Raw genomic sequence first — 57,671 nt, 5'->3', positions numbered from 1 at the left:
TATAGTTTTTTTACTGCTGGTTTAAACCCTTCATACAAATTAAAGTTTTATAATTTTGACATCAACTTAGGAACCAAAATTTACTATACTTCAGATATTGAAAACAGTTTAAGTCAATTTTATGTATATCCAGATGTAAAAATATCATACCCAATAATTGCAAACTTTGCTAACTTATTTATTGGTGCTGGTGGAGATTTACACACAAATTCTTACAAACAATTTACAGATGAAAATCCGTTTATCTCACCAACACAATATATCACACAGACTAATGAAAAATATAATTTTCACGGAGGTATTAATGGAAAATTATCACAAAGTATAAGTTATAATTCTCGTATAAGTTATAAGCAATTTGAAGATAAGGCGTTGTTTTCTGTCAACAATTCCAAATCAGACGGAACAACAATTGCTTCTGGCGGAATAAACTTTTTAGGATATGAATATGGCAATTCATTTAGTGTAATTTATGATGATATTAAAAACATAAATTTCTTTGGTGAAGTAGAATGGGATGTTTCTAAAAACTTAGTAATTGGTGCTAACGGAGAGTTCAATACATACACACCAAAACAACAAGAATTTTCTTGGAATTTACCAAAACTTAAAAGCGAATTATTTGCCAAATACAAAACGGCTAAATGGTATGCAGGAACTACTATTTATTTTGCTAGCAACAGAAAAGATGTTCAATTTGCTGGTGCGTTTCCTTCACTTAGTTCTCCAATTAATTTAGGAAGATACTTTGATGTAAACTTAAATAGTGGTTATAAATTTAGCGATAATCTATCAGCATTTTTAAAAGTAAACAACATATTTAACAACAATTATCAGCGTTTTACGAACTTTAATGTTCAAGGATTTCAAGTTTTAGGAGGAATAACTTATAAATTTGATTTTTAAGAAAGAGCTGCCTAAATTCTGAGATTTATTTTTTGTAGATTTACCTTTTAAAATCAACAAAATGAAAAAACTTTCAATACTACTTTTTGGACTTATTTTAATTGTTTCATGTAAGCAAGAAAATAAAAACAGCTACAATATCAATTCTTTTTCTTCTGAAGAAAAAATAGATTCAACTAACATTAAACAACTGTTTAGTTCAGCTTTAACTGAAGGAAAATCCTATGAATGGTTACGAGATTTAACAAGCAATGTTGGAAGCAGGTTATCTGGTTCGGAAGGCGCAGCAAAATCTGTAATCTGGGGAGAAAAATTAATGAAAGAAGTTGGTTTAGATTCTGTTTGGTTACAACCAGTTATGGTTCCACATTGGGTTCGAGGCGATAAAGAAGTTGCTAACTATACTTTTAACGGGCAAAAAATAAACGTTCCTGTTTGTGCTTTAGGCGGTTCTATTGCTACACCTTCAAACGGAATTACGGGAGAAATAATTGAAGTAAAAAGTGTAGAAGAAGCTGAAAACTTAGGAGAAAAAGCAAACGGTAAAATTGTGTTTTTTAATGGTCGTTTTGATAACACTTTAATAAATACTTTTAAAGCCTACGGCGGATGTGTTGGTCAACGTTTTGCTGGTGCAGCAACTGTTGGTAAATTTGGAGCAAAAGCTGTAATCGTGCGTTCTATGACAAATGGAATTGACGATTATCCACATACAGGTTCAATGGGTTATGGAGATATTCCAGAAGAACAATATATTCCTTCAGCAGCAATTAGTTCTCGTGGAGCAGAAATTTTAAGTGCACATTTAAAAGAAAATCCGAAGTTAAAATTCTACTTAAAGCAAAGTTGTAAAACATTACCAGATGCACCATCTTTTAATGTAGTTGGCGAAATAAAAGGAACTGAAAATCCAGATAAAATTATGGTTGTTGGTGGTCATTTAGATTCTTGGGATTTGGGTGATGGCGCTCACGATGATGGAACAGGAATTGTGCAATCTTTAGAAGTTGCTTATTTGTTTAAGAAAAATAACATTAAACCCAAAAACACCTTACGAATTGTATTCTTTATGAATGAAGAAAACGGAATGCGTGGTGCAAATGAATACGCACGTTTAGCCAAAGTAAATGGTGAATTACACATTGGAGCATTAGAATCTGATGCTGGCGGACACACTCCTCGCGGTTTTTCAATTGATGCAAATGACAACAATATTCACTTATTACAAAGCTGGAAAAAATTATTAAAACCTTACGGTTTACACGACATTGTTAAAGGAGGAAGTGGTGCCGATATTGGACCATTAAAAGACGATCACGTAACACTTGTTGGTTACAGACCAGACTCTCAGCGTTATTTTGATTATCACCATGCAGCTTCAGATACCTTTGATAAAGTAAACAAAAGAGAGCTTGAATTAGGTAGTGCTTCTATGGCTAGTATTGTCTATTTAATGGATAAATATTTATACAACCAAGAAGTTTTAAAGCCATAAATATGGAGACGTTTATTTTGGTAATTCGTATAATTTTTGGGCTATTCTTAATCTATGCTGGGGTTATGCATTTTATAAAACCGAAGTTTTTTAATGGTTTTATTCCAAAGCCGTTACCTAAATTAACGGTAAATTATATTGCTGGTTTTTTGGAAATGGCTATTGGAATTGGTTTATTATTTAATCAAACTGCAAAAAATTCAGCCATTGGTTTTTTTATTTTGATGCTCATTTTTCTCCCATTACATATTTGGGATCTAACAAAAGAGAAACCAGCAATTGGTTCTAAAAAGTTAGCTATAATAAGACTTCCTTTACAATTTGTATTATTATATGCAGCTTATTTAATCTATTTACACTCATGAAAAAATTTATTTATATACTTAGTTTTTTATTAATTGCAGTTTCTTGTAAAAAAGAAAATGTAGATATGTTAGTTATCAACGCAAACTCTTATACAGTAAATTCTAATTTTGATAAAGCAGAAGCTTTTGCCATAAAAGATGGTAAATTTATTGCGGTTGGTTCTTCGGAAGAAATTCATGAAAAATATCAATCAGAAAATACAATCGATGCAAAAAATCAAACTATAGTTCCTGGTTTAATTGATGCACATTGCCATTTTTACAGAATGGGTTTACAGCAACAAAAAGTTAGTTTAGAAGGCACAAAAAGTTACGATGAAGTTTTAGAAAAACTGGTTGCTTTTCAAAAAGAAAAAAACACAACTTTTATCACGGGTCGTGGTTGGGATCAAAACGATTGGGAAGTTAAAGAATTTCCGACAAAAGAAAAATTAGATAAACTTTTTCCAACAATACCTGTTGCAGTTGGAAGAGTTGATGGACACGCATTGTTAGTTAATCAGGCTGCAATAGATTTATCAGGTATTACAAAAGACACTAAAGTTTCTGGTGGTGAAATTATGATGAAAAACGGAAAAATGACTGGTGTTTTAATTGATGCTGCAATGGATTTTATAAAATTTCCTTCAACTTCAAAAAAAGAAGCAATTCAAGGTTTGTTAGATGCTCAAAAAATATCATTTTCGTATGGTTTAACTACAGTTGATGATGCTGGAATTAGCAAAAACACAATCGAATTAATAGACAGTTTACAACAAGTTGGAAGTTTAAAAATGCGTGTGTACGCAATGGTTTCTGGTGATAATCAAAAAGAAATAGATTATTACATTAACAAAGGAATTACAAAAACTGATAGACTAAATGTCCGCTCGTTTAAAGTGTATGGAGATGGTGCTTTAGGTTCCAGAGGAGCTGCAATGCGCAAACCATATTCCGACAGAGAAAATCATTTTGGTGCTTTAATTTATTCACCTGAAAGGTATCAAGAATTGGCAAAACAAATTGCTAATTCAGAATTTCAAATGAACACACACGCAATTGGAGATTCTGCAAATACTTGGTTGTTAAAAACCTATAAAGATGTTTTAAAAAGTGTAAAAAATAGACGTTGGAGAATTGAACATGCACAAATAATATCACCAGAAGATTTCAAAAATTTTGATAATATTTTACCATCTGTTCAACCTACACATGCAACTTCAGACATGTACTGGGCTGGAGATAGAGTTGGAAAAGAACGTGTAAAAGGTGCTTATGCATTCAAAGATTTATTAAATAATTACGGTAAAATTGCTTTGGGAACAGATTTTCCGGTAGAACAAGTAAATCCGTTTTTAACATTTTACGCTGCTACAATAAGGAAAGACATTGACAACTATCCCGTAAATGGATATCAAATGGAAAATGCTTTAACCAGAGAAGAAACCTTAAAAGGAATGACAATTTGGGCTGCTTATTCAAATTTTGAAGAAAATGAAAAAGGTTCTATTGAAGTAGGAAAATTTGCAGATTTTGTTATTTTAAATCAAGATATTATGAAAGTTGAGGGCAATAAATTACCAAAAACCAAAGCTGTTTCGACCTTTGTAAATGGAGAAAAAGTATATTAATCCATTATTTTTGCATCTTTTTTATAATTGTTACGTCTATTAAGTGAACTATAAATTTAGAATCATGGAAAATTATAAAAACCAATGTAGCTGTACCTGTGTAGAATGTTTAAACGGAGATTGTAAAAATTGCACTTGTGATACTTGTACTTGCAACAATTGTAATTGTTAATTAAACCCTATTATTACGAGGAAGGAAGTAACTATCTTTATAAATTAAAAGGTTACTTCGTTTCCTCGCAATGACACAAATTTATTATGACTACACAAGAGGTTTGGACTAAATATCATACAGATTTACAAAATTTTATCATCAGCAAAGTAAAAGAAAAAACTATTGCTGATGATATTTTGCAAGACTCTTTTATTAAAATTCACACTAAACTACATACTTTAAAAGACATTACTAAATTAAAATCCTGGTGTTTTTCTATTGCTCGAAATTCAATTTTAGATTATTGGAAAACCACAAATAAAACTGTAGAAATGGCCAATTTTGAAAGCAAAACTGAGATTGAAGATAATGTCCATACAGAAAAAGATTGTCTTCGCGGAATCCTAAAAAACTTACCTAAAAAATATAGAGATCCGTTGTTTTTATCTGACATAAAAGGATTAAAACAGCAAGAAGTTGCTGAGCAATTAAAACAAACTTTACCAACTACAAAATCTCAAATACAACGTGCACGTAAATTAATTGCTGAAGGTTTTATGGATTGCTGTGGTTTTGTAATGAATACTAAAGGGAATTTAGTTGGCGAAATTCAAGAGAAAGAAGACTGTAAAATCTGTAATTAATTATCTACTTTTATCTCTTAAATTTTTAAGGTGAAAAAAGGTAAACTTATCAGTAAAGAATTAGAAAATTTCTACAACAAAGCATCTGAAGAAACTAGGCTAGAAAAAGGAATGGGTATTTTTGAATTTGAAAGAATTAAAGAACTTATTCAACTTCATATTACTAAGAAAAATGCTACTATAATTGATGTTGGTGGCGGAACTGGAAAATACAGCGAATGGTTGGCTAAAAAAGAACACAAAGTTCATTTAGTAGAGCCTGTTTTAAAACACATTAAATTAGCGGAACAAAGAGCCAAAAAACTACAAAATCCATTTTCTATTACAATTGGTGAAGCTAAAAAATTACCTTTTGAAGACAACACTGCTGATTTGGTAATTTTACACGGACCTTTATATCATTTGCAAAAAAGAGAAGACAGAGTTACTGCCATTTTAGAAGCTAAAAGAGTTTTGAAAAAAGGCGGAATTATTTTAGGGTTTGGGATTAATGCAACAGCTTCAACCGTTGTTGGTTTAATGAACGGGATGATTCATGCTAACTCATTTTTTGATATGTGTAAAGAGGAACTTACAACAGGAATTCACAATGCTCCAAAAGATTTTCCGTTTTTATTAGCAGACGCTTTTTATCACAAACCAGCAGGTTTAAAAGCAGAGTTTTTAGAACAAGATTTAAATTTTGTTAATCTTTTTGCCGTTGAAGGAATTATTTGGTTGGATAATGAATATTTTGCAAATATGATTGACAAACAAAAATCTAAAACTTTAAAAGCTTTACAAAACCTCACTCAAAATGATGAGTATTTGTTACCTTTTAGTCCGCATATGATGATAGTAGTTAAGAAATAGTGAAAGAAACTAAGGACAAAGATAATTTTTGGGTTATTTGCAAAAACTGTAAAGGTGAAGGCAAAAAAAAACAACGCCTTTCAAAAAAAGCAAGACTGAACTATAAAGCGGAATTAGAAAAATTCAATAATTCAAATTCTGAAGGAACTGCTCCAATTCCACCTAAAAGTCAATTACAAACGTGTGCTAAATGTAATGGTTCTGGATTAATTTCTTCTAAACAGAAACCCAAAACTGAAACAGAAAAACACCCAAACATTGCTATAATTGGTGGCGGAATTGGAGGCGTTGCACTAGCTGTAGCTTGTTTACATCGTGGAATTCCATTTACACTTTATGAACGAGACCTCGACTTCAATGCTCGATCTCAAGGCTACGGACTTACGTTACAACAAGCAAGTAAAGCAATGGCAGGTTTAGGAATTCTTGAATTAAAAGAAGGAATAACCTCAACAAAACATGTAGTACATACTTCCAAAGGAAAAATTATTGGCGAATGGGGAATTAGAAAATGGGGAAGATCGGAAGACAAAACAGCTCCAAAACACACAAATGTGCACATTGCAAGACAATCTTTGCGTTTAGCTTTATTGGAGCAACTTGGCGAAAGTAATGCTATAAAATGGGGACATCAATTGTTAAGTTTTAAGGAATCTGATACTGAAAATGTTGAATTGAAATTTCAAGTAAATGATGAAATAAAAACGACCAAAGCAAATCTTGTAGTTGGAGCGGATGGAATTAGAAGTACGGTAAGAAAATTTCTTATTGATGAAAACACATCTCCTTTACGATATTTAGGTTGTATCGTAATTTTAGGAATTTGTCCTCTAAAAAATTTAGAAGATATTGAAAGTCCATTATTAGATTCAGCAACGGTATTTCAAACTGCAAACGGATTTGAACGCATTTACATGATGCCTTATGATTCAGAAAATATTATGTGGCAATTAAGCTTCCCAATATCAGAGAAAGAAGCAAAAAACCTGAATATTCAAGGTACAAAAGCACTTAAAGAGGAAGCTAAAAAAAGAACGCAATGGCATAATCCTATTCCACAAATTGTAGCCACTACAAACGAAGCACAAATTTCTGGTTATCCTGTTTATGATCGTGATGTATTACAACCAGAACAATTAGAAAAAGGACATAAAGCAACCTTAATTGGAGACGCTGCGCATCCTATGAGTCCGTTTAAAGGTCAAGGAGCAAATCAAGCTTTGTTAGATGCTTTGGCGTTAGCTCGCGGAATTACAAAAAACTGCAACTCTTTATCTAATTGGAAAGAAGTTGGAATCCGAAAAAGTGTACTAACTGCTTTTGAATCTGAAATGATAAACAGAAGTACTTCCAAAGTAAAAAGTTCTGCAGAAGCTGCAAAATTATTACATTCCGAAATTGTACTAAAAGAAGGTGATGGACCAAGAGGGAAACATCGGAAATCTTAAAAAAACAGCAAACTTTACGTCACAAATTAATATAAAAATATTTTTGTATTTTTGTTAAAAAGCCTTCGTTATGAAAACATTACAGCTAAAAGTAAACGATAAAGTTTACGATAAAGTTCTTGCTTTGTTGGGCAAATTCAATAAAGATGAAATTGAAATCATTAGTACAAATGAAAATTTTATAGCTACAAAAAAAAACTTACAAAATGAACTTTCTGAAATTGAACAAGGAAAAGCTTCCTTTGTTTCAGAAGAAGAATTAAAATGCCGGCTAGACAAAATTGTTTAATCTCTACTATGAAAATAGTATTTAAAGAAAGTTTTGTTAAGAGGTTAGAAAATCAACTTAGATTTATTGCGAAAGACAAACCAAAAGCAGCAAGAAAATTTAAAAAAGATGTTTTAATAAAAATCAAAACAATTGCTACCAATCCATATTTATATAGAAAATCTATTTATTTTGAAGATGAATCTATTAGAGATTTAATCTTTAGAGGCTACACAATAGTCTATAGAATTACTAAAAAACAAATTGAAGTATTTGGGTTTGTAAAGTATCAAGAAAAATCCGTAGATTAAATCTTTTATTTACAAAATACAAGAAAAAGAGAATTGTAAGGTTTGTTCGGTAGGAATATTTTCTTTCTAAAATAAATTAAACTCAAATTCGTTTATTAATTGAAAAGCTATAAAAGAATCTAAATGAAAAAAATAATTCACCTATTACTCTTAACTATTTTTATTTTTCCAATATATGGTCAAAATTCAGATAAAATTTTAGACAGACTAAAAGCTATAAAGAATAAAGATATAATACTTTACAATATAGATGGTATAGATTTTACAAGTCAGACTTTTAGTAATAATTTTTCAAAAAAAGGTTTAAAAAAGATCTTTAAAAAATATTCAATTAGAAAAAAAGATGTTAAAATAAAAGACGGAAAATTAGTTTTCAATAATCTTCACATTAGTAAAACTAAAAAAATATCTGAGAACTTAACTCAAAATAACTCATACTATTTTGTAGAAAATAAAAATAAACGAGTTACCGTTTTTTGGTTTGGTTCTATAAATAAAGAACAAAAAAAACTAGAAAGACAACTGATTCAATTAATAATTAACAATGAGTTACCCAAAAAAACATTTCATCAAACTAAAATTGATAGTATTGATTTTGTTGGTAGAAAAATTAAACTTGGAAATGGTTGTTATTGGACAAATATAAACACAATTCAATGTCCTTATAAAGGAGAAATGAATTGGTCCATACATAAAAACTTAAAAAGTGCAGAAGAGTCAATTCAATATCAATTAGCAATATTAAAAGCTAAAAAAGGAGGAAAAATAACTTCTGAAGAAATTTTAGAAATTAAATTTGAAGGCACACTAACTAAGTCTAAAAAAATTATTTATGATTTCACTGGAACTAAATCTCTTTTAGCAGGAATATCTGGGGGAAAAAATTTAACAGTTTTTTATGTTGCAACAAAGATTAGAGAAAACTATATAAGCTGTGTTTTAAGTTTTTGGAATAATGACCAAAAAACTAAAACAGGGCTTGTTCCTTTATTAGACGAAGTTATTATTCTAAAATAAAAACTACCTTCTCCTCTTCTTAGAAGAACCTCTTGTAGCTTTCTTTTTCCTTTTATTAAAAGGAACAGCATCATCAAACGTATTTTTAGCGTTTTTAGCGCCTTTATTTTTCTTCCAAGAATTATCTTCTGGTAACAATTTTTGTAATAAATCTGTACGCCCAACAGCGTTTAATTTATCTTTAATCCACTGTTTGTTTTCCTTTTTATACCAAAAGAAAAACTTGTGTTGATCTTCTTTTTCCTTTTTAGTTTTAGGAGTTTTTGTTGGCTTTAAAGTATATGGATGATATCCCGAATAATAAATTACCGTAGCAACCGTCATTGGCGTTGGCGTAAAACCTTGTACTTGCTCTAACTGGAAACCCATATCTTTAGTTTCGGCAGCTAAATTTGCCATGTCTTCTACTTCACTTGCTGGATGGCTCGATATAAAATAAGGAATTAATTGTAGATTCAATTTCTTCTTAAAATTGATTCTATCAAAACGCTCTTTAAATTTATGAAAATAAGTAAAAGAGGGTTTACGCATCAGCTTTAAAACTGGATCAGAAGTATGTTCCGGAGCGACTTTTAATCTCCCAGAAACGTGTTTTGTCATTACCTCTTCAGTATATGCATCTAACTCTTTTGGATCTGCATTTTTATTAAATTCTGGCACCAACATATCATGTCTAATTCCGCTTCCAATAAAAGATTTTTTAATCTTAGGATGCTTATCAACTGCTTGATATAGTTCCGTTAAAGGTTTGTGAGAAGTATCTAAATTACTACAAATTACTGGAGAAATACAACTTGGTGCAACACATTTGTCACAGATAGATTGCACTTTTCCTTTCATCTTATACATATTTGCAGAAGGTCCGCCAATATCAGATAAATACCCTTTAAAATCGTCCATTTGCGCAACGGTATCTACTTCTTTTAAAATAGATTCTTGACTTCTGCTTGCAATAAATTTTCCTTGGTGTGCAGAAATTGTACAAAAACTACAACCTCCAAAACATCCACGGTGAATATTAATAGAAAACTTAATCATTTCAAACGCAGGAATTGGTCCTCGCTTGTTATATTTTGGATGCGGTAAACGTGTGTAAGGCAAATCGAAAGAAGCATCAATTTCTGCTTCTGTCATCGTAGGAAACGGCGGATTTATAACCAACTGCTTATCTCCTACTCTTTGCAAAATTCTACGCGCATGTAATTTATTAGATTCTTGCTCAATTACTTTAAAGTTTGAAGCAAATTTCTTCTTATTCAGTAAGCAAACTTCGTGTGAAATAATTTCTACGTCTTCCCAACTTTTATGCTTCGGAAGTGCTTCATCCTTATCAATTAAAACAGCCGTTTGTTTAATGTTTTTTAAGCTTGAAAACGGAACCCCTTTTTGCAACAATTCTACAATTTCTCGCAAAGGTTGTTCTCCCATTCCGTAGACTAACATATCTGCTTGAGAGGTTTCTAAAATGGTTGGCAATAACTTGTCAGACCAGTAATCGTAATGTGTTACACGTCTTAATGAAGCTTCAATACCACCAATTAAAACAGGCACATCTGGAAATTTTTCCTTCAAAATTTTTGAATACACCGAAGTTGCATAATCTGGTCTAAAACCTTTATCACCATTTGGCGTATATGCATCTTTATCTCTACGTCTTTTACTTGCTGTATAGTTGGAAACCATTGGATCCATACAACCACCAGTTGCAGCAAAAAACAAACGTGGTTTACCTAACTTTTCAAAATCTTGAAGGTTATCATTTACACTTGGTTGTGGCACAATTGCTACACGTAAACCATAACTTTCTAAAATACGGCCAATTACTGCAGGTCCAAAAGAAGGATGATCTACATACGCATCTCCACTAAATAGAATTACGTCTAGTTCTTCCCAACCTTTAAGTTTTACTTCTTTGGCGGTAGTTGGTAACCAATCGGATGTTCGTCTTAATTTCACGCCACAAAGATACGACGATTATTTTACTATTAAATGCGGAACTTTATCTACATTCCAATCAATTACCAAACCGCCTGCAAGCGATTTAGCAACCTCTTTTCCGTATAAAAACTCACACAAATACAAAGCTGCTTCAAAAGACTTTGCGCCTCCGGCGGAAGTAATATATTTACCGTCATGCACAAACAAAACTTCTTTTCTAATATCTAAATCTGGGAAAGTTACTCTCATTTTATCAATATCTGACGGGAATGTTGTTGACACTTTTCCGTTTAAAACTCCAGCTTTAGCCAATACAAATGCACCATCGCAATGCGAAGTAATAAACTCAGCTTCTTTATCAACTCTCTTTACAAAATCAATCATTGCGGTATCTTCTAAATCGGTATCTAAATGATGTTCTGCGGAAGGAACAACTAGAATATCAATCTTTGGAAGCGAATCTTTTAAGTAATTATAATCTGGTAGAATTCGCATTCCTTCAAAAGTGGTGATTGGTTTATCGGTATTTGCAACCGTAAAAACATTCATTGCTTTTATGTTTTCTCTAAAAATAGTGTGCTGAAAAATATCAAAAGGCGCAGTTAATTCCGTATTAAAAGTTCCGTCCATAATTAAAAAAGCAACATTGTATCTGTCTTTTTCTAACTTCGGAAAAGTCTTTTCTTGTTTAATTTGTTTTAAAGCCTCATTGCTTTCGCCTTCTTTTGGAAATTGACAGCTTGCAAGAAAAATCAACAAGAAAAAATATATAGTTTGCTTCATTATTATAGTCTTTAAAATAAAAATTAAAAATAGTAACTTTATCCCAAACTAAACTTTCTTTCTAATGAAAAAAATATTTCTTTCAATTCTTACAATTACACTATTTATTAGTTGTACAAAAACTACTAAAAAAGAAAAAAAAGACACGTTTGTTGTTGATAATTATACAAAAACTGAAGTAGATATAACCATGCGAGATGGAATAAAACTCCACACAACAATCTATTCTCCGAAAGACACAAGCAAAGAATACCCTATTTTAATGCAAAGAACGCCTTACAGTTCTAGACCTTATGGAGAAGGAATGAAAACTAAAATTGGACCGAATGTTCATTTAATGAAAGAAGGAAATATTGTTGTCTATCAAGATGTTCGTGGACGCTGGATGAGTGAAGGTGTTTATGATAACATGCGTGCTTATATTCCGAATAAAACAGCAAAACAAACTGACGAAGTTTCAGATACTTATGACACTATTGATTGGTTGGTTAAAAATGTAGAAAACAATAACGGAAATGTTGGTACTTGGGGAATTTCATATCCGGGACATTATGCTACAATTTCTGCAATTGATGCGCATCCAGCCTTAAAAGCAGCTTCTCCGCAAGCTTGTATTGGTGATTTCTTTTTTGATGATTTTCATCATAACGGTGCATTTTTACTAAGTTATTTTAGAGCCGTTTCTTTATTTGGAACTTACAAAGACACGCCAACCGATTCGGCTTGGTATTCTTTTCCAAAAATGAATACGAAAGATCAATATCAATTTTTCTTAGATAAAGGTCCTTTATCGAACCTTAACGAATATTTTCAATATGAAAAGTTAGACGTAAAAACAGTTGAAAATAAAGATAGAATAGATGATTTTTTCTGGAAAGAAATAGTTGAACATCCAAATTACGATGAAGTTTGGAAAAGCAAAGGAATTATTCAGCACATGGACAAAGTCCCTTCTTCTGTAGCAACTATGATTGTTGGCGGTTTCTTTGATGCAGAAGATTTATACGGGCCTTTTGAAACTTACAAAGGAATAGAAAAACATGGAAAAGACAACTACAACACCATGGTTTTTGGTCCTTGGGATCACGGGAAATGGGCAAGTTCTGGCGTAAAAAATTCTGTTGGTAATTATTATTTTGGAGATTCAATTTCTTTAAAATTTCAGAAGGAAATAGAAACAAAATTCTTTAATCACTTCTTAAAAGGAAAAGGCGATAAAAACTCTGGTTTGCCTGAAGCGTATGTGTATGATTCTGGTAGAAAAGAGTGGAAAATTTACGATGCTTGGCCGCCACAAAATGTAGTAAAAGAAGCTATGTTTTTATCAGACAATCAAGAATTAACTTCAACCAAAGAATCATCAAACGCTATTAAATTTATTAGTGATATAAAACGTCCAGTTCCCTATTCAGAAGATATTAAAACAGTTTTTACACCACGTAAATACATGACAGACGACCAACGTTTTGCTGCAAGAAGACCAGATGTTTTAGTTTTTGAAACTGATGTATTAACGAAAGATTATACACTAGCTGGAGATATTTTAGCAAAATTGAAAGTTGCAACAACGGGTTCTGCTGCAGATTGGATTGTAAAAGTTATTGATGTCCATCCTTCAGACTATAAAGAAAACAATGACAAACTACAAGACCATTTAAAAATGAGTAATTATCATTTAATGGTAAGAAGTGAAGTTATGCGAGGACGTTTTAGAGAAAGTTTTGAACACCCAAAACCGTTTACTCCAAACAAAAAGACTTCAGTAAATATTAAGTTACAAGACGTTTTTCACACCTTTAAAAAAGGACACAAATTACAAGTTCAAGTACAGAGCACCTGGTTTCCTTTAATTGATTTGAACCCGCAAACGTATGTAGACAATATCTTTAAAGCTGACGAAAAAGACTTTAAAACACAAACACATTCTGTTTTTACAGACTCTAGCATTGAGTTTTCAGTTTTAAAGTAATTTTATAAAGTTACTTACTATTTAACAGCCAAAAGGAGGTATAGAGCAAATTTCTATTACTCCTTTTTTATATGAATAGTTTTAATTTTGACTCATATAAAACAATAAACTTTAACAATCTCTTTAACATTTCATTAAGAAGTGTGCATAACATGTTTACTTAACTTCGTGAGCTAATTCAAATAATCAATTTACATGTCTAAAAAACTACTCTCCCAACTTTTAATAGTTGTCTTTGCTTTTAGCTTTTCTCTTGATGCAAGTGCTCAACGTAGAAAAAAGAAGAATAAAGAAGACGATAAAAAAACTGAAGCAAAAAAAACTACTGCTAAACCTAAAAAAGGAGAAATTCAGCCTTATGAAAAAGTAGTAACTAAAGATCACGCTACAGACGAAGGTCTTTTTAAAGTACACACAAAAGACGAAAAATACTTATTCGAAATACCAGATTCTTTATTAGAAAGAGAAATGTTAATGGTAACTAGAATTGCTAAAACTGCAAGCGGACTTGGTTTTGGTGGTGGAAAACAAAACACACAAGTTTTACGTTGGCAGAAAAAAGGGAAGAAAGTTTTACTTAGAGTAGTTTCTCATAATATTGTTGCTGACACCATTTTACCTGTACATGAAGCTGTTGTAAATTCTAATTTTGAACCAATCTTATTTAGTTTTCCTATTAAAGCATTTAGCAAAGATTCTACTGCAACGGTTATTGATGCAACTTCACTTTTTACTACAGATGTTAAAGCTTTAGGTTTCCCTGCAAGAAGCAGAAAAAAATATAAGGTAACCAGAATAGACAAAGAACGTTCTTTTATTGATAGAATTAGTAGTTACCCACAAAACATAGAAATACGTCACGTAAAAACATACGCTTCTTCTGCACCACCTTCTAACAAAAGTGTAGGTTCAATTTCTATGGAATTAAGTAATTCTATGATTTTACTTCCTAAAGTACCAATGAAAAGACGTTACCACGATGAACGTGTTGGATGGTTTACAAGCTCTCAAACCGATTATGGTTTAAAGGCGCAAAAGAGTAAGTCTGTAACTTATTTAGATAGATGGCGTTTAGAAGTTAAAGACGAAGATTTAGCAAAGTTTAACAGTGGTAAATTAGTTGAGCCAAAAAAACAAATTGTTTACTATATAGATAGAGCTACTCCTAAAGAATGGGTTCCTTATATAAAACAAGGTATTAATGACTGGCAAGTTGCTTTTGAAGCTGCTGGTTTTAAAAATGCAATTATTGCAAAAGATGCGCCAACAAAAGAAGAAGATCCAGAATGGTCTCCTGAAGATGTTCGTTATTCTGTTGTACGTTATTTAGCTTCTCCAATTCCAAATGCAAACGGACCTCACGTTAGTGATCCAAGATCTGGAGAAATTTTAGAATCAGATATCAATTGGTACCACAATGTAATGACTTTATTACACAATTGGTTCTTTATACAAACAGCAGCAATTAACCCTGATGCGCGCAGCAACGAGTTTAAAGAAGAAGTTATGGGGCGTTTAATTCGTTTTGTATCTTCTCACGAAGTTGGTCACACCTTAGGTTTACCTCATAATATGGGAAGTTCTGTTGCGTATCCTGTTGAATCTTTACGTTCGGCAGCATTCACAAAAGAATTTGGAACTGCTCCTTCAATTATGGATTATGCTCGTTTTAATTATATAGCACAACCTGAAGATAAAGGCGTTGCTTTAATGCCAAACATTGGTATTTATGACAAATACGCAATTTCTTGGGGATATCGTCCTATTTTAGACACTGACAATGAAAAACCAGTTTTAGATAGCTGGATTTTAAAACATGCTGGTGATGCTAAATACAGATTTGGTCATCAACAAGCAGGAAATGTAATTGATCCAAGTTCTCAAACTGAAGATTTAGGTGATGATGCAATGCGCGCAAGTGATTACGGAATTAGAAACTTAAAAAGAATTTTACCAAGATTAGAAGAATGGACTTCTGTGAAAGGTGAAAACTATGACGAATTACAAACAATGTATGGTCAAGTATTAAGTCAATTTAACCGTTATATGGGACATGTTGCTTCTAACGTTGGTGGTGTTTATGAAAACTTTAAAACATCTGACCAAAACGGCGCTGTTTATTCGCATACACCTACAGAAAAGCAAAAAAGAGCTATTGCCTTTTTAAATAAAGAATTATTTACAACGCCAACTTGGATGTTAGATACTAATATCTTCAACAAAACACAATTTTCTGGTTCTGGAGACAGAATTATGGGAATGCAATCTAACGCATTGTCTAAATTGTTAAAACCTGGTAGATTAACAAGAATGGTTGAAAACCAAACTTTAAATGGAGCGCAAGCATATTCTATTTTAAGTATGATGACAGATTTACGTAGAGGTGTTTGGTCTGAATTATATTCTAGAAAATCGATAGATGTTTACAGAAGAAACTTACAAAGAGCACATATTGATAGATTAGGTAAATTAATGATCTTAAAAAGCCAAAGAGGTGCAAATTCGGGTTACTTTAAGCAAACTAATGTAAATGCTACTTTATCTGATATTAAACCTGTTGTTAGAGGTGAATTAAACAGAATTAAGCGCGATACTAAAAGAGCTATTGCAACTGCCCCAAATACACTTACAAGATACCACTTACAAGATGTAGTTGAAAGAATTGAAGAAATTTTAGATCCTAAATAAAGATTACTAAATACATAAAAAAATCCAGAGCAAATTGCTCTGGATTTTTGTTTTATATCATCTGTAAATTACTTAACTCTAATTTTGTAAGCTCTCTCCAACGTCCACGAGGTAAATTCTTTTTGGTCATACCAGCAAAAATTACTCGGTCTAATTTTACAACTTTATAACCTACGTGTTCAAATATTTTACGTACAATTCTATTTCTTCCAGAATGAATTTCAATACCAACTTCTGTTTTCTTTTGTCCTTGAACATATTCAACAGCGTCAATAAAAACCTTTTTCCCTTCAATAATTACTTCTCCACGTAATTTCTGTAAATCTTTTAAATCTAACTTTCTATCTAAAGAAGCATGATATAATTTACGAACATCATGTTTAGGGTGCGTTAATTTTTTAGCCAATTCACCATCATTAGTAAACAACAATAAACCGGTAGTATTTCTATCTAAACGCCCAACAGGATAAATTCTTTCTTTTGTTGCATTAGCAACCAAGTCCATAACTGTACTTCTACCACGATCATCATCCATAGTAGTAATATAGTTTTTAGGCTTGTTTAATAAAATATAACGTTTTTGCTCAATAGAAATTAAAGAACCATCAAAGCGAACCTCATCTCCAGGTTGTACTTTATGTCCCATTTCTGTAACTAAATTACCATTAATAGTTACACTTCCATGCTCTATATACGTATCTGCTTCTCTACGAGAACAAATACCAGAATTAGAAATAAACTTGTTAAGTCTTATACCTGTGCTCTCATTTTTTTGAGCTTGAGGTTTAGCTTTTGGCTTAGAAGTTGTGTTTTGAAATCTTTTTTTTGCTTGAGGATTGTTGCGCTTACCAGCTTGTCGTCCTCTCGACGAGTTATTCTTTGAATCCATTTTTTTGTTTTTAAAATGCGTGCAAAGATAGTACTTTATTTATGATTGAAAATCAACAATTTACAATTTATCAATTACCTTTTCTAAAAGTAATGATGTATCAATAAAAATTAGACTAAAAACACCTATTAACAAGAGTATTTTTAAGATGTTATGTAACTTTCTATACTGATTTGTTTGTGTAGATTTTAAAAGAGAAAAACCTACATACATCAAAGTAACCAAGGCCATATAAAAGTAATATTTCATACCGCTAATCGCAGGATTTATTAATAATATTACAACAGGAATTAATGTTAAAAAGAGTAATAAAATTGCAAATCTCTTCGTCTTTTGCTCTCCGTATTTTATGGTAAATGTGTTATAATTATTAGCAATTGCTCCTTTAATATTTTCCAAATCTTTTATTAATTCTCTTATCATAATCACTAGGAATAAGAAAAAGGCATGGACAAAAATTATCTTTGAGAAATTTTTATAATGTACAAAAACTACAAAAAACGGTAAAATTGTTAGTATCGTAGCAGATAACAATCCAATAAAAGGGTACTTTTTTAATTTATGTGAATAAAACCAAATACAAAAAATGTAACCAGAAAAGAACAAAGCTGCTCGCCAAGAAACTAACCAACCAAAGAAAAAACCAAGAAAATTTAAAAAGAAATATAAAGACAATTTTGTTTCTTGTCTTACATAATTATCTAAGTTGGTTTTTATAGGCTTGTTAATTTGATCTGCTTTGGCATCATAAAAATTATTAATAATATAACCGGCAGCAACGGCACAAACTGAAGCTATTACTAAATACAGTAAATGCCAATCGAACAAAACACTTTTTAAGGAATTCTTTGATGAAAAAATAAAAATTGCTGCTAAGTATTGTGCTGCAATTAAAACTAAAATATTGTAACCTCTTACAACAGATAGTAAACTGAAAATTTTGTAAAATATAGATGTTTGCTTAGTAGCATTCATACTTACAAATTTAGAATCGATACACCAATTCTAATTTATAATCTTGCAAACTTTTTTGAGCTTTTTCGTAGTCTTCAGTAAAGCCAAGAATGTAACCCCCGCCACCAGAACCGCAAAGTTTTAGGTAATAATCGTTAGTTGTAATTCCTTTTTCCCAAACTTTATGAAAAGCTGTAGGAATCATTGGTTTAAAGTTCTTTAAAACAATTTTAGATAAACTTTTAACATTTCCAAAAAGCGATTTTACATTTCCTTTTAAGAAGTCTTCAATACAAGCATCTGTATATGTTGCAAATTCTTCGTTAATCATTTTTCTAAAACCCTCGTTTTTCATCTTATTCATAAAGATAGAAACCATAGGTTCCGTTTCTCCAACTTGCTCAGAATCTAATAAGAAAACTGCTCCTTTTCCTTCTTTTTGAGATGGAATACCTGCAGCTTCAATATTTTCTTTTGAATTGATAAGGATTGGTAAACTTAAATAAGAATTTAAAGGATCTAATCCAGAGCTTTTACCGTGAAAAAAAGACTCCATTAAAGAGAAAACTTGTTTTAAAACTAACAATTTATCTCTTGTTAAGTTTTCTAAAACTGTAATTTTATCCGCTGCGTATTTATCGTAAATAGATGCAACTAAAGCGCCAGAACTTCCAACTCCGTAACCTTGTGGTATCGAAGAATCGAAATACATTCCGTTATCAATATCTTTCTTTAAATCACTTAAATTAAAAGAAACAAGATCCGTATCTAAATCCGCTAAATACGTGTAATACTTAGCTAGACTTTCGTTAGATTTTTTAGCTTCACCAGATAAATTTTGCACAGATTTAAGTGCGCCTTTATATGAGTTGAATGGAATTGCTAATCCTTTAGAATCCTTAATGATTCCGTATTCTCCGAAGAGTAAAATCTTAGCGTAAAAAAGTGGTCCTTTCATCTAATTTCAAATAATTTTATACAAAAATACTGATAAATATTAATTAATTGACTGATTAATAGTCGTTTTTATAGAAAATTTTCCACACACCAACTTTCTCTCCTTTGCTATATTTACCTCTTGATGCTATTTTTCCGTTTTTGTAATACGACTTAAAAATGCCATTTCGCTTACCTTCATCGTATTTTGCGTGCTCTTTAAGTTCGCCAGACTCATAATATTCCTTTCTGTTTCCATCTAATTTTCCATCTTGAAAATTAAGCTCATGAGATAGTTGCCCCGACTTGAAATAGTATTTAACCAACCCTTCAAATTGCTCATTATCATAAGTGTTTGTTGTACTAAAACCTTCCATTTGTTTTGTACCATCTTTATAGTAATCTACAATCCAAAATCCATTGTCTTTGGTTTGTGGAGTGGTTCTGTAAAAAGCAGCTTTGTCTTTGGTTGTTTTTTTCCAATTTGCATCTAACCAAATTGTTTCTTGTGCAGTTATTGATGTTGTTAAAAACCCAATAAATAGCAGTACTAAAAATGTTGAATTTTTCATAATAATGGGATTTATTTGAGAACTAATTTACAACTTTTTTGCACCAAATCCTACCGAATCTACGATAAACTGTCCATTTTGACAATATTTAGACAGTTGATTATCAATAAATTGAAGCACGCTTTCTTTTTCTTCAGAAGGAAAAAGCACGTGTACATTTGCGCCTGCATCTAAGGTAAAACAGATATTACTGTTGGTTTCTGCTCTATATTCCCAGATTTTATTGATGATTTCTAAAGTGTTTGGTTTCATTAAAATAAAATAAGGATTGCTCATTAACATCATTGCATGCAATGTCAACGCTTCACTTTCTACCAAACTTATAAATTCTTTAATCTCTCCGTTTTGAAGGATTTTAGACAGTTTTGCTAAATTGTCATTTGCTTGTTTAAACCTGCTTTCGGCATACGGATTATTATGCATTAAATTATGGCCAACTGTTGAAGAAACTTGTTTTTCGCCTTTATCAACCAACAAAATTACATCTTGATAATCATTAAAAATTGGTGCAGCTTTGTGTGGGAATTTTACACCAAATAAATCTGAACTTCCTTCAATTTCTAGATGATTTCCCCAAACAACCAAAGGTCCTTCAATACTTCTACTTGCACTTCCAGAACCTAAACGTGCTAAAAATGATGCTTTTTTATTGATAAACTCTTCAGACAAATCTGGATTTAATGCGTTCTCTAAACTCATTAAACACATTGCAATTGCACTCATTCCGCTTGCTGAAGAAGCAATTCCGCTACTATGCGGAAAAGAGTTTTCCGAAGAAATAGTCATTTTATAGTCTAAAATATAAGGACAATATTGTTGAATTCTCTCAAAAAACGTAGCAATTTTCGGTTTAAAATCGTCTTTCTTTTTTCCTTCAAAAAACAATTCGAAATCTGCTTTTTCATTTCTAGAAACCTTCTGAAAATCAATTGAAGTATTTGTATGACAGTTATTCAATGTAAAACTTATAGAAGCATTCTTTGGTATTTGAGGATTGCTTTTTCCCCAATATTTTACCAAGGCAATATTACTTGGCGTTTGCCATTTTGTCGATATTTTTTCTACTTGCTTTACTTCCGAAGAAAATATAAATTCTGATGTATTCAACGTCTTAAATTTTGCTGTAAAGATAGAATTTAGCCTACACTTCTGCTAATTTTTGTAAAACGGTTTCTTTGTAACTTCTGCTAATTGGAATTGCTTTCTTACCAATTTCAATAAATTCACTGGTATAAGAAGTAATTTGAGGCAGCGAAATTATAAACGATCTGTGCGTTCTCATAAATTTTGCAACAGGCAACTTACTTTCAATATTAGAAATGGTTTCTCGGGTAACAACTACACTATTTTGTAAAGTGATTTTAATATAATCACTCAAACTTTCAATAAATAAGATTTCATCGAAATTAATTTTAACCATTTTACGCTCAGAACGCACAAAAATGAAATTGTTTTTTTCAATTACATCCTCATTTTTATTTTCAATTTTATTAGGAACAGTAGTTTCAAAAAACTTATTTACAGCTTGCAAAAAACGATCAAAAGCAATGGGTTTTAGTAGATAATCTACCGCTTGTAAATCAAAACCATCTACAGCGTATTCTCTATAAGCAGTTGTAAAAATTATTTTAGTTTTCTTCGGAATAGACTTTGCCAAAGACAATCCAGATATTTCTGGCATATTGATATCGAGAAAGAATAAATCTACTTTTTGAGTATTCATTATTTGAAAAGCTTCCATGGCATTTTTACAGCTTTTTAATAACTGTAAATTAGGAATTTTCTCTACAAAAGACTCTAAAACTCCTCTTGCAACTGGCTCATCATCTACAATTACGCAGGTTATTTTAGTGGTCATTCTTTAATATATTTAAGCTGTTAATTTTCACTTTTAAAGCTACAATAAACAATTGGTTTTCTTGTTCAATTTTTAATTGATGCCCATTTGGATACAGCATTTCTAATCGTTTTTTTATGTTATCTAACCCAATACCTGTTTCGTTGCTTGTTTCTTCTAAAGTTGAATTACTTATTTTAAAGAACAGCAATTCATTTTCAATTTTTATTGAAATAACAACTTTTAGTTTTCCATCAATTATGGTTCCGTGTTTAAAACTGTTTTCTACAAACGGAATTAATAACATTGGTGCAATTTGTACATTTTCAGTATTTCCTTCTTCAGAAATACTAACATTTAAAGTATCATGAAACCTCATTTTTTCTAAAGATACATAATCTTTTAAATGATCTATTTCATCTTGCAAAAGTACCGCAGGTTTTTCAACTTGATATAAAATATAATCTAACAGATTAGACAATTTTAAAATCATTTCTGGGGCTTTATCAGCTTTTTTTAATGCAAAACCATAAATTGTATTTAACGAATTGAATAAAAAATGTGGATGGATTTGCATTTTTAAAAACTTTAATTCCTGTTCTTTAAGTTGTAATTGTGTTTGTAAAAACTTGTTTTTTAAGTCTTCATTTTTAATACTCTGTTTATAATTATGGATAAACATCCCAAAAGTAATTACTATAAAAATCACAAAATAAACACCTAGTATAATGAATAAAAATCCTTTTGTAATTGGAGTTATGTCTTCAGATTTTAAAAAGTCTGAAAAAACCAAACCAAAGAAAATAGAAAGCACAATAAAAAAGAAAGAAACAATAAATGTATAAATACTGTATAAAATAAAGAGTTTTTGTTTCTTCTTTACTAAATAAGTAGGCACTAAATAGTACAAGAAAAAATAACTTATAAAAATTGTAATTGGCATTAAAAACAATGAAAACCTATTTACATATTTAACATTATTACTTCCGTAGCCTAAAAAATAATTATAGAAAAAATAGATGCCAATCCAAAAAATAAAATGAATTGTTATCGTTATTAATACCGTAAAAATCGATACTGATTTTTTCATAGCTTGCAATATCTATTTTTTTAGATACATTTATGGACTTTTGCGACAAAATTCAGGATTTTGTAGATAAGTAACCATTTTTCTGAAATTAGACTTAAAACTGTTATTTTTACTTCAAAATAAGTCAATTGTCGAGTTAAATATTAAAAAGCCCTTTCTTAATTTACATTTGAAACACATTAACTTTAAAACTATTTATTATGAATTTATTACAAGAAGGTGGTCCATTATTTATGTACACAATTTTAATTTGTGTAATTGTTTGCGTTGTATTTATTGTTAAAGCATTTTTAAAAGGTGATGTTGACGTAAAGACACAAAAACTACTTAAACATGTAGGTTTATTTGCATTAGTTTGGGGGTTTTTAGGTTTTATGATTGGTATAATTGGTGCAATGGATGCTATTGCCATTGCTAATGATATATCAGTTCCAGTACTTGCTTGGGGTTTAAGAGTTGGTTTACTTTCACCTGCATTTGGAATGGTTGCTTTTTTAATTGCTCGTTTAGGCTTAATTGGATTGACATTAAAAGAAAAATAATATTGATTTTTTGATTCCACAGAAAAATACTCATTCCAAATATTGAAATGAGTATTTTTGCTTTATGCGAAAAATAAAATTACTTTGGGATTTTAGAGGTGAAGATGCAAAAGAAACTGCAAAACATCACACCATTCATTTAAAAGAGTTTGCTCAAATTGAAAACTTATCTTTTCATGAAATTGATATTCAAGAAAAAAATCCAATGTTATTTTCTGCTTTTATCACTATTGATGAAAAAGACATGAAAACTTTTAGAGATGCACTAAAGCCTCATCGTGGCGAATTAGCCGATTAATTTTCTAAAATTTCTTTAATGTTGGGTTTAAAATAATTTGGTCCTTTTAAAACCTTACCATCTTCTCTGTAAATTGGTTTGCCATCTTCGCCTAATTTACTCATATTACTACGTTGAATTTCATTGAAAACTTCTTCAATTTTATCTTGCATTCCGTGTTCTATAATTGTTCCACATAAAATGTACAGCATATCTCCAAGTGCATCTGCAACCTCAACTAAATCATTATTTTCAGCAGCTTCTAAATACTCTTCATTTTCTTCTTTCATCAATTCAAAACGCAACTTTTTTCTGTCTTCAGAAATTGAAACTGTAGGTTTATCTTGTATGTTAATTTTAAACGCTGTGTGAAAATCGTGTACTGCTTTTATTTTGTTCTTCATTTTTATATTTTATGTAAATTGTTTTAAAATTCTTGCAGGCATAACTTTTAAAGCCCAAGCTACCAAACGCCATCGCTTAGAAATATATGCTACCCTTTTTTTCTTTTTAATTGCTGTGTAAATTTGTTTTGCCGCTTTTTTAACCGGAACCATCCAGAAAATTTCTTCTCCTAAAGCCATTGGTGTATCAACAAAACCGGGTCTAATATCAGTAATAAATACTTTCTTAGATTTTATGGTTTTTGTTTTAAAATACAAACTCTCTAAATATGCTTTTTGATATGCTTTAGATGAAAAATAGACTGGCGAAGATCTATTTCCTCTAATTGACGCTATAGAAGAAATACCAACCAAATGTCCAAATTGCTGTTTTCTGAATAAATTATATGCTAAAGTATATAACTTTGTAACTCCTAAAACATTGGTGTTTATGGTTTGCTCTTCTTTGCCCCATTCTAACTTCGGATTTACAAAACCAACTCCCGAAGATTGTACAATTAAATCGACCGTTTTTAATTCTTCAACCATTTCAAAAAACACTTTTTCAAGATCTTCTATTTGCTGAATATCGTTTTGCTTGATTATAATTTGTGACGGAAATTGAGCTTTAAGTTCCTCAAGTTTCTCTAATCTTCTTCCCGTTATGGCTACTTTGTAGTTATTTTGAACTAGAATCTTTGTTAATTCATAACCAATTCCAGAAGTTGCACCAAATACAATAGCTTTATTCATATAATATCGTAATTTTGCTAAAAATACTAAACATAACGTTTTTTAACGCGTTTTGTTAATTACTATTAATAACCTTATGAGTTTACTTATTGCTACTAAAATGTTTACAACAGGAAGAATTGTTTTTGCAATTTGCTTTATTATAGTTTTTGTTGGTTTTATGATTTTTAGCTATATAAAAGATGCTAAAAGTCATTCAATACACTATAAAAACACTGCTAAATATGTAGGAATTGCTTTAATTACTACAATTGCTGTTTTAATTTTATCGAAGTATATTTTTTAATATTACTTTAATTGAAAATGTATATGGTCGTCATGTCTGACAGCTCCACAACCATGAAATCTAATTTTACTACTAGATAAATTTAATCTATTTTTTAAATGTGGTTCAATAAATATTTTACCTACTTCTTTCTGATTTACAATTAAATTTACCAAATCTCTATTAGCTTTATTTGAAAAAGTGATGTCTTTATTTATAGTTACTAAAGTTAAATACTTTGGAAAATCATACTGCCAATAACCTTTCTCTTTGCAAAATTCAGTTTGATTAAATTCTTTTGCTGTAGGATTTTCATAAACCCCATAACCGCTTATTGATGGTTTTTTATTAGATAATCTTTCATTTTCTGCATAAACGAAAGATATATCAATCTTCTTTCCATCGTTATGACTTAAATGCGGAAGTAATGGAAACTTATCAAAAAACGGAAAATTTGCATCAAGATATATTAATTTTATTCCTTTATTTTTATTTGAAAAATCTATCGCAATTTTAGAAATTACAGTATTTAATTCTGGTTTCACATAATTTCTATTTGCCAATTTATAAAAGAAGGAATGCGCTTGAAGTACTGAGCTATCTTTAATTTTCTCTCTTCCAAAATATGATGAAACATTTGGAACAACAAGAAAAGTAGCTATTAAGTATATAATGGAAAAATACAAGAACCTTTTTATGACTTTCTTTTCAGAATTTTTCTTCACTAAAAAAACAGAAAACAAATAAATAACGCCACCAATTTGTGTTACAATAGTTAGTAAGAAAAAAATAAATATGTGAAGTAAAAATTTAAGAAAAATCATATTTCATTATATCGAAAACAATCTGTTGTATGATCATTAACCATACCTACAGCTTGCATATACGCATACATTACAGTTGAACCAACAAATTTGAATCCGCGTTTTTTTAAGTCTTTAGAAATCTTATCTGATAGTTCTGTAGTTGCCGGAACGTCTTCTCTTTTGTGAAACGTATTTACAATTGGTTTTCCATCAACATAACCCCAAATAAATTTAGAAAAAGATCCAAATTCTTTTTGTACTTCCATAAAAAATTTAGCGTTTGTAATGGCACTTTTCACTTTTAACTTATTTCTTATTATCCCCGAATCTTGTAATAAGGAATCGTATTTTTCTTCGGAATAAAGCGCTATTTTCTGATAATCAAAATCATCAAATGCTTTTCTAAAGTTCTCTCTTTTTTTAAGAATGGTAATCCAACTTAATCCTGCTTGAAAAGTTTCAAGAATTAAAAACTCAAACAATGTTTTATCATCATAAACGGGTGTTCCCCATTCTTTATCGTGGTAATCAATATAAATTTGATCACTATTTACCCAAAAGCATCGTTTTTTATCCATTTAATATTTTTAAAGTTGAAATTTAGTTAAAATTCTATGAAAAACGGAATAATTTTTGCAACTTTATAGAGTATAAATAGTTTTATTATGAAAGCTTTAAAATATATTTCAACCTTTTTATTTATTGGAATTTTACTATACTCATGTGGTGCTGCTCCAATAAATAATTCTTCCGAAGTAAAAGAAGAGCCTGTTGTTATTGCAAATGACAGTTTAGAGTATCAAATTATAATTATTGATATTGGTTTTACAGCTTACCTAAATGCTACTGCTTTTCCTCCTGGATATTATTCTCAAACCTATTTAGAAAACAGAAACAAAATATTTGTTACCAATTGGAATATGAGAGTGAATAATCCGTCGAGATTCAACCCAAATATCTACGAAAACATAATTGACTACCAATCTACGGTAGATTATGGTTACGATGTAAACTATAAATTATTTAACTACTTTTTATTTGCACAACGCAAATACAATATGAGTTTAGGTCTTGGAAATAGAAGACAAGTACGTTAATTAATTTTTGTAAAAGTTACAAAACTATAATCGTGCTTATTCTTTTCATCTGCTTTAAAGTCTTTTCGAGCAGTTTCTTCCCAAATTTTTAAATCAATTTCCGGAAAATACACATCTGCCTCAAAGTTTTCATGCACAATAGTTACATCTAACTTATCTACTAAATCATTTTCCAATGCTTGTTTGTAAATTTGTGCTCCACCAATTATAAAAGCATTATTACCTTCTGCCAAGTCAATTGCTTCCTCTAAACTGTTTGCAACCAAACAACCGTCCATAAAATAATTATCATTTCTGGTAATAATTACTGAAGTTCTGTTTGGCAATGGCTTCCCTATGGATTCAAACGTATTACGCCCCATTAAGATATGATGACCTGTAGTAGTTCTTTTAAAACGTTTTAGATCGGCAGGTAAGTGCCAAATTAAATCGTTGTCTTTACCAAGTTCGTAGTTTTTTCCAAAAGCTGCAATTATTGTTATCATATTTAGGAATGTTTTTAAAGTAAAAAATCCTTAACTTTCTGAAAAACAGATTGTTAAGGATTTTAATTTGCTTTTTAGCGGTCTGGACGGGATTCGAACCCGCGACCTTCGCCGTGACAGGGCGACATTCTAACCAGCTGAACTACCAGACCGTTGCTATTAGCGGATGCAAATATACACTTGTTTTTTAGTTCTCCAAAGAAAATTATATTTTTTTTTGCCTACTTATTAAATAAGTTGCTAAAACTTCTTTAAATCCTTTATTGATATCTACAGGAACATAATCAATCTTATATTGTAAGCAACTATTTTTCAATTCCTTAAAATAATTCGAAACAGATTCTTTGTATTGTTCTTGTATATTTTCTGAATATAAATTTATTTCTTCTTTTGTTTCAAGATCTACAAATTTTTTGGGAGCACTGTCAAAATCGAAGTTAAATTCGGTCTTTCCATCATACGTATGAAACAAAACTACCTCATGTTTGTTAAATTTTAAATGACGAAGCGCCTCAAACATCTCTTCTTTATCTTTTGTTGTTTGAAACATATCTGTAAATAAGAAAATTAAAGAGCGTCTGTGAATGTTTTCTGCAATTTCATGTAAATATTGATAGGTTTCTGTGGTAGCAGTAGATTCTGAAACTAACAATTGCTCTAACTGATTTAACAACATCTTTCTGTGGCGCTCACTTCCTTTTTCTGGAGCGTAAAATTCATAACTATCAGAATACACACTTAAACCCACAGCGTCTCTCTGACGCTTTAAAATTTCCATTAAAGAAGCTGCAGCAACCGCAGCATAACCAATTTTATTTAGATGATCTATCGTTAGCTTTTTTACAACTGGATAATGCATTGATGCTGAATTATCTACAATTATATGGCAACGAAGATTCGTTTCCTCTTCGTATTTTTTGGTATATAATTTTTCAGTTTTAGCAAATAGCTTCCAATCTATATGTCGTGTGCTTTCCCCTTTATTATAAAGTTTATGTTCAGAAAATTCCACTGAAAACCCATGAAACGGACTTTTATGCATTCCAGTTATAAAACCTTCAACAACTTGCTTTGCAAGTATGTCTAAGTTTTTTATTTCTGATGATTTTACTTCGGATAAATTCATGCTATTTTTTAATTTCTTGGGCTCTAGTTAAATTGTCTGTTGTTTGTAATAATTTTTTCATTAAAACCGGATTGTAATTAGGGTTTTCAGCAAAAAACTCTTGTAAAATAATATTTGCTTCTTTTGATGAATAATTACCAATTGAACTCGCTAACCATCCTTTAGGGAAGAAAATATCTCCTGTTAGTTGCACTTCTTCTAATTTCTCTAAAACCGATTTTAAATGTTTTGTTGAAGAATCTTGCCTTAACGGATGATGTATATTGCTCAATGCTGTTTGCACCCAAGATTCTTTTTCTCTGTTTTCTTTTTCTAAAAGAGATTTCATAAAGTTATCTCTAACAGTTTTATCTGAATATAAAGAAGGCAACATCCATTTAAAGCGTTCCAGTCTATCTGAATTAGATATTCTTGTCTGTTGTTTTTGAAGAACTTCTGGCGTTTTTGGGTGTTTATATATTGCCAACTTCATTGCTAAAGAAGTAAAATTGTTTTCATTTAAAAAGAGATTTTTAATTGTTTTCTTTTTAGACCAAATAGCATATAAATTAGCTGTTCCTTCTTCAGAAATTGCAATTGATTGATACAAACCAAATAATGTTTTTTTAATGTTTGCAGGTAAATCTTTTTCTAACAATTTGTATAAATCATTATTTACATAATACTGTAATTTATTTTGAGCTTCTTCATTTAAAAAAGTCCAAAATATATTCTGAATTTTTCCTGACAAATAACTCACAATCAACTCATTTTTTTCTTGTTGAATTGCATTAAACATAACTTGATACACATTTAATGGAGCAACTTCTCCATTCAACATATTTTCATATAAATTTATAAATTGATATCCTCTTGAAACATCATCGGTTATATTTTTATATGAATTAATTACATCTTTATCTACTGGAAAAACCCCATAACCAAATCCGTTTGTGTTATATAAAATTTGAGTTGGTTTAGGTAAATCGTTAGCTTCTGGAATTATTACTTTTCCTTCAGAAATTGAAACATTAACCTCATTGACTTCATCTCCATACACTAACTGAATTTTAAAAGATTGTGGCCAAATTTTATCGGATCCATCTTCTGCTTTTTGATGAATAGCAAACGATGTTACTTTTTCATTTTCATCAAGTTGAATCTCCTCCGAAAAAACAGGTCTTCCTGAAGAATTCACCCAAACATCCGACCAATTTTTAATATCTTTTGATGAATTTTCATCTAAAATAGAAACCAATTCACCCCAATCTGCATTAGAATTTGCATAGGTTTTTATGTATTCTTGGATTCCGTTCTTAAACGCTTCTTCACCTAACAAATACTCCAATTGACGCATCATAATTGGTGCTTTGTTATAAATAATTCTTCCATATAAAGAACCTGCATTTTTAAGATTTCCTAATTCTTGACGAATAGCATTTGTTCCTTTTGTTCTGTCTTCGGAATATGCGCTTGGATAATGCGACATCATAAAATTAAGTTCATGATTTACTTCCGGAAAAACAGGATTCATAATTTTATCTGCCATAAAATTAGCAAACACTTCTTTCATCCAAACATCATTAAACCACTTCATGGTAACTAAATCTCCAAACCACATGTGCGAAGTTTCATGTGCAATTAATTTTGCTCTATTTAATTTTTGTTTTTGAGTAGCGTTTTTATCTAAAAATAATGAAGATGCTCTATATTGAATTGCGCCAACATGCTCCATTCCTCCATATTGAAAAGGCGGAATTGCAGCAAAATCCATTTTTTGAAACGGGAATTTAACCTGCGTATATTCTTCTAAAAAGTCTATTGATTTTTGATGAATATTAAAAACTTCACCTACACTTTCACTAATCTTTTCTTTGTTGTTTTCTCTGTATAAGAAACGCATATCAAATGCTCCTGGATTCTTAGTTTCTGTAGTAAATTTCCCTGCAACAAACGAGAATAAATAGGTACTCATTAAGTCAGTTTTCTCAAAAACATGTTCTATAAAATCACCTTTAGACGTTGAACTCTCTTCAAAACCTCCACATAATACTTCCCAATCTTTTGGAGCTGTAATTGTCAATTTATAATTAGCCTTAATATCTGGCTGATCAAAACAAGGAAATAAAGTACTTGCTCTATCTGGCACTAATAAAGTGTATAAAAACTCTTCATTTCTATTCAAGGATAATTCTCCTGCATCAAATAAAATTTCTATAGAATTTTTACCTAGTTTAAGTTTAGATCTATCAATAACTAGATGTTCATTCTGATGTTTAATTTCTGAATCCACATCATTTACTTTTAATGATTTTAAGTTTGAAGTATCTTCATTAAAATCTAGAAAAATAGCATGTTTTAAATCATGAATAGTAAGGTTCAACACTAATTTAGACGCAATTGAAGTTGTTTTCTCCTTCGGAATATTAAAATCTAATTTATAAACAACATCAGAAATTTGTTGTTTTCTGTATTTAGCTAATTCAAAGGAAACTCCTTTTTCCAATACTAACTTTTCTTCTTTATTATTATTACAAGAAATTAATATCAACAAACTTAAAAGGAACGAAAAAAAGTATTTCATTTTAGGTAATAATTTAGATTCTAAAAATAAAAAAAGGTTTGACGTTAGCCAAACCTTTTATAAATTATAAAGTGTTAATACTACTAAATAGCAGCATCTATTTTACCTGTATAAACATTTTTAGGTGCAACACCTACTTGTTTATCTACAACTTCTCCGTTTTTAAAGATTAAAACAGTTGGTATATTACGTACTCCGTATTTTGCTGCAAATTCTTGATTTGCATCTACATCAACCTTACCTACAATTGCTTTACCATCGTATTCTGTACTAATTTCATCTACAATTGGTCCAACCATTCTACAAGGTCCACACCAAGCTGCCCAAAAATCAACTAATACTGGTTTGTCAGATTTTAATACTACATCTTCAAAAGTTGCGTCTGTAATTTCTAATGCCATTTTATTTATATTTTAAATTGTTATTCTAGTTTTATTATACAAAAGTAAGCAAATATTTTGCCAAAACAATTTTATCAAAATTACTTTTGCTTATCTGTCTATCAAAGGATTCTATCCTTACAAACAACAACTCGCTTAAATAACTAAAAAATTGAAGATGCAATTTTATGAATGTTATCGCTTTTACCCATAGAATAATAATGTAAAACTGGAGCACCTGCTTCTAATAATTCTTTAGATTGTTGAATTGCCCATTCTACACCAACTTCTCTAACATCCTTATTTGTTTTACAAAGTTCTACTTCATTTATTAAATCTTCAGGTAAATCTATCTTAAAAACCTGTGGCAATAATTGCAAATGTCTTTTTACAGCTAACGGTTTAATTCCCGGAATTATAGGTACATTTATTCCTGCTTTTTTAGCAGCTTCTACAAACTGAAAATACTTCTGATTATCAAAAAACATCTGTGTAACAACATAATCTGCACCAGCGTCTACTTTTTCTTTTAAACGTTTTAAATCCGTTTGTAAAGAAGGTGCCTCTAAATGTTTTTCAGGATAACCTGCTACTCCAATACAAAAATCAGATTTATGATTTGCTTCAATTACGTCATGTAAATATTTTCCACAATTTAAGTTCTGAATTTGCTCCACCAAGTCTTTCGCATAATGATTCCCATTTTTAGAAGGCTCAAAATATTTTTGATGACTCATTGCATCACCTCTCAACGCCATAACATTCTCTATACCAAGATAATGGCAATCCACTAAAACATATTCAGTTTCTTCTTTAGAAAAACCTCCACATAGAACATGTGGTACAGTATCTACATCATATTTATGCTTAATTGCAGCACAAATACCAACGGTTCCAGGACGCATTCTGGTAATTTTTCTATCCAACAAACCATTACCTTTATCTAAATAAACATACTCCTCTCTAGAAGTTGTAACATCAATAAATGGCGGTTTAAACTCCATTAAAGGATCTATATTATTATATAAATCTTGAATATTATTCCCTTTTTTAGGCGGAATAATTTCAAATGAAAATAATGTTTTTCTGTTTGCGTTTTTTATATGTTCTGTAATTTTCATCTAGCTGAATTTATTTTCAATTCTTTAGAAGAAATAGGCAATTGTTAATGCAGTAATAGTTAATGTTAAAAGCTTTAGAAAGAATACGAACTCTAACCTATGTTTTTTCATCTGATTTATTTTCCTGCAAAACTCTTATTTCTTCTTTTATTAGTTGTTAGTTTAAATAAAATTAATTGTTAATTAATTATTTCTTTTGGGCGTTACCTTTCAGGTCGCGCTTTTCGTTATATCTTTTTATTTATGCTTAACTTGTTTCAGTATCTTTTCTTATTTAGAACTAATTTTATTTTTTTATGATAGATACTGAAACAAGTTGAAAATAAAAAGGATGCCACTGCAATCGCTAACGCAACTTGTTTGCCTGCGTCATTGCGAACAAAGTGAAGCAATCTATTATTTAACAAAAAATTACTTCGTCATTCTTTCTCCTAATAACATTTTATTGGTCTGCTATATTTGGGTGCAACCATTTTCTAGCCTTTTCTTTTTTAATTCCTTTTCTTGTTGAATAATCACTTACTTGATCATCTGTAATTTTACCTAAACCAAAGTATTTAGATTCTTTATTGGCAAAATAATATCCCGAAACTGCTGCTGCTGGCCACATTGCTAAACTTTCCGTTAATTTTACACCAATCTTATTTTCAACATCTAACAAATCCCAAATTGTTTCTTTTTCTAAGTGATCTGGACATGCAGGATAACCTGGTGCAGGTCTAATTCCTTTGTAACTTTCTTTAATTAAATCGTCATTAGATAACGTTTCTTCTGAAGCATAACCCCAATGTTTTGTTCTAATTTGTTTGTGCAAATATTCTGCAAATGCTTCTGCAAAACGGTCAGCAATTGCTTGTGCCATTATTCCGTTATAATCGTCTTCTTTTGCTCTGTAACTATCTGCTAATTCTTGAGCTCCAAAAATTCCAACACAAAAAGCACCCATATAATCTGTTTTACCAGATTCTTTTGGAGCAATAAAGTCAGCCAAAGCATGATTAGGAATTCCTTCTCTTTTCTTTAATTGTTGACGTAACGTTCTAAAAACGGCTATTTCTTCTCCTTTTTTCTGAACAGAAATATCATCTTCATTGATAGAATTTGCTTCAAACAAACCAAAAATTGCTTTTGGTTTTAACAATTGTTTTGCAATAATTTCTTCAATCATTGCTTGTGCTTCTTCATACATTATTGATGCTTGTTCACCAACAACTTCATCCGTTAAAATAGCTGGAAATTTTCCATGCAAATCCCAACTTCTAAAAAACGGACTCCAATCTATAAAAGGCACCAATTCTTTTAAACTTAATTGTTCTAAAGTCTGAATTCCTAATTCTTTAGGTTTTACAATTTCTGATGTTTCCCAATCGATTCTATATTTGCGTTTACGAGCTTCATCAATAGAAATATATGATTTTTCTTTCCCTCGTTTTAAAAACTTGGTTCTAAATTCATCATAATTTTTCTTTAAATCAGCAACGTATTGATTATTTGTTTTCTTATTTAATAAATCACCCACAACAGTAACTGCTCTAGAAGCATCATTTACATGAACCACTGCATTTTTATATTGCGTATCAATCTTAACAGCTGTATGTGCTTTAGATGTTGTTGCACCACCAATTAATAATGGCAATTCAAAATTTTGACGTTCCATTTCTTTGGCTAAATACACCATTTCATCTAAAGAAGGCGTAATTAATCCACTTAAACCAATGGCATCTACATTTTCTCTTTTTGCAGCTTCAATAATTTTTTCTGGCGGAACCATTACACCTAAATCTACAATTTCGTAATTGTTACAACCCAAAACAACAGACACAATATTTTTACCAATATCATGTACATCACCTTTTACAGTTGCCATTAAAATTTTACCAAGTGCTTGTTGTTCTTCTCCTTTCTCGGCTTCAATAAACGGATTTAAATAACCTACCGCTTTTTTCATTACACGAGCAGATTTTACTACTTGCGGCAAAAACATTTTTCCTGCTCCAAATAAATCTCCAACCACATTCATTCCTGCCATTAAATTACCTTCAATAACTTCAATTGGTTTATCTGCAACTTGTCTTGCTTCCTCTACATCTTCAATAATAAAAGCATCAATTCCTTTTACCAAAGCATGTGTAATTCTGTCTTGTAAAGCGTTTTCTCTCCAAGATAAATCTACCGTTTTCTCTTTTTTAGAACCTTTTACAGTTTCAGCAAAATCCAATAAACGTTCTGTTGCATCTTCTCTTCTGTCAAGAATTACATCTTCAACGTGTTCTAATAAATCTTTAGGAATATCATCATAAACTTCCAATAAGGCGGGATTTACAATTCCCATATTCATACCAGCTTGAATAGCATAGTACAAAAATACAGAGTGCATTGCTTCACGAACTCCATTGTTTCCCCTAAAAGAAAACGACACATTACTTACACCTCCACTTACAGAAACATTTTCTAGATTTTCTCTAACCCATTTTGTTGCTTCTATAAAATCGATAGCATTTCTTCTGTGTTCATCCATTCCTGTTGCAACAGGAAATATATTTAAATCGAATATTATATCTTCAGAAGGAAAACCAACTTTGTTTACTAAAACATTATAAGATCTTTGTGCAATTTCAATTCTACGCTCGTAATTATCTGCTTGTCCAACTTCATCAAAAGCCATTACAATTACAGCAGCTCCGTAACGTTTTATTTGTGTTGCCTCCCAAATAAATTTATCTTCACCCTCCTTAAGTGATATTGAATTTACAACACATTTTCCTTGAACAACTTGTAAACCAGCCTCAATAATTTCCCATTTAGAACTATCAATCATCATTGGCACTCTACAAATATCAGGTTCTGCAGCAATTAAATTTAAGAAACGAACCATTGATTCTTTTCCATCAATTAAACCATCATCCATATTAATATCGACAATTTGTGCTCCTCCATCTACTTGATGTCTTGCAATTGCTAACGCTTCATCAAATTTTTCTTCTTTGATTAATCGTAAAAATTTACGAGAACCCGCAACATTAGTACGTTCACCAACATTTATAAAATTACTGTTTTCATTCAAAATTAGAGGTTCTAATCCCGATAAACGCATGTATTTCGATTGTTTTACTTTCATTACTTATAATGTTCTACTGTTGGAAAAGGTTCATAAAAATGATGTAATAAGTTTTTCCATTCTTGGTATTCACTCGATTTTCTAAATCCGATTTCGTGATCTTCTAAGGTTTCCCAATTCACTAATAAAATATATTTATTTTCTTCTTCTATACATTTCTTTAACTGATGAGAAATATATCCTTTCATTGATGAAATTATCTTTTCCGCTATTTTAAAATTAGCTTCAAAATCTTTCGATAACCCTTCTTTTACATTTAAAATTGCTACTTCTAAAATCATATTTTAAATTAAAAAATTCCTACCTACGCAGGAATGACAGATTTACGAGGTTTGTATTTAGCTGCAATATTTGCTATCACGTTTATATGAGCCGGACTTGTACCGCAACAACCTCCAATAATATTTATTAAATCTTTCTTTAAATATTCTTCAATTTGTTCTCCCATTTCTTCTGGGGTTTCATCGTATTCTCCAAAAGCATTTGGTAATCCTGCATTTGGATGTGCTGAAATTCCGAAATTGGTTTTACTTGCAATTGCCTCTAAATGTGGCTGTAATAAATTTGCACCCAAAGCACAATTAAAGCCAACCGTTAATAATGGAATGTGAGATACTGAAATTAAAAAAGCTTCTGCTGTTTGACCAGATAAAGTTCTTCCTGAGGCATCCGTTATAGTTCCACTTAACATTATTGGAATCTCAATACCTCTTTCATCTTTCACCTCTTCAATAGCAAATAAAGCCGCTTTTGCGTTTAAGGTATCAAACACAGTTTCTACTAATAACAAATCTACACCTCCATCAATTAAAGCTTCTGTTTGTTGTTTATAAGCAATGCGTAATTCATTAAAAGTTACTGCTCTGTAACCAGGATCATTAACATCTGGAGACATACTTGCCGTTCTGTTTGTTGGTCCAATTGAACCCGCTACAAAACGAGGTTTATGAGGTTCTTTCGCTGTAAATTCTTCAGCAACTTCTTTGGCTATTTTTGCTGATTGATAATTTAACTCATACACTAAGTCTTGCATATTATAATCTGCCATAGCAATGGTAGTCCCAGAAAAAGTATTGGTTTCAATAATATCAGCTCCAGCCTCAAAATATTTTGCATGAATTGTTTTGATTGCTTCTGGCTGCGTAAGTGAAAGTAAATCATTATTCCCTTGAAGCGGAGATGGATAATCCTTAAACCGTTCTCCACGAAAATCTCCTTCAGAGAATTTATATTCTTGAAGCATTGTACCCATTGCGCCATCTAGCACAAGGATTCTTTTTTTTATTTCTGTATGTATGTTCGACATGTTTGATATTTTTTATCAGTATGTCATCAGGAAAGGTGTTCTTTTCGCTGTTATCTGTCAAGTTTGGTAAAACTTGTAGAATGTAGCACCTTCTTTTTCTAATTAAAGAAAAGGGTTGCTAAGGCTTCAACGGGTCTAATCCCTCTGCCTTTCGTGATAACGTATCAATAAGAGTATGAACTAAAGCACAAATAAACGTACTATTTTTTTATTTTCATAATTATATACGAGCAAATAAATTATTTTTCAAATAAAGTTGATGACAAGTATCTATCTCCTCTATCGCAAATAATTGCAACTATTACTCCTTTTTCTATTTGGTTAGCAACTTTTAGCGCAGTTGCAACAGCTCCTCCACTGCTCATACCAGCAAAAATTCCTTCTTCGGCTGCTAATCTTTGTGTCATAGCTTTTGCCTCTTCTTCACTAACTTCTATAACTTTATCTACTTTAGAAGCATTGAAAATAGCCGGAACATAATCGTCTGTCCATTTTCTTATTCCAGGTATTTTTGAACCTTCTTTTGGTTGCGCCCCAACAATAGTTATATTATCATTTTGTTCTTTTAAATAATCTGAAACTCCCATTATTGTTCCTGTAGTTCCCATTGCTGATACAAAGTGAGTAACTTCTCCTTCAGTATCTCTCCAAATTTCAGGACCTGTAGTTTTATAATGTGCTTTAGAATTGTCTGTATTATCAAACTGATTCAACCTAAAGTACCCTTTTTTATATTTTAACTTTAAGGCATAATCTCTAGAACCTTCCATACCTAATTCTTTAGGTGTAAGAACTACTTCCGCACCATAAGAACGCATAGTTTTTATTCTTTCTTCGGTTGAATTTTCTGGTAAAACCAAAACCATATTCACACCCAAAACTTTTGCCATTAAAGCTAATGCAATACCCGTATTTCCACTAGTTGCTTCTACTAAAGTATCTCCTACTCTTATGTTTTTTCTTTGGATAGCTTCATTAATCATGTTGTAAGCAGCTCTATCTTTAACACTACCTCCAGGATTATTCCCTTCTAACTTTAACAATAACTTTACACCTTCTTTTTGTAAAATATTTTGAACTTCCACCAAAGGTGTATTTCCAACAAAATCTATGATACTTTTTGTTTTCATGTGCTTATTTTTATACTTTATTATTGGTCACATGTGACCTTTGATAATTAAAAAAATCTTAAACTGTTTTAATGGTTTTTTTAATCATGTCGGTTTCATCTTGTTTTTTTAATAATTTTATTTTCCAATTTTTCAATAACAATTACGTCTTTTGGAATTGATTCTGTAACACAAACATTAGCTCCAATAATTGAGTTTTCTCCAATTACAACATCTCCACCAAGAATAGTTGCATTTGCATAAATTGTTACATTATTTTCTATTGTTGGATGTCTTTTTGTAGAAGCCAGACTTTTCTTTACCTGAATTCCACCTAAAGTAACTCCCTGAAAAATGGTTACATTGTTTTTTATAACAGTGGTTTCTCCAATTACAATTCCTGTTGCATGATCTATAAAGAATGAGTCTCCAATTTGTGCTCCAGGATGAATATCTGTCCCTGTTAATCCATGTGCAAATTCACTCATCATTCTTGGTAAAACAGGGATTTCTTGTTTTAATAATTGATGACTTAACCTGTAAACGGCAATTGCATAAAAACCAGGATATGCTAAATAAATTTCTCTTAAACTTTTTGCCGCTGGATCGCTATTTAAAGCAAATACTGCGTCTAAATCTAACTTTCTTCTTATTTCTTTGAATGAACTCTCAAAATCTAACCAAAAACAATCTTTGTTTTCAATTGATAATCTTTCTAAAATTTTGAAAAATTTATTTTTAGTTGCTGTTCCTTTTTCTTGTTGATAATTTTCATCAAAAAGGCAATTTATCAACTCTTTTGTAAAGATTTCTACAGCGTCTTTTAAACACATGCTGTAATTCTTTAATCCTATTTTGGGCGCTACCTCTTTCATGTCTAAGTAGTTTAAGATTCTGGAGCTAAAACCACTTCTAAACCATTAATTTCTGGTGTCATTTGTATTTGACAACCTAATCGGCTATTATCTTCAACATCAAAAGCTTCTGCTAACATTGCATCTTCATCATCTGACATTTCTGGCAACTGGTGATCAGATTCAATATAACATTGACAAGATGCACACATTGCTGCGCCTCCACAAATACCAATAGTTCCTTCTTCTGCTAATTCGTAAGAACGAACAACCTCCATTAGGTTCATTGCCATGTCTGTTGGTGCAACTACATCATGTGTTACGCCATTTCTGTCTGTTATTTTAATATTGATGTCTTGCATCTACTTTTCTTTTATTGATATTGTCTGCAAAGTTAAGCAAACCTAACAATGTAAATTATATATTTATAGGTAAAGAACATGAAAAGAAACAAATTGTTTCAAACAAGTTTAGCCCAGATTGAAGCATTTGTCTGAGCTCTTTTTTGCCTTTTTCAGGCAAAAAAAGCGAGTGCTGAAAGCTGGAAATAGCTTCTAAAAACATGCTATTGAATTGCTTTTACTACCGCTTTTGGCGCTTCTTTTTTTGTTCCATCGAAACCTTCTACACCACCAACTGTTGTATATTTCATAACATACTTCTTATCTGGAAAAATACGTTTGTACGCACTTTGACACATTAAAGTAGCCTCGTGAAATCCACATAAAATCAATTTTAATTTTCCAGGATAGGTGTTTACATCACCAATTGCATACACTCCAGGAATGTTGGTTTGATAATCTAAAGCGTTATTAACTTTTATGGCATTTTTCTCTATTTCTAAGCCCCAATTACCTATTGGACCTAGCTTTGGAGACAATCCAAAAAGCGGAATAAAGTGATCTGTGTCTATAATAAATGCATCTTCTCCTTTCTTTTCTACGGCAACTCCAGTTACTTTATCGGTACCTAAAATTCCTTTTACTTCTGCAGGAGTTATAATATTTATTTTTCCTAGATTTTTTAATTCTTGTGCTTTTTCTACAGAATCTAACGCGCCTCTAAACTCATTTCTTCTATGAATTAACGTTACTTCTGAAGCAACATCTGATAAGAAAATTGCCCAATCTAAAGCAGAATCTCCACCTCCAGAAATAACTACTTTTTTATCTCTATATAATTCTGGTTCTTTAATAATGTATTCCACACCATTATCTTCAAATTTTTCCAGATTTTCAATTTTTGGTTTTCTTGGCTCAAAAGAACCTAAACCACCTGCAATTGCAACTATTTTAGCATGATGTTTTGTTCCTTTATTTGTGGTTACAATAAAAGTTCCATCATCTTGTTTGTCTATTGTTTCTGCTCTTTCTCCTAGCGTAAAACCAGGTTCAAATTGTTTTGTTTGTTCTAACAACTTATCTGTTAAATCTCCTGCTAAAATTTCTGGATATGCAGGAATATCATAAATAGGTTTTTTCGGATAAATTTCTGAACATTGCCCACCAGGTTGTGGTAATGCATCAATTAAATGACACTTTAATTTTAATAAACCAGCTTCAAAAATTGTAAATAATCCTGTTGGTCCTGCTCCTATTATTAGTATATCTGTTGTAATCATTTTTTTTTATTTTTCAACCAAACTTTTTGTGAATTCGTTTAGTTTTTCAACTTTATCCTCAAAATCTCCTTTAAGGGTTTTTCTGTATTTATTTAAATTTTGTACTAAATCATCAATATTATCTGGAATTACTTCCTCAAAAAACTGACGTAATCTTTTGGCTGTTGTTGGCGATTTTCCGTTTGTAGAAATGGCTACTTTTACATTTCCTTTGGTTACAATTCCGCCCATATAAAAATCGCAATATGGCGGATTATCAGCAACATTTACCAATATCTTTTGTTCTTTGCAATCTTTATAGACCTGAATATTAACTTCAACTTTATCAGTTGTTGCAACTACAATGTGTTTGTCTTTTAAATAGGAATTATTATAACCATCAACAATCATTTTAATTCCGAATTTGTTTGCTAACTCTTTTGTTTCTTCCCTAAAAAAAGGAGAAACCATGGTTACTTTAGAGTTCGGACTCGATTTTAATAAAAAAGACAACTTTTCTAATGCTACAAAACCTCCACCAATAATTAGCGTTTCTAGCTGTTGTGTTTTTAAAAAGATAGGATATAGTTCGTTTTGTTCCATAATTCTATCCCTTTAAATATTTGCAAATTCTTGTTGAACATTTGCTAAAACTGCTCTATGTTTTACAACTTCACCCAAAATTATAATTGCAGGATTGCTTAATTCTTGTTCTTTTACAATATCTATAATTGTATCAACCGTTCCAATTCCAACTTTTTCGTTACTTCTTGTTCCGTTTTGAATAATTGCAACTGGTAAATCATTTTTATTTTCTTGTTGAAACAATTGTATGATTTCTGGCAATTTCCCCATTCCCATTAATACAACAACCGTCGCATTCGATTTTGCTGCCAATGCAACATCTTTCGATAATTTATGCTCTTTTGTTGTACCTGTAATTACCCAAAAACTTTCTGCGCTACCACGTTTAGTAACTGGTATATTTTGATATGCAGGAACTGCTAATGAAGATGAAATTCCTGGAACCATAGCGGTTTCTACTCCAAAATCTGCTGCATATTCCATTTCTTCTGCACCTCTACCAAAAATAAAAGGATCTCCACCTTTTAAACGAACTACATGTCCGTGCGTTTTTGCACGAGCAACAATTAATTCATTAATCTGTTCTTGTTGATACTTATAACAACCTCTTCGCTTTCCAACAAAAATTTGTTCAGCTTCTGGGTTTATATATGACAATAATTCTTCATTAACCAAAGCGTCATATAAAACTACATCCGCAGTTTTTAAGACTTTAATTGCTTTTACTGTGATTAAATCTATATCTCCAGGACCAGCTCCAACTACTGTTAATTTTGGATTTTTGAAACTCATTTCTTTATTTTTTTTATTTTAAAACTGAAGTTTCATCGTTTCTATACGTTCTTACTTTTTCTAAAAAAAGATTTGCATCTGCAATATATTTTTTAGCAAATTCTTCAGTGGGAGCAGCATTTTTTATTTGATAAATTAAATCTGAAAAAGATGTTTCTAACTCTATTTTTTTAGAAGTAATAAAATAGGTGTCAAAATTAGCAATAATACCTGCATGCGTATTTGTTTTTTGGTCTTCTGCCATTAAAGATGCTTTTGCAGAGTTAACAATTGATTGATATGCGTAGTAAATTGAACCAGAATATACTTTGTTATTATAGGCTACTTTTGCGCTATCAATTTTTTCTTCACTTTCAAAAAATAAGGTTGCAATTAAATCGATTACAACACCAGCACATTCTCCAATTCCTATTTCCTTCACATACTTTTCTTCTTCTCCCCAATCAATAAAATCATCTTGAGTTAAATTGGAAACATCTTGTAAATCGTTTAATAAATTATAAAAATATTTTTCACCTTTTTCCTTATAATAATTTACAAATTCATTTCCGTTTGCATTTGCTTCAAAATCATCTAAAACTCTACGTAACGCTTCTGGACCTCTTTTACTTGGTACTTTTACAACTTTATCAGCAAAAACTCCGTTTCCGTTTCCTAAATTCCCTCCACCTAATAAAACTTGTAATGCTGGTGCTACTAATTTATCTGGTGTTCTTACTGTCATTCCCTGAAAACCAATGTTTGCCATGTTGTGTTGCCCACAAGCATTCATACAACCACTAATTTTAATAATAAGATCTTTGTTTTTTAAATACTGAGGATATTCCGCAGCAATTACTTTTTCTAATTCTACGGCAATTCCTGTACTACTTGCAATACCTAAATTACAGGTATCTGTTCCTGGACACGCAGTAATATCAACCGCTTTATTATAACCTGCTTCTACAAATCCTAATTTTTCTAATTCTTGATAGAAATAAGGCACTAATTCTTCTTTTACAAAAGGAATTACAATGTTCTGACGTAAGGTTAAACGAACTTCTCCTGCAGCATATGTATCAACTAAATCTGCTAATAAACGTGCTTTATCTGTATAAAAATCTCCTAATAAAACTTTAATTCCAATTGCTACAAAACCTGCTTGTTTTTGCGGAATTAAGTTGGTAGATTTCCATAAATCGAATGCAGCTTGGTCTTTTATTTCAACTTTTGGGGTTTCTACAGAAACTGGTGTAGACGCAACATAAGAATCTACATCAATAGCAACCGTTTTAAATTCGATTGCTTTTTGTTCTTGAGCAATTAAATCTCTAAAAGCCTCTAAACCGATATCTTTTAATAAGAATTTCATCCGTGCTTTAGCTCTACTTTTACGCTCACCATAACGATCAAAAACTCTTAAAACACCTTCCATTACTGGAATTATTTTATCTGAAGACAAAAATTCATATAAAGTTTCTGCATGTCTTGGCTGAGAACCTAAACCTCCTGCAACCATTACTTTAAAACCTCTTACTCCGTTTTCTATTTTGGCGATAAAACCTAAATCGTGTAAATAAGACAATCCTGTATCTTCATCAGTAGAAGAAAAAGAAACTTTGAATTTACGTCCCATTTCTTGACAAATTGGGTTACGTAAAAAGAACTTGTACAATGCATCTGCATACGGAGAAACATCAAAAGGCTCATCTACATCTATTCCTGCAGTTTCTGATGCTGTTACATTTCTAACAACGTTACCACAAGCTTCACGCAATGTTACATCATCACGCTCTAACTCTGCCCATAATTCTGGCGTTCTATTTAAATCTACATAATGAATTTGAATATCTTGACGTGTAGTAATATGTAATCTTCCTCTAGAATATTCATCTGAAACTTCAGAAATTCTTCTTAATTGATTACTCTTTACTTTTCCGTAAGGTAATTTAATACGAATCATTTGAACGCCTGCTTGACGCTGACCATAAACACCTCTTGCTAAACGTAAACTTCTAAATTTTTCTTCATCTATTTGTAGATTATTGAATGCAGCAATTTTATCTGCTAACTCAATAATATCTTTTTCTACAACTGGATTTTCTATTTCTGTTCTAAAACTCTGCATAATCTTTCTTTTTATTATCGGATAAAACCGACACCAACTGTATTGTTTGTTTTTGGGTTGATTAAAATAAACGACCCATTCGATTTATTTTTATTAAAAGCATCTACCGATAATGGTTTGCTTAATTTTAATTGAATATCTCCAATTTGATTTAATTCTAATTCAGACGGATTATCAGTCTTACCCGAAAAATCTGTTTTAATAATACTAGATAATTGAGTGATTTTTGCTTGCGCATCATTTACACCATGTTTTATATAATATTTCTGTGAAGCTTGTAAAGGCTCTTTATCCATCCAACAAATAGTTGCATTTAATTCTTTGGTAATTGTTGGTTCTTCTGCAACTTTTACCAACATATCTCCTCTACTTACATTTACATTATCTTCTAAAGTAATTGTTACTGAACTTCCGTTTTTAGCTTTTGCAAATTCTTTATCGAAAAAATGAATGCTTTTTATTTTTGATTTTGTTTGCGATGGTAACACAGCAACCTCATCTCCAATTTCAAAATCTCCTCCGTAAATTTTACCTGCATAACCTCTAAAATCATGATACTCATCTGTTTTTGGCCTGATAACAGTTTGCACAGGAAAACGTACTTGAGAAACTTCATTAATATCATCTGCATCTAATCTTTCTAAATGATGCATTAATGTTTCTCCGTTATACCAAGGTGTATTTTCAGATTTATTGACAACATTATCTCCTTGTAAAGCTGATAATGGAATAAATGTTAAATTCTGATTTTTATACTCACTTTTACTTGCTAAATACTCTATTTCTCCTTTAATTTGATTGTATTTTTCTTCGGAAAAATCTACCAAATCCATTTTATTGATGGCAATTACAACGTCTTTAATTCGTAGTAAATTATTGATGAAAAAGTGTCTGTAAGTTTGTTCTACAACTCCATTTCTAGCATCAATTAAAACAATAGAAGCTTGTGCTGTAGAAGCACCCGTTACCATGTTTCTTGTATATTCTATATGACCAGGAGTATCAGCTATAATGAAACTCTTTTTTCTTGTTGAAAAATAAATATGCGCAACATCAATTGTAATTCCTTGTTCACGCTCTGCTACCAAACCATCTGTTGCTAAAGAAAAATCTAAATAATCAAAACCACGTTGTCTACTTTTTTCTTCTATTGCTTCTAGCTTATCATCAGTCAATGATTTTGTATCATATAAAATACGACCAATTAAGGTGCTTTTACCATCATCTACACTTCCTGCTGTTGCTATTTTTAGTACTTTCATTTTTATGAGCTGTTCGCTATTGGCCGTTGGCTTTTAGCTTAATTTGTATTCTTTTTTAATTTTTCGCTAAAGGCTATAAACCAAAAGCTAAAAGCATTTTTTCTAAAAATACCCTTGTTGTTTTCTTTTTTCCATTGCCGCTTCAGAACGCTTATCATCTATTCTTGCACCTCTTTCTGAAATAGATGAATCTCTAATTTCCTCCACAACCTTTGCTATATCTACTGCTTCAGATAAAACTGCCGCCGTACAACTCATATCACCCACAGTTCTAAAACGCACCATTCTTTCTTCTACCTTTTCTTCTTCATCTCTATACACAACTGCATCGTCTGCAGACCAGATCATACCATCTCTTACAAATGTTTTTCTTGTATGTGCAAAATAAATAGATGGAATTTCAATATTTTCTTGTTCTATGTAAGACCAAACGTCTAATTCTGTCCAGTTAGAAATTGGAAAAACACGTACATTTTGACCTAAATCAATTTTTCCGTTTAACATATCAAATACTTCTGGACGTTGGTTTTTTTCGTCCCATTGACCAAAATCGTCTCTTACAGAAAAGATTCTTTCTTTAGCTCTTGCTTTTTCTTCATCTCTTCTTGCTCCACCAATACATGCATCAAATCCAAATTCTTCTATAGCATCTAAAAGTGTTTCTGTTTGCAACATATTTCTACTCGCATATCTGCCAGTTTCCTCTTTTACACGTCCAGAATCTATATTATCTTGTACGTTTCTTACAATTAACTTAACACCTAATTCTTTTGCTAAACGATCTCTAAACTCTATAGTTTCAGGAAAATTATGACCTGTATCTATATGCATTAAAGGGAAAGGAATTTTTGCCGGAAAAAAAGCTTTTTGCGCCAAACGCACTAATGTTATACTGTCTTTTCCTCCTGAAAAAAGTAACACAGGTTTTTCAAACTGCGCTACTACTTCTCTAAAAATATAAATTGCTTCACTTTCTAAAGCATCTACTTGTATCGTTCTTTGATTCATAATCATGTCTTTTAGATATGCAAACCACATTCTCTATTACTTTCTACTTTTGTTGGATCGAAATATGCAAACTCATTTGGCAACCCTTTTTCGTCTAAATAAGTATCTAATTCTTCATCTGTCCAATTATAAAATGGACTTACTTTTATAATTCCGTCTTTACTTAATGAGACAATATCGATGCTATCTCTAAAAGCTGTTTGCCCTTTTCTTAAATTTGTAAACCAAACATCTGGTTGGTGCTCTTTCATGGCTCTAGAAAATGGCTCTAGCTTTACTTGCTCTGTAAAAACCTTATGTTTTGGGCTTTCAATTGAAGGAACTCCCAATACTACATTTCTATGAGCAGCAGTTTGTTTTGGCACATATAACTGGATGTTTAAATTCAGTTTTTCAATAATCTCTTCTGCGTGCTTGTAGGTTTCATTTGTATTATAACCTGTGTCGCACCAAATTACTTTTATGTTTTTTTTCACTTCTGAAACTGCATTTAAAATTGCTACTTCATAAGGTCTAAAGTTAGTTGTTATCACTGCATTTTTTGCAAATGAAACCGCCCAAGCAATAATTTCTGCAGGGCTTTTATCTCTTAATTCTTTATTTATTTCTCCTAAATTCATCTTCTTTATTTTCCCCATTTTATTTTGTTCCATATTCTTTCATGAAAAAAATACAATACTAATTTTGTTATAAAATCTATAGACGCAATTGATGCTGCTAACTTTATTTGACCCGTTAAAACATAAGACACAACTAAAGTATCTATAGTTCCTATAAGCCTCCAGCTGAAAGCTTTTGCAACACTACGTAAAGGTTTTTCAGAAACTTTATCTTCTTCAAAACCTCTACTTTGTGTTTTTCTACTAAAAATGACTTGGTTTAAAATCATGGTTAAATAATTCAATTTTACACTACCCTATTAATTTAGTAGGATAAGCAAACTTACTTCAAAAAAAAATACTACATACTATAAAAAATAAATAAAACACTATTGCCCTATAGATTTAGTAGATTAATAATAAAAAGAATTAATTATTAAGAATATGAGAAAGAAAACTAGAAATAATTTGAAGGATACTATTAAAAACTAAAAATTAACATTTACATAAGTCTGCTAAAGTGGTATTTCTAAAAATTTGGAGTGTACTATCTCTTACTTCTAGCATTAAATTATGAACTGCGCATGCATTTTCATCAGGGCAATCATCACATTTTTCATAGAAGTTAAGACTTACACAAGGTACCATAGAAATTGGTCCTTCTAAAATTCTCATAACAGTTGTCATTTGTATTTCTGAAGAAGACTTCAATAAATAATAACCTCCACCTTTTCCTTTTTTAGAACCTAAGATTCCGTTTTTACGAAGTGTTAGTAATATTGTTTCTAAAAATTTCAACGATATATTTTCACTTTTAGAAATAGTTGCAATTGCAACAGGAATCTTCTCTTCTTGTTTTGCAAGAAAAGTAAGTGCCTTAATTCCGTATTTGGTTTTTTTAGAAAGCATAAAACAAAATTACGGAATTTTAAATTAGTTTAACCGTTTAAAGCCTGTTCTAAATCAGCAATAATATCTTCAACATTTTCTAAACCAACAGAAACTCTTACCAAACCTTTAGTAATACCAACCTCTAATCTATCTTCTTCAGACAATCTTCCGTGGGTTGTAGATGACGGATGCGTAACAATTGTTCTTGTATCTCCTAAGTTTGCAGATAATGAACACATTTTTATGTTGTCTAGAAAAACTCTTCCTGCTTCAATTCCTCCTTTAATTTCAAAAGCGACTATGTTTCCACCTAATTTCATCTGATTTTTGGCAACTTCATACTGTGGATGCGATTTTAAAAACGGGTACTTTACCAATTCAACATTTTCTTGCGTTTCTAAAAACTGAGCAACTTTTAATGCATTTTCTGAGTGTTTTTCTACTCTAATTGATAATGTTTCTAAACTTTTAGACAAAACCCAAGCATTAAAAGGAGACATTGCAGGACCGGTATTTCTTGAAAATAAATAGATTTCTCGCATTAATTCTTTATTCCCAACTGTAACGCCACCTAAAACACGTCCTTGACCGTCAATTAATTTTGTTGCAGAATGTACAACTAAATCTGCACCAAATTTAATTGGTTGCTGAATATAAGGTGTTGCAAAACAATTATCAACAATAAAAATAAGGTTATGCTTCTTAGCAATCTTACCAATTACTTCTAAATCTAAAATATCTACAGCCGGATTTGTAGGTGTTTCAATGTATAAAATCTTTGTATTGGGTTGAATTAAACTTTCAACCAAATCGACTTCATTTACCTTAAAATATGATGTTTCAATATTCCATTTTGGTAAAAACTTAGTAAGCATACTGTGTGTAGATCCAAAAACTGAACGACAAGAAACCACATGATCTCCAGCATTTAATAAGGCAGCAAATGTTGAAAATATTGCCGACATTCCAGTTGCAAAAGCATAACCAGCTTCTGCTCCTTCCATAGCAACAATTTTATCTACAAACTCTGTTGTATTTGGGTTTGTAAATCGGCTATATAAATTACGTTGTTTTTCTTCTGCGAAGGAAGCTCGCATTTCTTCCGCATCATCAAAAACAAAACTAGATGTTAAATATAATGGTGTTGAATGCTCAGAAAACTGACTTCTTTCTGTTTGAGTTCTTATTGCTTTTGTTTCAAAATGTTTTTTCATATTATGTTGTTTAGAATCAAGACCGCTAACGCTTTTAGAACCAAGAACAAGGACTAAAACACATCATTCTCCTCTTTTATCTTGTTTCTTTTATCTTGTTTCTTTTATCTTGTTTCTTGTTTCTTTTATATTTTTCAATCAGTTTTATTATTGACTGAATTACTTCCAACTGAAAACAGCCTACTATTTTAGTTGTTATGTTTTGCCAGTCTTAAAATGTCTCCAAAAACGCCTCTTGCTGTTACTTTAGAACCTGCTCCTGCTCCCTGAATAACAATAGGTTGTTCTCCGTAAGATTCTGTATAAATTTCAAAAATAGCATCCGATCCTTTTAAAGATCCCAAAGGAGAATTTTTACAAACCGACACCAATTTTACGTCTAAATTTCCTTTATTTTGTGATAAATCTCCACTTAATTCACCAATATAACGCAAAACATGATTTTCTTCTTGGTTTTCTTTTAATTCCTGATATTCATCATTCATTAAGTCTAAATTAGATAGAAAATCTCCAACCTCGCCTTCTCTTAAATTTTCTGGAATTAAATTCTGAATATTAACATCTTTGAATTCGTTTTCTAACTCTAATTCTCTTGCCAAAATCAGTAATTTTCTTGCAACATCATTTCCACCTAGATCTTCTCTTGCATCTGGCTCTGTATATCCGCTATCAATTGCTTCTTTTAAAACCTTAGAAAAACTTCTATTTTCTGCTGAAAAAGTATTGAATAAATAACTTAAACTTCCAGAGAAAACACCTCTAATTTTAGTGATATTCTCTCCAGATTCGTGTAATAAACGAATCGTATCAATTAATGGTAAACCAGCACCAACATTAGTTTCATACAAATATTGCTTTTGGTATTCTTTTAATTTTGCTCTTACTTCTTTGTAAAAATCAAAAGACAAGGTATTTGCAATTTTATTACAAGAAACTAAATCGAAACCTGCTTCTATAAACTGAATATAATTACCCACAAAAGGCACACTTGCTGTATTATCTACCGCAATTAAGTTTTCGAAATGATGCGATTTAGCAAACTCAATAATATCTTCAATTGAAGTATTTTCTTGTCCGTTTGTTAGTAAATCTTGCTCCCAGTTTTTAGAAACTCCATTTTCATTTAACAAAGTTCTTTTAGAATCTGCAACAGCAAAAACGTTTAACTGTATTTTTCTTCGCTCTAAAACTGAAGCTGTATTCTCTAAAATTTGATCAATTAAAGTTCCTCCAACGGTTCCTTTACCAAAAATGGCAATGTTTATTTTCTTTGCAATTCCAAAAACTTGACCATGAATTACATTTACAGCTTTATGAAGTTCATCTTTCTTAACAACTAAACTCACATTTTTACCTGTAACTGTATTGTTAAATAAAACAGGTACAATTTGATTTTTTATCAATGCGTTATAAGGCAAATGAAATTCGCTTAAATCTTGACCAATAATAGAAATAACAGCTACATTTTCTATAATAGAAATCTGATTTACATCTTGCGAGTAAAAATCGTTTTCAAATGCTGCTTCTAATGCTAAAACTGCTTCTGAAGCTCTATTTGAATCAATTATTAAACCAATTCCTCTTTCTGAAGAACCTTGAGAAACAATACTTACGCTAATATTTTTATCGCTTAATGCTCTAAAAATACGTGCATCTACTCCAACTTTTCCTAACAAACCTCTTCCTTCAAAATTTAAAAGAGAAACGTTGTCAATTGTTGAAATCGATTTTATTCCTTTTTCAGAAGTCTCAGATGTAATTAAAGTCCCTTTATCTTCTTTATTAAACGTATTTAATATTCTTAAATTGATGTTTTTCTCTAAAAGCGGAATAATGGTTTTTGCATGTAAAATGGTGGCACCAAAATTTGCTAATTCATTAGCTTCAGAAAACGATAATTTTTCTATTTTCTTTGCATCAGCTACCAAATCTGGATTTGCTGTAAAAATTCCACTTACATGTGTATAATTCTGCAACTCATCTGCGTCTAAATAATTTGCTAAAAGTGCTGCTGTGTAATTACTTCCGTTTCTTCCTAAAGTTGTTGTTTCTCCTTTTTTATTTGATGAAATAAAACCAGCAACAACATTAACTGTATTACTATTTTCTTTAAAAAATGAAATTACATTTTCTGAAGAAATTGCATTAATTGGCTGTGCATTTCCAAAATTATCATCTGTAATAATTAATTCTCTTGCATCCACAGCATTAGCCGAAACACCTTCTTTTTGCAATAAACTTGTTACCATCTTAGTTGATAGTAACTCGCCTTGCGCTAAAACTTCATCTTTAATTTTAGTGCTATAATCTCCTAATAATGAAACGCCTTCAAAAATGGTTTCCAACGTTTTAAACTCCTTGGATAAATCTACTTTACTATTAGGTTCTTGTTGATATTCTTTAAATTTTTTAAATTTCTTTTTATAGGTTATTTTCGATTTTGCTTTCTCTAAAATAGCTTCTAATAAATCTGTTGTATTACCTCTTGCTGAAGCTACAACTGTTACTTTTTCTCCGTTTTGATGCTTATTAAGGATAATTTCAATAGCATTTTTAAGTCCTTTTCCGTTTGCTAAAGACTTTCCTCCAAACTTTAATACTTTCATTTTTTTTGGTCTATAATCTTTATTGAAAATAGGTTCTATTATTTTTTGAAGCTGATCATATTCTATTAAGAAAGCATCATGTCCATGCAACGAATTTATTTCATTGTAGGTTACATTTTCTTTTGTTAATGCTAATTTTTTATGCGTTTCTCTATTTTCTTCCGCAGTAAAAAATAGATCAGAATCCACACCAATAATGTGAATATTAGCTTCAATTTCATCTAAAATATCAATCTTTTTCTCTCCATTCTTTGTAACATCAATACTTCTAAGTAACTGATTCATCAATTTATACGAAGACAACTGATAACGTTCCTGTAATTTTTCTCCATGATGTAACAACCAACTTTCTACATTAAAAAGTTGTTGACTTTCATTTTTAGATCTCTTAAAACGGTCTTTAAAAGATTCTGGAGTTCTATAACATAACATTGCATGCATGCGTGCATCATGAACAGGATTGCTAGAATTTACTAAAAATTGTTCTTGAATTTGACAATTTGCAATTAACCAATCGGTCGATTTCCAATCGGTTGCAATTGGCAAAAAGTGTTGGGTTAATTTTGTGTTTATCACCATCATTTCCCAAGCAATTCCGCCGCCTAACGAACCTCCAATTAATGCAAATAATTGTGTTATTTTTAGCTGATTTAATCCTTCTAAGAAAACTCTCGCAATATCTCTGGCAATAAAATCTTTGTAGTTTTCAATTAAAAAACCATCAAAACCATTTCCTGGAATATTGAAAGATAAAATTGTATAAACAGCTGTGTCTATGGCTTTTTCTTCCCCAACAACATCTTGCCACCAACCATTTTCTCCAGCAACATCACTGTTTCCTGTTAAAGCATGATTTACTAAAATAACGGGTGCTGTACCTAAACTTTTCCCAAAAACCTGGTAACTTAAATTCAATTCAGAAATTAAAGCACCAGATTCTGTGGTGAAGTTTTTTATTTTGATATGTTCTAATAAATGTTTCAATTATTTGATAAATTAAAGTTATTTGTCTGTTCGAGCGCAGTCGAGAAGTCATAAGTTACAAAAGGTAAAAAGACCTTTCGACTGCGCTCAAGGAGACACTAATATTATAATTCTGAAAAAGCAGCTGTTAAATCAGTTTTTAAATCCTCTAAATCTTCAATACCAACAGACAATCTTATTAAATCTTGAGAAACACCTGCACTTGCTTGTGCTGCTTCATCTAACTGCTGATGCGTTGTACTTGCTGGATGAATAATTAATGATTTTGTATCACCAATGTTTGCCAATAAAGAGAATACTTTTGTTTTATTAGAAATAGTTTTTGCCGCTTCAAAACCACCTTTTGCTCCAAAAGTTACAATTCCGCTTTGCCCTTTTGGTAAATATTTATTTGCTAAAGATTTGTATTTACTACTTTCTAAACCAGGATAATTAACCCATTCAACTGCATCTTGCTGCTCTAACCATTTTGCCAATGCTAAAGCGTTTTCTGAATGCTGCTTTATTCTAACCGTTAATGTTTCTAAACCTTGAATAATATTAAAGGCATTTGTTGGACTTAATGCACCACCAAAATCACGTAATCCTTCTAAAATTAATTTAAAAACAAAAGACGCTGCGCCTAAAGTTTCGTAATATTTTAAACCATGGTAACCTGCTGAAGGTTCAGTAAACTCAGGGAATTTACCATTTGCCCAGTTAAAAGTTCCTGCATCTATAATTGCGCCTCCTAAAGAAGTTCCTTGTCCGCCAATATATTTTGTTAAAGAATGAATTACTAAATCGGCTCCATGTTTTATTGGATTTAACAATGCTGGTGTTGCCACGGTATTGTCAACAATAAAAGGAACTTCAGCAATTTTAGCGTGTTTAGATATCTCTTCTAAATCTAATACATCTAACTTCGGATTTCCTAAAGATTCTACAAAAAATGCTCTTGTATTATCTTGAACAGCAGCTTCAAAATTAGCTGGATTAGAGGCATCTACAAACGTTGTTGTAATTCCGAATCTTGGTAAGGTAACACTTAATAAATTGTAAGTTCCGCCGTATAAACTACTTGAAGCCACAATGTGATCTCCCGATTTTAAAAGCGTTAACAATCCTGTAGAAATTGCAGCAGTTCCAGAAGCAAAAACAACGGCTCCAATACCACCTTCAACCGCAGCTAAACGATCTTGTAAAATTTGATTTGTAGGATTATTTAAACGTGTATAAATAAACCCTAATTCTTTTAATGAAAAAAGATTTGCAGCATGATCTGCATCATTAAAAACATACGATGATGTTTGGTAAATTGGAACTGCTCTTGCACTTCCGTTTGTAGTTACATCATGTCCTGCGTGCAACGCGTTAGTTGCTAATTTTTGAGTACTCATTTTTCTATTTTTTGAGTTAATTTAGATTCCTGTTTTTACAGGAATGACATTTTCAAAAGAAACAAAATATAAAATATTTTGAACCAATTTGAGATTAAACCAAAAGTCAAAACACATCTATTTTAGATGTAGCTTACTAGAAAAATGTTATAAAGAATTATACAGATACACGGAAGTGTATTTGTTTTTGGGTTATCTATCCAATTTCTGATAAATGAATCTGAAATTAAGTAGAATTTAGCACCTTCATTTCCTCACGAAAAGGGTTGCTAAGGTTTCACAGGGTCTAATCCCTCCACCTTTCTTGATAACATTTCAATAAGTTATTGAACTTTGTGAATGCAAATATATGTTCAGAAAAATTTAATATCCAAGTAAAAAAGTATTTATTTTAAAACATTTAACAAATAAGCAGATTACTGCACCTTTTTTTTTGACATTCATAATTATTTGTGAAAATTTAAAATATTTTAGATTATTGACTTACCTTTGCCTCAGAATTGGAGGAAAAATTTGAACTGATTGCAACCTCAATAAAAAAATGCTAAAGCAGTAATTTTCTACTTCTTTAAGCGACCAAGCAATCCAAATTTATTTCTCAAATAAAAATATTAAAGAAGATTTATTATGTCATATTTATTTACCTCAGAAAGTGTTTCTGAAGGTCACCCAGATAAAGTTGCAGATCAAATTAGTGATGCACTAATCGATAATTTTTTAGCTTTTGATGCAACTTCAAAAGTTGCTTGTGAAACATTAGTAACAACTGGTCAAGTTGTTTTGGCTGGTGAAGTTAAGTCTAAAACCTACTTAGACGTTCAGCAAATTGCTAGAGATGTAATCAATAAAATTGGTTACACAAAAAGCGAATATATGTTCGACGGAAATTCTTGTGGAGTTTTCTCTGCAATACACGAACAATCTCCAGATATTAACCAAGGAGTTGACAGAGCAAACCCAGAAGAACAAGGAGCTGGAGACCAAGGAATGATGTTTGGTTATGCAACTGCTGAAACTGAAAACTACATGCCTTTGGCATTAGAATTATCGCACAGATTATTAATTGAGCTTGCTGAACTTAGAAGAGAGAATAACGATATTACGTATTTACGTCCAGATGCAAAATCTCAAGTAACTATTGAGTATTCTGACGATAATGTTCCGCAAAGAATTGATGCAATTGTAATTTCTACACAACATGATGATTTTGATTCATCTGACGATGTTATGTTAGCAAAAATTAAAAAGGATATTGTTGAAATTTTAATTCCTAGAGTTGTTGCAAAGTTACCAGCACATATTCAAACGTTATTTACAGACAATATTACCTATCATATTAATCCAACTGGTGTTTTTGTAATTGGTGGTCCTCACGGAGATACTGGTTTAACAGGACGTAAAATTATTGTTGATACTTATGGAGGAAAAGGTGCACACGGTGGTGGAGCTTTCTCTGGAAAAGACCCTTCAAAAGTTGATAGATCAGGCGCTTACGCAACAAGACATATTGCTAAAAATTTAGTTGCCGCAGGTTTATGTAAAGAAGTTTTAGTACAAGTTTCGTATGCTATTGGTGTTGCAAAACCAACAAGTATTAACGTTGAAACTTACGGAACTGCAACTATAGATAAAACAGATGGAGAGATTAGTAAAATAGTAGAAACTATTTTTGATATGCGACCTTATTTTATTGAAAAACGTTTAAAATTAAGAACACCAATTTATTCTGAAACTGCTGCTTACGGACACATGGGAAGAACTCCAGAAGTAAAGACAGTAACGTTTTCTAACCCAATGGGAGAAACAGTTTCTCAAGAAGTAGAAACTTTTACTTGGGAAAAATTAGATTATGTACCTCAAGTTAAACAAGCATTTAGTTTGTAATTATTACAACTTGTAAATATTAAAAAAAGCACAACAATTGTTGTGCTTTTTTTGTTTTAAACAAGGTTTTCCTCCTTGATTTTTTAATTTTAAAAACCTAACTTCGCTAACTCCTGATATATCGAATTAAAACTCGGCATATCATTTAAGTTAGCGAAACATCTCAAAAACAGCAAAATAAAAAAGCCTCGTAAATTTAAATTTACGAGGCTTTTTTATTATTCAATTTATATATTTTGTTACAATTGATATCTAACTCTAAAACTTATAAACCTTGGTAAAATAAATCTTTCGTTAATACTAAAAGAAAGAATACTTTGGTTTACAGAAGTTTGAGATCCGGTTCCTAATAGATTATTACCTACTATTTCATATTCCCATTTAGCATCTTTGTCTTTTCTGTATGCTAATTTAGCATTCCAAATATCAAAAGTATTTGTACTAGCTCCGTTTTGCCTAACATCTGTAAAAGAATAATCTGAAGTTAAGGTTACAGAATTCCAGATATAAGCATCAAAATTTATTGATGGCGCATGTGTAACACTTTTAATGGTTCCTTCTCTAGAACTATTTTCTTGGTCAGAAAAAGAAACTCTATAGTTTAAACTTACATTTGGCGCTTCTCTAAAATTTGTACCAATTCTAGTATTTAATCCTGTGTTATAAATCTTACTTACATTCTCTAAAGAGTTTATAAACTGATACGATTTATTATAAGAGAAGTTTCCTCCTACTCTAAATTGTAGCTTTCTAATAGACTTACTAGCTGAGAAGAAAGAACTTATACTTTCATTACTAAAAGGTGAGTTTATAGTTGTACTACTTGACACTACTGAACCTGGTTCAAAAATAGTATTACTATTAACTTGATCGGCTGTTTTTCTATAATTTACTCTTGCAAAAACAGAGCTGTTATTAAACAAGTTAAAGCTTCTGTAGAATAATGATAGGTTATGAAAGCTTGAGTTTACCAAATCTGCATTACCAGCAAAATAAGAATTATAGTTATTAGCAACAATACCTCTTGCAATTTGATTTACATCTGTAAAATTAATTTCTTTCTTATAACTTAAGGTTAAGCTTTCACTTTTCTTAAACTGCGTTACCATTTCAAACTCTGGAAGCAAACTAACAAATTCGTCTTGGAAATACTCGTTTCCAAATTGTGTATTTTCCGAACTGTAAGAATGCAACGTAAATCCAGGTGTAAATGTGAAGATACCTGATTTTAAACGGTATCTTAAACCTGCATAAATATCCGTGAAATTATATTCAGTATCATTGGTAGTAATAGGATTGTCTATTCCATCAATTGTTGGATCTGGAGTAAATTCTGTTCCGTTATCTAACGTTTGAAAAAATCTAGAATTAAAGTTTTGAGTACTTAAAATTGTACCTGCAACAACATTTAAATTACTTTTATCATTTAAAATATAATAGTAATCTAACTTTGCGTCTAATTGGTTCGATTTAACACGTCTTTCTTGATTTAAATCATAAAACAAATTAGTTCTATCTAAACCTAAACTTTCTGCTGCGTCATCAAAACCATCATTATTTGCATCGTCATTATTGTTTGGATCATTTTCTAGTGAAGCTGCATAAAAAGGATCTTCATCTTGCAAAAGGTGCTTCACCTCTAAAGCAAATATATTTTTTTCACTTGCTGTATAAAAATAACTAAAGTCTTGATTGATTGTAAAAGGAGTTGCATCTTCTTTTTCTGCAATATCACTTAATACAAAAGAGTTTACATCTTCCGTTTTATACTCGTTTGTAAAACGTCCAGAAATATTATAATTTAATTGATTGTTAGCGTTTTTCTTGTAACCAGCACTTAATTTAAACA

At 30.9% G+C, this 57,671-nt stretch carries 54 protein-coding genes, 1 tRNA gene and 2 riboswitches (2 of these 57 running past the window's edge); of the genes, 17 read left to right on the top strand and 38 right to left on the bottom strand.

What is annotated here, in order from left to right:
• The 10 genes from LPB136_RS13390 to LPB136_RS13345 form a co-directional block, all read left to right on the top strand.
• Positions 1-906 carry the 3' portion of a TonB-dependent receptor gene (locus LPB136_RS13390; RefSeq protein WP_158009577.1) on the top strand. The gene continues 864 nt to the left of window position 1, outside the view, so the window shows 906 of its 1,770 coding nt (coding positions 865-1,770); its start codon lies beyond the left edge, outside the window; it ends in the stop codon at positions 904-906.
• Between the two features lie 61 nt (positions 907-967).
• Positions 968-2,401: a M20/M25/M40 family metallo-hydrolase gene (locus LPB136_RS13385; protein ID WP_072554177.1), complete on the top strand. Its 1,434-nt coding sequence runs from the start codon at positions 968-970 to the stop codon at positions 2,399-2,401.
• A 2-nt stretch (positions 2,402-2,403) separates the two neighbouring features.
• Positions 2,404-2,766, top strand: a complete 363-nt coding sequence (locus LPB136_RS13380; RefSeq protein WP_072554176.1) for a DoxX family protein — start codon at positions 2,404-2,406, stop codon at positions 2,764-2,766.
• Complete coding sequence (locus LPB136_RS13375; RefSeq protein ID WP_072554175.1) at positions 2,763-4,376, top strand: amidohydrolase; 1,614 nt, start codon at positions 2,763-2,765, stop codon at positions 4,374-4,376. Before LPB136_RS13380 ends, LPB136_RS13375 begins: the two co-directional genes overlap by 4 nt.
• 258 nt (positions 4,377-4,634) lie before the next feature.
• Positions 4,635-5,174 (top strand): sigma-70 family RNA polymerase sigma factor, encoded by a 540-nt coding sequence (locus tag LPB136_RS13370; RefSeq protein ID WP_072554174.1) that lies wholly within the window; start codon positions 4,635-4,637, stop codon positions 5,172-5,174.
• 30 nt (positions 5,175-5,204) lie between these two features.
• Positions 5,205-6,026, top strand: coding sequence for a class I SAM-dependent methyltransferase (locus tag LPB136_RS13365; RefSeq protein WP_072556813.1), 822 nt, complete (start codon positions 5,205-5,207; stop codon positions 6,024-6,026).
• Positions 6,026-7,474: an FAD-dependent oxidoreductase gene (locus tag LPB136_RS13360; protein ID WP_072556812.1), complete on the top strand. Its 1,449-nt coding sequence runs from the start codon at positions 6,026-6,028 to the stop codon at positions 7,472-7,474. Before LPB136_RS13365 ends, LPB136_RS13360 begins: the two co-directional genes overlap by 1 nt.
• 70 nt (positions 7,475-7,544) lie before the next feature.
• Positions 7,545-7,763: a tRNA pseudouridine synthase A gene (locus LPB136_RS13355; RefSeq protein ID WP_072554173.1), complete on the top strand. Its 219-nt coding sequence runs from the start codon at positions 7,545-7,547 to the stop codon at positions 7,761-7,763.
• An 8-nt stretch (positions 7,764-7,771) separates the two neighbouring features.
• On the top strand, positions 7,772-8,053 hold the full coding sequence (locus tag LPB136_RS13350) for a type II toxin-antitoxin system RelE/ParE family toxin (protein WP_072557000.1): 282 nt from the start codon (positions 7,772-7,774) through the stop codon (positions 8,051-8,053).
• Positions 8,054-8,176: 123 nt separating this feature from the next.
• Positions 8,177-9,070: a hypothetical protein gene (locus LPB136_RS13345; RefSeq protein WP_072556811.1), complete on the top strand. Its 894-nt coding sequence runs from the start codon at positions 8,177-8,179 to the stop codon at positions 9,068-9,070.
• Positions 9,071-9,073: 3 nt separating this feature from the next.
• Here the strand turns inward: LPB136_RS13345 and LPB136_RS13340 are convergent, their stop codons facing one another.
• The gene (locus tag LPB136_RS13340; protein WP_072556810.1) at positions 9,074-11,026 is read right to left on the bottom strand and encodes a YgiQ family radical SAM protein; all 1,953 of its coding nucleotides are present in this window, start codon (positions 11,024-11,026) and stop codon (positions 9,074-9,076) included.
• 18 nt (positions 11,027-11,044) lie between these two features.
• The gene (locus LPB136_RS13335) at positions 11,045-11,791 is read right to left on the bottom strand and encodes a DJ-1/PfpI family protein (RefSeq protein WP_072556809.1); all 747 of its coding nucleotides are present in this window, start codon (positions 11,789-11,791) and stop codon (positions 11,045-11,047) included.
• A 64-nt stretch (positions 11,792-11,855) separates the two neighbouring features.
• Between LPB136_RS13335 and LPB136_RS13330 the strand changes: the two genes are divergently transcribed.
• Positions 11,856-13,760, top strand: coding sequence for a CocE/NonD family hydrolase (locus LPB136_RS13330; protein ID WP_072556808.1), 1,905 nt, complete (start codon positions 11,856-11,858; stop codon positions 13,758-13,760).
• Positions 13,761-13,955: 195 nt separating this feature from the next.
• Positions 13,956-16,448 carry a zinc-dependent metalloprotease gene (locus LPB136_RS13325; protein ID WP_072556807.1) on the top strand — a complete coding sequence of 831 codons (2,493 nt, stop codon included), beginning with the start codon at positions 13,956-13,958 and terminating at the stop codon, positions 16,446-16,448.
• 52 nt (positions 16,449-16,500) lie between these two features.
• Here LPB136_RS13325 and LPB136_RS13320 read toward each other — a convergent pair whose 3' ends face one another.
• The 7 genes from LPB136_RS13320 to LPB136_RS13290 are packed head-to-tail and all read right to left on the bottom strand — an operon-like array spanning position 16,501 to position 22,726.
• Positions 16,501-17,337, bottom strand: a complete 837-nt coding sequence (locus tag LPB136_RS13320; protein ID WP_072556806.1) for a pseudouridine synthase — start codon at positions 17,335-17,337, stop codon at positions 16,501-16,503.
• Between the two features lie 60 nt (positions 17,338-17,397).
• Positions 17,398-18,312, bottom strand: coding sequence for a geranylgeranylglycerol-phosphate geranylgeranyltransferase (locus LPB136_RS13315; RefSeq protein ID WP_072556805.1), 915 nt, complete (start codon positions 18,310-18,312; stop codon positions 17,398-17,400).
• Between the two features lie 10 nt (positions 18,313-18,322).
• Positions 18,323-19,249 (bottom strand): mevalonate kinase family protein, encoded by a 927-nt coding sequence (locus LPB136_RS13310; protein WP_072556804.1) that lies wholly within the window; start codon positions 19,247-19,249, stop codon positions 18,323-18,325.
• A 55-nt stretch (positions 19,250-19,304) separates the two neighbouring features.
• Positions 19,305-19,799 (bottom strand): toxin-antitoxin system YwqK family antitoxin, encoded by a 495-nt coding sequence (locus LPB136_RS13305; protein ID WP_072556803.1) that lies wholly within the window; start codon positions 19,797-19,799, stop codon positions 19,305-19,307.
• A 27-nt stretch (positions 19,800-19,826) separates the two neighbouring features.
• Positions 19,827-20,906, bottom strand: coding sequence for a diphosphomevalonate decarboxylase (locus tag LPB136_RS13300; RefSeq protein ID WP_072556802.1), 1,080 nt, complete (start codon positions 20,904-20,906; stop codon positions 19,827-19,829).
• Positions 20,907-20,940: 34 nt separating this feature from the next.
• A complete protein-coding gene (locus LPB136_RS13295; RefSeq protein ID WP_072556801.1) occupies positions 20,941-21,657 on the bottom strand; it encodes a LytR/AlgR family response regulator transcription factor in 717 nt (238 codons plus the stop codon).
• On the bottom strand, positions 21,647-22,726 hold the full coding sequence (locus LPB136_RS13290; RefSeq protein WP_072556999.1) for a sensor histidine kinase: 1,080 nt from the start codon (positions 22,724-22,726) through the stop codon (positions 21,647-21,649). The genes LPB136_RS13295 and LPB136_RS13290 overlap by 11 nt, the downstream gene beginning before the upstream one ends.
• A gap of 200 nt (positions 22,727-22,926) precedes the next feature.
• Here LPB136_RS13290 and LPB136_RS13285 point away from each other — a divergent pair, with 200 nt between their 5' ends.
• Both LPB136_RS13285 and LPB136_RS13280 read left to right on the top strand, forming a co-directional pair.
• The gene (locus LPB136_RS13285) at positions 22,927-23,268 is read left to right on the top strand and encodes a hypothetical protein (protein ID WP_072556800.1); all 342 of its coding nucleotides are present in this window, start codon (positions 22,927-22,929) and stop codon (positions 23,266-23,268) included.
• Between the two features lie 64 nt (positions 23,269-23,332).
• Entirely contained in the window at positions 23,333-23,566 is a 234-nt protein-coding gene (locus LPB136_RS13280) for a hypothetical protein (protein WP_072556799.1), read from the top strand.
• Here LPB136_RS13280 and LPB136_RS13275 read toward each other — a convergent pair.
• A complete protein-coding gene (locus LPB136_RS13275) occupies positions 23,563-23,949 on the bottom strand; it encodes a pyrophosphohydrolase domain-containing protein (RefSeq protein WP_072556798.1) in 387 nt (128 codons plus the stop codon). The two genes, LPB136_RS13280 and LPB136_RS13275, sit on opposite strands and share 4 nt — an antisense overlap.
• A 9-nt stretch (positions 23,950-23,958) precedes the next feature.
• The gene (locus LPB136_RS13270; protein WP_072556797.1) at positions 23,959-24,681 is read right to left on the bottom strand and encodes an SDR family NAD(P)-dependent oxidoreductase; all 723 of its coding nucleotides are present in this window, start codon (positions 24,679-24,681) and stop codon (positions 23,959-23,961) included.
• 76 nt (positions 24,682-24,757) lie between these two features.
• On the opposite strand from LPB136_RS13270, the gene LPB136_RS13265 reads away from it, so the two are divergent.
• Positions 24,758-24,967, top strand: a complete 210-nt coding sequence (locus tag LPB136_RS13265) for a hypothetical protein (RefSeq protein ID WP_237267398.1) — start codon at positions 24,758-24,760, stop codon at positions 24,965-24,967.
• 2 nt (positions 24,968-24,969) lie between these two features.
• Here LPB136_RS13265 and LPB136_RS13260 read toward each other — a convergent pair whose 3' ends face one another.
• Positions 24,970-25,770, bottom strand: a complete 801-nt coding sequence (locus LPB136_RS13260) for a hypothetical protein (protein ID WP_072556796.1) — start codon at positions 25,768-25,770, stop codon at positions 24,970-24,972.
• The gene (locus tag LPB136_RS13255; RefSeq protein WP_072556795.1) at positions 25,767-26,330 is read right to left on the bottom strand and encodes a DNA-3-methyladenine glycosylase I; all 564 of its coding nucleotides are present in this window, start codon (positions 26,328-26,330) and stop codon (positions 25,767-25,769) included. Before LPB136_RS13255 ends, LPB136_RS13260 begins: the two co-directional genes overlap by 4 nt.
• An 87-nt stretch (positions 26,331-26,417) precedes the next feature.
• Between LPB136_RS13255 and LPB136_RS13250 the strand changes: the two genes are divergently transcribed.
• Entirely contained in the window at positions 26,418-26,849 is a 432-nt protein-coding gene (locus LPB136_RS13250) for a DUF6146 family protein (RefSeq protein WP_072556794.1), read from the top strand.
• Here LPB136_RS13250 and LPB136_RS13245 read toward each other — a convergent pair.
• From LPB136_RS13245 to LPB136_RS13130, 24 genes are all read right to left on the bottom strand, one after another.
• The gene (locus LPB136_RS13245) at positions 26,846-27,334 is read right to left on the bottom strand and encodes a dihydrofolate reductase (protein ID WP_072556793.1); all 489 of its coding nucleotides are present in this window, start codon (positions 27,332-27,334) and stop codon (positions 26,846-26,848) included. The two genes, LPB136_RS13250 and LPB136_RS13245, sit on opposite strands and share 4 nt — an antisense overlap.
• Before the next feature lie 78 nt (positions 27,335-27,412).
• Positions 27,413-27,486, bottom strand: a tRNA-Asp gene (locus tag LPB136_RS13240).
• A 53-nt stretch (positions 27,487-27,539) separates the two neighbouring features.
• Positions 27,540-28,460: a DUF58 domain-containing protein gene (locus LPB136_RS13235; RefSeq protein WP_072556792.1), complete on the bottom strand. Its 921-nt coding sequence runs from the start codon at positions 28,458-28,460 to the stop codon at positions 27,540-27,542.
• A gap of 1 nt (position 28,461) precedes the next feature.
• Positions 28,462-31,023 (bottom strand): M1 family metallopeptidase, encoded by a 2,562-nt coding sequence (locus LPB136_RS13230; RefSeq protein ID WP_072556791.1) that lies wholly within the window; start codon positions 31,021-31,023, stop codon positions 28,462-28,464.
• Between the two features lie 83 nt (positions 31,024-31,106).
• Positions 31,107-31,424, bottom strand: coding sequence for a thioredoxin (trxA, locus tag LPB136_RS13225; protein WP_072556790.1), 318 nt, complete (start codon positions 31,422-31,424; stop codon positions 31,107-31,109).
• 143 nt (positions 31,425-31,567) lie between these two features.
• A complete protein-coding gene (gene metF, locus LPB136_RS13220; RefSeq protein WP_072556789.1) occupies positions 31,568-32,524 on the bottom strand; it encodes a methylenetetrahydrofolate reductase [NAD(P)H] in 957 nt (318 codons plus the stop codon).
• A gap of 442 nt (positions 32,525-32,966) precedes the next feature.
• Positions 32,967-35,642: a methionine synthase gene (gene metH, locus LPB136_RS13215; protein ID WP_072556788.1), complete on the bottom strand. Its 2,676-nt coding sequence runs from the start codon at positions 35,640-35,642 to the stop codon at positions 32,967-32,969.
• Positions 35,642-35,923 carry an antibiotic biosynthesis monooxygenase family protein gene (locus LPB136_RS13210; protein ID WP_072556787.1) on the bottom strand — a complete coding sequence of 94 codons (282 nt, stop codon included), beginning with the start codon at positions 35,921-35,923 and terminating at the stop codon, positions 35,642-35,644. Before LPB136_RS13210 ends, metH begins: the two co-directional genes overlap by 1 nt.
• 23 nt (positions 35,924-35,946) lie before the next feature.
• Complete coding sequence (locus tag LPB136_RS13205) at positions 35,947-36,948, bottom strand: homocysteine S-methyltransferase family protein (RefSeq protein WP_072556786.1); 1,002 nt, start codon at positions 36,946-36,948, stop codon at positions 35,947-35,949.
• A 47-nt stretch (positions 36,949-36,995) separates the two neighbouring features.
• A riboswitch (SAM riboswitch) is annotated at positions 36,996-37,111 on the bottom strand.
• Positions 37,112-37,187: 76 nt separating this feature from the next.
• Positions 37,188-38,078, bottom strand: a complete 891-nt coding sequence (gene cysM, locus LPB136_RS13200) for a cysteine synthase CysM (RefSeq protein ID WP_072556785.1) — start codon at positions 38,076-38,078, stop codon at positions 37,188-37,190.
• Positions 38,079-38,173: 95 nt separating this feature from the next.
• On the bottom strand, positions 38,174-38,932 hold the full coding sequence (gene epsC / locus LPB136_RS13195) for a serine O-acetyltransferase EpsC (RefSeq protein ID WP_072556784.1): 759 nt from the start codon (positions 38,930-38,932) through the stop codon (positions 38,174-38,176).
• Between the two features lie 11 nt (positions 38,933-38,943).
• Positions 38,944-39,273, bottom strand: coding sequence for a 2Fe-2S iron-sulfur cluster-binding protein (locus LPB136_RS13190; RefSeq protein ID WP_072556783.1), 330 nt, complete (start codon positions 39,271-39,273; stop codon positions 38,944-38,946).
• Between the two features lie 203 nt (positions 39,274-39,476).
• Positions 39,477-40,532, bottom strand: a complete 1,056-nt coding sequence (locus tag LPB136_RS13185) for an NAD(P)/FAD-dependent oxidoreductase (RefSeq protein ID WP_072556782.1) — start codon at positions 40,530-40,532, stop codon at positions 39,477-39,479.
• Between the two features lie 6 nt (positions 40,533-40,538).
• Complete coding sequence (locus tag LPB136_RS13180; RefSeq protein ID WP_072556781.1) at positions 40,539-41,114, bottom strand: precorrin-2 dehydrogenase/sirohydrochlorin ferrochelatase family protein; 576 nt, start codon at positions 41,112-41,114, stop codon at positions 40,539-40,541.
• Positions 41,115-41,126: 12 nt separating this feature from the next.
• A complete protein-coding gene (gene cobA, locus LPB136_RS13175; protein ID WP_072556780.1) occupies positions 41,127-41,888 on the bottom strand; it encodes a uroporphyrinogen-III C-methyltransferase in 762 nt (253 codons plus the stop codon).
• Positions 41,889-41,901: 13 nt separating this feature from the next.
• Positions 41,902-43,995 (bottom strand): HEPN domain-containing protein, encoded by a 2,094-nt coding sequence (locus LPB136_RS13170; protein ID WP_072556779.1) that lies wholly within the window; start codon positions 43,993-43,995, stop codon positions 41,902-41,904.
• Between the two features lie 14 nt (positions 43,996-44,009).
• The gene (locus tag LPB136_RS13165) at positions 44,010-45,257 is read right to left on the bottom strand and encodes a sulfate adenylyltransferase subunit 1 (protein ID WP_072556778.1); all 1,248 of its coding nucleotides are present in this window, start codon (positions 45,255-45,257) and stop codon (positions 44,010-44,012) included.
• Between the two features lie 102 nt (positions 45,258-45,359).
• Positions 45,360-46,265, bottom strand: coding sequence for a sulfate adenylyltransferase subunit CysD (cysD, locus tag LPB136_RS13160; RefSeq protein ID WP_204218341.1), 906 nt, complete (start codon positions 46,263-46,265; stop codon positions 45,360-45,362).
• 11 nt (positions 46,266-46,276) lie between these two features.
• A complete protein-coding gene (locus LPB136_RS13155) occupies positions 46,277-46,885 on the bottom strand; it encodes a phosphoadenosine phosphosulfate reductase domain-containing protein (protein WP_072556997.1) in 609 nt (202 codons plus the stop codon).
• Between the two features lie 5 nt (positions 46,886-46,890).
• Complete coding sequence (locus LPB136_RS13150; protein ID WP_072556776.1) at positions 46,891-47,154, bottom strand: DUF2061 domain-containing protein; 264 nt, start codon at positions 47,152-47,154, stop codon at positions 46,891-46,893.
• A gap of 205 nt (positions 47,155-47,359) precedes the next feature.
• Entirely contained in the window at positions 47,360-47,773 is a 414-nt protein-coding gene (locus tag LPB136_RS13145; RefSeq protein ID WP_072556775.1) for an RrF2 family transcriptional regulator, read from the bottom strand.
• Between the two features lie 29 nt (positions 47,774-47,802).
• Complete coding sequence (locus tag LPB136_RS13140; protein ID WP_072556774.1) at positions 47,803-48,969, bottom strand: O-succinylhomoserine sulfhydrylase; 1,167 nt, start codon at positions 48,967-48,969, stop codon at positions 47,803-47,805.
• A gap of 188 nt (positions 48,970-49,157) precedes the next feature.
• Positions 49,158-52,559 carry a bifunctional aspartate kinase/homoserine dehydrogenase I gene (gene thrA, locus LPB136_RS13135; RefSeq protein WP_072556773.1) on the bottom strand — a complete coding sequence of 1,134 codons (3,402 nt, stop codon included), beginning with the start codon at positions 52,557-52,559 and terminating at the stop codon, positions 49,158-49,160.
• Positions 52,560-52,663: 104 nt separating this feature from the next.
• A complete protein-coding gene (locus LPB136_RS13130) occupies positions 52,664-53,938 on the bottom strand; it encodes an O-acetylhomoserine aminocarboxypropyltransferase/cysteine synthase family protein (RefSeq protein ID WP_072556772.1) in 1,275 nt (424 codons plus the stop codon).
• Positions 53,939-54,127: 189 nt separating this feature from the next.
• Positions 54,128-54,252: riboswitch (SAM riboswitch) on the bottom strand.
• A 313-nt stretch (positions 54,253-54,565) separates the two neighbouring features.
• Here LPB136_RS13130 and metK point away from each other — a divergent pair.
• Positions 54,566-55,822, top strand: coding sequence for a methionine adenosyltransferase (gene metK, locus LPB136_RS13125; RefSeq protein ID WP_072556771.1), 1,257 nt, complete (start codon positions 54,566-54,568; stop codon positions 55,820-55,822).
• 239 nt (positions 55,823-56,061) lie between these two features.
• On the opposite strand, the gene LPB136_RS13120 is transcribed toward metK, so the two are convergent.
• Positions 56,062-57,671, bottom strand: the 3' portion of a protein-coding gene (locus LPB136_RS13120; protein ID WP_072556770.1) for a carboxypeptidase-like regulatory domain-containing protein. 1,141 nt of this gene lie beyond the right edge of the window; only the last 1,610 of its 2,751 coding nucleotides appear in the window; the start codon falls outside the window, past its right edge; it ends in the stop codon at positions 56,062-56,064.

It is taken from the genome of Tenacibaculum todarodis, assembly GCF_001889045.1.
GTDB lineage: Bacteria > Bacteroidota > Bacteroidia > Flavobacteriales > Flavobacteriaceae > Polaribacter > Polaribacter todarodis.
The sequence above is the reverse complement of the archived record's forward strand: the minus strand, read 5'-3'. Positions and strand labels throughout refer to the sequence as shown.

Excerpts from the sequence above, each read along its gene's own strand:
- LPB136_RS13385 (WP_072554177.1), top strand. The coding sequence starts at position 968 with ATGAAAAAACTTTCAATACTACTTTTTGGACTTATTTTAATTGTTTCA.
- LPB136_RS13380 (WP_072554176.1), top strand. The coding sequence starts at position 2,404 with ATGGAGACGTTTATTTTGGTAATTCGTATAATTTTTGGGCTATTCTTA.
- LPB136_RS13375 (WP_072554175.1), top strand. The coding sequence starts at position 2,763 with ATGAAAAAATTTATTTATATACTTAGTTTTTTATTAATTGCAGTTTCT.
- LPB136_RS13370 (WP_072554174.1), top strand. The coding sequence starts at position 4,635 with ATGACTACACAAGAGGTTTGGACTAAATATCATACAGATTTACAAAAT.
- LPB136_RS13355 (WP_072554173.1), top strand. The coding sequence starts at position 7,545 with ATGAAAACATTACAGCTAAAAGTAAACGATAAAGTTTACGATAAAGTT.
- LPB136_RS13350 (WP_072557000.1), top strand. The coding sequence starts at position 7,772 with ATGAAAATAGTATTTAAAGAAAGTTTTGTTAAGAGGTTAGAAAATCAA.
- LPB136_RS13345 (WP_072556811.1), top strand. The coding sequence starts at position 8,177 with ATGAAAAAAATAATTCACCTATTACTCTTAACTATTTTTATTTTTCCA.
- LPB136_RS13335 (WP_072556809.1), bottom strand. The coding sequence starts at position 11,791 with ATGAAGCAAACTATATATTTTTTCTTGTTGATTTTTCTTGCAAGCTGT.
- LPB136_RS13330 (WP_072556808.1), top strand. The coding sequence starts at position 11,856 with ATGAAAAAAATATTTCTTTCAATTCTTACAATTACACTATTTATTAGT.
- LPB136_RS13325 (WP_072556807.1), top strand. The coding sequence starts at position 13,956 with ATGTCTAAAAAACTACTCTCCCAACTTTTAATAGTTGTCTTTGCTTTT.
- LPB136_RS13320 (WP_072556806.1), bottom strand. The coding sequence starts at position 17,337 with ATGGATTCAAAGAATAACTCGTCGAGAGGACGACAAGCTGGTAAGCGC.
- LPB136_RS13315 (WP_072556805.1), bottom strand. The coding sequence starts at position 18,312 with ATGAATGCTACTAAGCAAACATCTATATTTTACAAAATTTTCAGTTTA.
- LPB136_RS13310 (WP_072556804.1), bottom strand. The coding sequence starts at position 19,249 with ATGAAAGGACCACTTTTTTACGCTAAGATTTTACTCTTCGGAGAATAC.
- LPB136_RS13305 (WP_072556803.1), bottom strand. The coding sequence starts at position 19,799 with ATGAAAAATTCAACATTTTTAGTACTGCTATTTATTGGGTTTTTAACA.
- LPB136_RS13295 (WP_072556801.1), bottom strand. The coding sequence starts at position 21,657 with ATGACCACTAAAATAACCTGCGTAATTGTAGATGATGAGCCAGTTGCA.
- LPB136_RS13290 (WP_072556999.1), bottom strand. The coding sequence starts at position 22,726 with ATGAAAAAATCAGTATCGATTTTTACGGTATTAATAACGATAACAATT.
- LPB136_RS13285 (WP_072556800.1), top strand. The coding sequence starts at position 22,927 with ATGAATTTATTACAAGAAGGTGGTCCATTATTTATGTACACAATTTTA.
- LPB136_RS13280 (WP_072556799.1), top strand. The coding sequence starts at position 23,333 with ATGCGAAAAATAAAATTACTTTGGGATTTTAGAGGTGAAGATGCAAAA.
- LPB136_RS13275 (WP_072556798.1), bottom strand. The coding sequence starts at position 23,949 with ATGAAGAACAAAATAAAAGCAGTACACGATTTTCACACAGCGTTTAAA.
- LPB136_RS13270 (WP_072556797.1), bottom strand. The coding sequence starts at position 24,681 with ATGAATAAAGCTATTGTATTTGGTGCAACTTCTGGAATTGGTTATGAA.
- LPB136_RS13265 (WP_237267398.1), top strand. The coding sequence starts at position 24,758 with ATGAGTTTACTTATTGCTACTAAAATGTTTACAACAGGAAGAATTGTT.
- LPB136_RS13260 (WP_072556796.1), bottom strand. The coding sequence starts at position 25,770 with ATGATTTTTCTTAAATTTTTACTTCACATATTTATTTTTTTCTTACTA.
- LPB136_RS13255 (WP_072556795.1), bottom strand. The coding sequence starts at position 26,330 with ATGGATAAAAAACGATGCTTTTGGGTAAATAGTGATCAAATTTATATT.
- LPB136_RS13250 (WP_072556794.1), top strand. The coding sequence starts at position 26,418 with ATGAAAGCTTTAAAATATATTTCAACCTTTTTATTTATTGGAATTTTA.
- LPB136_RS13245 (WP_072556793.1), bottom strand. The coding sequence starts at position 27,334 with ATGATAACAATAATTGCAGCTTTTGGAAAAAACTACGAACTTGGTAAA.
- LPB136_RS13235 (WP_072556792.1), bottom strand. The coding sequence starts at position 28,460 with ATGAATTTATCCGAAGTAAAATCATCAGAAATAAAAAACTTAGACATA.
- LPB136_RS13230 (WP_072556791.1), bottom strand. The coding sequence starts at position 31,023 with ATGAAATACTTTTTTTCGTTCCTTTTAAGTTTGTTGATATTAATTTCT.
- trxA (WP_072556790.1), bottom strand. The coding sequence starts at position 31,424 with ATGGCATTAGAAATTACAGACGCAACTTTTGAAGATGTAGTATTAAAA.
- metF (WP_072556789.1), bottom strand. The coding sequence starts at position 32,524 with ATGAAAATTACAGAACATATAAAAAACGCAAACAGAAAAACATTATTT.
- metH (WP_072556788.1), bottom strand. The coding sequence starts at position 35,642 with ATGAAAGTAAAACAATCGAAATACATGCGTTTATCGGGATTAGAACCT.
- LPB136_RS13210 (WP_072556787.1), bottom strand. The coding sequence starts at position 35,923 with ATGATTTTAGAAGTAGCAATTTTAAATGTAAAAGAAGGGTTATCGAAA.
- LPB136_RS13205 (WP_072556786.1), bottom strand. The coding sequence starts at position 36,948 with ATGTCGAACATACATACAGAAATAAAAAAAAGAATCCTTGTGCTAGAT.
- cysM (WP_072556785.1), bottom strand. The coding sequence starts at position 38,078 with ATGAAAACAAAAAGTATCATAGATTTTGTTGGAAATACACCTTTGGTG.
- epsC (WP_072556784.1), bottom strand. The coding sequence starts at position 38,932 with ATGAAAGAGGTAGCGCCCAAAATAGGATTAAAGAATTACAGCATGTGT.
- LPB136_RS13190 (WP_072556783.1), bottom strand. The coding sequence starts at position 39,273 with ATGCAAGACATCAATATTAAAATAACAGACAGAAATGGCGTAACACAT.
- LPB136_RS13185 (WP_072556782.1), bottom strand. The coding sequence starts at position 40,532 with ATGATTACAACAGATATACTAATAATAGGAGCAGGACCAACAGGATTA.
- LPB136_RS13180 (WP_072556781.1), bottom strand. The coding sequence starts at position 41,114 with ATGGAACAAAACGAACTATATCCTATCTTTTTAAAAACACAACAGCTA.
- cobA (WP_072556780.1), bottom strand. The coding sequence starts at position 41,888 with ATGAGTTTCAAAAATCCAAAATTAACAGTAGTTGGAGCTGGTCCTGGA.
- LPB136_RS13170 (WP_072556779.1), bottom strand. The coding sequence starts at position 43,995 with ATGCAGAGTTTTAGAACAGAAATAGAAAATCCAGTTGTAGAAAAAGAT.
- LPB136_RS13165 (WP_072556778.1), bottom strand. The coding sequence starts at position 45,257 with ATGAAAGTACTAAAAATAGCAACAGCAGGAAGTGTAGATGATGGTAAA.
- cysD (WP_204218341.1), bottom strand. The coding sequence starts at position 46,265 with ATGAATCAAAGAACGATACAAGTAGATGCTTTAGAAAGTGAAGCAATT.
- LPB136_RS13155 (WP_072556997.1), bottom strand. The coding sequence starts at position 46,885 with ATGAATTTAGGAGAAATAAATAAAGAATTAAGAGATAAAAGCCCTGCA.
- LPB136_RS13150 (WP_072556776.1), bottom strand. The coding sequence starts at position 47,154 with ATGATTTTAAACCAAGTCATTTTTAGTAGAAAAACACAAAGTAGAGGT.
- LPB136_RS13145 (WP_072556775.1), bottom strand. The coding sequence starts at position 47,773 with ATGCTTTCTAAAAAAACCAAATACGGAATTAAGGCACTTACTTTTCTT.
- LPB136_RS13140 (WP_072556774.1), bottom strand. The coding sequence starts at position 48,969 with ATGAAAAAACATTTTGAAACAAAAGCAATAAGAACTCAAACAGAAAGA.
- LPB136_RS13130 (WP_072556772.1), bottom strand. The coding sequence starts at position 53,938 with ATGAGTACTCAAAAATTAGCAACTAACGCGTTGCACGCAGGACATGAT.
- metK (WP_072556771.1), top strand. The coding sequence starts at position 54,566 with ATGTCATATTTATTTACCTCAGAAAGTGTTTCTGAAGGTCACCCAGAT.